This window comes from Streptomyces sp. NPDC005181 (assembly GCF_040608395.1).
In the GTDB taxonomy this organism is placed as follows: Bacteria; Actinomycetota; Actinomycetes; order Streptomycetales; family Streptomycetaceae; genus Streptomyces.
In genome coordinates, this window is record NZ_JBEXID010000005.1 from 114456 (window position 1) to 172126 (window position 57671).

Genomic DNA, 57671 nt, shown 5'->3' on the forward strand with positions numbered 1-57671 from the left:
CAGCGAGGCGTCGACAGCCACGATGTCGTGGTCCAGTCGGCGGGCGTCGTGCAATCTGGCCGCCGCATGCGGGACGGAGATGTGTCCGCCGATCTCCTCGCCGATGACACGGAACATCCCTCCCATCTCCCGTGCCAGCGCGTCGATGGACGCCCCAGCGGTCTGCACCCATACGGGCGGTGCGAACAGCAGATTGAACAACAGGCCGACGCCCGCACCGATCAGGGTCTCGAGTACGCGATCCCACGCGGTGTAGGCGATCTGGGACACGCCGAGGACCAGCATCGCGCTGATGGCCACCTCGGGCACGAACTCGTCGACCCGCACCATGCGTCCGATGATCAGCGAACTGAAGATCGTCAGTCCCAGGCTCCACCAGCTCAGGCCCACCAGGGCGCTGAATCCGATGGCGATGAGCACCCCGACGACGACGGAGTTGACGCGCCGGATGCCCGTGGTGAGTGTCGCGTACAGGGTGACCTGAACGACGAGGAGTGCGGTGAGCGGAGCTGTCAGCGGAGCAGGTTGAGGGAGGGTCCACACCGCGACGACATAGGCGATGACTGCCGCTGCCGTCGAGCGCAGGGTCTGCGCCGCGACAGGTTCGGTGGTTCGCCGTACGAGCTTGACCACAGGTGCGGAGAGTTCTGGCATCTCACTCCCCTTCCCTTGCGCGACCGCTTGCAGCCCCACGCATCGACCGGACGGGTGCCGTTGTGCCGAGATCGGCCGGCGGATCCGGCGCACGCGGCCGCGCGGAGCACCGGCGGCGGAACCGGCCGGTACGACCCGGACATGTGCCGATCCCGGTCGTCGACCTGGCTCGGGGCACCGGGCTCAGCCGCAACCGCACCTTAGGAATGCGGCAATGTACGGGAAACACATTCAACAGAAAGTTGACCCGCTGCCGCGTCACCGCTCCCCCACGCTCGAACACGGCTGTCCGTCCGCGCTCACGCGCACCCACCCGTTCCTCGCGCGCACCCGCCCGTCCCCCGCCCCATTCCGGAGGCATCCGTGTCACAGCCACCGTCCCCGTCCGCCCCCGCCCGCCACCCCGTCGACCAGGTGCTGCCGCCCACCCGGCTCGGAGTTCTCGGTCTGCAGCACGTGCTGGTCATGTACACAGGCTGCGTCACCGTCCCCCTTGTCTTCGGCTCCGCCGCCAAGCTGGACACGTCCACCATCGGGCTGCTGATCAACGCCGACCTCCTGGTGGCCGGCCTGATCACGCTGATCCAGGCGCTCGGCATCGGCAAACTCCTCGGCGTACGGCTGCCGGTCGTCGCCGGAGCCACCTTCACCGCGGTGACCCCGATGATCCTCATCGCGGGCGAGTACGGCATGCAGGCCGTGTACGGCTCCATGATCGCGGCAGGCGTCTTCGGCCTGATCGTCGCCGTGCCCTTCGCCCGCGCCGTACGGTTCTTCCCGCCGCTCGTCAGCGGTTCGGTCATCACCGTCATCGGTCTCTCGCTCATCGGAGTCGCCGCCGGCCTGATCGCCGGTCTCGACCCCACCGCCAAGGATTACGCCGCCCCCAGCCACCTCGCCCTGGCCGGCGGCATCATCCTGCTCATCATCGCCGTCAGTCGTTTCACCCGCGGCTTCCTCGCGCAGATCGGCGTACTCCTGGGCCTGGTCGGCGGCACGCTCGTCGCCGTTCCGATGGGCCTGACCGACTTCTCCTCGGTCGGGCACGCCGACTGGCTGGGCGTCTCCTCGCCGTTCCACTTCGGCGCCCCGCAGTTCCCGACAGCCGCCGTCATCTCCATGTGCGTCGTGATGCTGGTGACGTTCACCGAGTCCACCGCCGACATGCTCGCGGTCGGTGAGATGACCGGTCGCCCGCTCTCCAAGCGCGACTTGGCCCGGGGACTTGCCGCCGACGGCGTCTCCGGCATCCTCGGGGGCATCATGAACGGCTTCCTGGACACCGTGTTCGCCCAGAACGTCGGGCTGGTCGGCATGACCAAGGTCCGCAGCCGCTACGTCGCCGCCGTCGCCGGAGGCATCCTGGTCCTGCTGGGCCTGGTCCCCAGGCTCGGCGAGATCGTCGTCTCGCTCCCCGGACCGGTGATCGGCGCGGCGGGTCTGGTCATGTTCGCCACCGTGACCGCCGTGGGCATCAGCACCCTGCGCAAAGTGGAGTTCGAGGGCACCAACAACCTGCTGATCGTCGCTGTCTCCATCGGGATCGGCATGCTCCCCGTCGTCGCGCCGTCGATCTATCACGCCTTCCCGGCCTGGGTCCAGATCATCGGCGGCAGCGCCATCACGAGCGCCACTCTCGTCGCATTCCTGCTCAACCTGCTCTTCAACCACACCCCCGGCCGCGGCGGGTCCGCGACAGCCGAGCCGGTTTCCGCCACGGATGAGACCACCTCCGCCCCGGCCTGACGAACCCTGAGCGCCGAGCCCCGCCGCCCCCTCGGTGACGGGACTCGGCGGTCCGCCGACGCCGATACGGCGAGGCCCAGCGGCCTCGCCGTATCCCGTGCATGGTCTGCCCGTCAGGCGTTGAGGACACCAGCGCCCAGCAGAGCGAAGAGCAACACGCCCACGATGACGCGGTAGATGACGAACGCGTTGAACGAGTGCTTGGCAACGAACTTCAGCAGCCAGGCGATCGAGGCGTACGCGACGAGGAAGGAGACCACCGTGCCCACGGCGAGCGGGACCGCGCCCACCCCGCCGCCGACCGCGTCCTTCAGCTCGTACAGCCCGGCGCCGGTCAGAGACGGGATACCGAGGAAGAACGAAAGGCGCGTCGCGGCGACCCGGTTGAGGTCCAGGATGAGCCCGGTGGACATGGTGGCGCCCGAGCGGGAGAAGCCGGGGAAGAGGAGCGCCAGGATCTGGGAGCAGCCGACCAGCATCGCGTCCTTGAACGTGGTGTCCTCCTCTCCGCGCCTGTGCCGGCCCATCTGGTCGGCCGCCCACATCACACCGCTGCCGACGATCAGCGATCCGGCCACCACCCACAGCGAGGCGAGCGGTCCTTCGATGAGCGGCTTCGCGGCGAGTCCGACGATCACGATCGGGATCGTGGCGTAGATGACCCACCAGGTGAACTTGTAGTCGTGGTTGTCCCGTTGGTCGCGGTGGGCCAGGCCCCGTACCCACGCGGTGAGGAATCGGGCGATGTCCCTGAAGAAGTAGACGAGGACGGCGGCGATCGCACCCACCTGGATGACGGCGGTGAAGGCCACGACGGCCTTGTCGTCCACCGGGATGCCCATCAGCCCTTCGGTGATCTTCAGGTGTCCGGTCGAGGAGATCGGCAGGAACTCGGTCACCCCCTCCACGATCCCGAGAACGATGGCCTGTCCGATGGTGATGGCGCTCAAGTGTTCCGTCCTTGCGAAGCATTCGGTGGGATGACGGTGGTGGGGCGGTGCGGTGCTGCTCTCGGCTCAGAGCCGGAGCTCCGAGGAGCGAGGCCCGGACAGCCGCCGGCAGCCGGTCGGCAGGTGCACCGGTCCCGGGCCCGGCAGTGACCTGGGCCCGGGCGTGTGACGGGGCATGGGATTCCTGTCATGGCGGCGGGCGTCACGGGGCAACGAGCATGCGTGGCACACTCGGGGAAGGCCATTGTCTTCTACGCGCGCGTAGAAGACGGGTGTGACTGTAGAGGATGAGCGAGGAGGCAGCCAACGGTGGATGCGGTCGAGCCTGCCGGAGCACACGAGACGGACGGCCGCCTGGCCAACGGGAAGCGGGAGGCCGAGGTGCTCGCCGTGCTCCGGTCGGCGCAGGAGTCGCTCACCCCGAGGGCCGTACGCGACGTCATGGACGACGACTTGTCGTACAGCACCGTGGTGACCATCCTGACCCGGCTGTACGAGAAGGACGTCCTCACCCGGGTTCCGCGAGGCCGGGCCTTCGCCTACGCGCCCGCGACCGACGAACCGGGCTTCGCCGCCCGGCGGATGCGCCAGGCCATGGAGGAGGTACCGGATCGCGAGACGGTGCTCACCCGTTTCGTGGACGACCTGTCGAGCGGCGACGAGGCGCTTCTGCGCCGCCTGCTGGGCGGCGACCTCGACTCCGGCCGGTAGGGCCACGGAGGCTGCCATGCATCTCGCCATCTACCTGCCGCTGTTCTTGCCGCTGCTGGCGGGGCCCGCCGCCCGGCCGCTTGCCGACCGGCTGGAACCGCGGCTGGCCACCTGGGTGCTGACCACGGCGTCCGTGGTGCTGGCTGCGGGCAGTACGACGGTACTCGGCCTGCTCGCCCTTGCCGGTCTGGTACGTATCCCGAGGATCGCCCAACTCGCCGATCTGTCACCGGCAGTGCTGGGACGCGACGATCCGGCGCGGGTGCCGGTGGCCTTGTTGGCGGCGGTGCTGCTGCTCGCCGTGGCCGTGGTCACCTCCCGTTTCCTCGTCCGCCGGGTGCGGGCGGTGTGTGCGGCCGTTCTGGAATCCGCATGCTTCCCGGGCCAGGATCCGCTCGTGGTGATGGAGGAGTCGGCCGCCGACGCGTTCGCGATCCCCGGGCTGCCCGGCCGCATCGTGGTCTCGACGGGCATGCTGGCCACGCTCGACGAAACCGAGCGCGCAATCCTGTTCGCGCACGAGCGGGCGCATCTGCGCGCCCACCACTATCTGTTCGCTGCGACCGCCCAACTGGCCGCAACAGCAAACCCGTTGGTACGCCCCCTGGCGGCTCAGGTCTCCTACACGGTGGAGCGGTGGGCGGACGAGGTCGCGGCAAGCACAACCGGCGACCGGCGGCGGGTGGCGGTCACCGTGGGAAAGGCGGCGCTGGCGACAAAGCGCTCGGGCGGTCCGCGGCGACTGCCTGCCGCGGCCCTGGGACTTCTCGGCCGCCGGGACGGGAAGCGCCGGGTGGGCGGGGCTCGGACCGGGCTGGACAAGGCGGGGCCGGTGCCCCGGCGGGTGGCCGCGCTCCTGGCCCCCGTACCGACGGGCGGTACGTGGCGAGCGGCGGCCACGGCTGCCTACCTCGCGGCCGCCGTCCTGTGCACGGTCGAAGCCGCCGAGGATCTGCATGAGGTACTGGAACGGGCCAGGGGCGGCTGACCGGCAGGCCGCCGGGCCGCGGCCCGAGGAGGCGTACCGCGTACGGGTGGGCCGTCAGTGACTGCCGTTGAGGCTCGGCAGGGCAGCGGAGAGCTGAACACGACCGGGGGCTCGTAGACCCCGGCCCTGGAGGCCGGCCGCGATGTTCCGGATCGCGGGGAGACGGGCGAGCAGCGCCTCGCCGGGGCAGTCGGTGGCAAAACCGTCGCGATGGGCGGAGATGGCATAGAAGCTGGCCGAGGTGCCCTTGGGGTAGCGGCTCTTGTCATTGGTGGACGTGAGTCGCACCTTGCTGCGGGGGTCGACACCGCGCAGGCCGAGTTTCCAGGCGGCAAGGGCGGCGATCGCGTGTTCCATGGGAGCCGGCACCTTCGTCCCTCGTCCGAAGGTGCCGATCGCCGCGATCCCCGCAGTGCCCCGGTTGAATCCCAGGGTGTGGGAGCCGACGACAGGGCGGTCGACACCGCCGGCGCGACCTTCGTAGATGGTGCCGCATCGGTCGACGAGGAAGTTGTAGCCGAAGTCTCCCCAATCCTGGTCACGGGTCTGGCCCGTGTACAGGTTGCGCAGGATGCCTGGCACGTCAGCGCAGTCGTAGTCGTTGGGGGTGTCGGTGTGGTGAATGAAGATCGCCGTCACCCCGTTTGCGTAGTGCGCCCGGGGATCACGCTTGGTCTCGTCGGCCCGCCACTGCGCGCGCGCCACAATGGTGGGGCGAAGCGCTGCATGAGGGAACGCCACCGACATGGCTTTCAGAGCAACGACTGACCGCGCGGAATCGACGGCCGGCTCCAGAACCGCACCGGCCGACACCGCCGAAGCAGGGCTGCCCGGCAGCGTCCCGCCGACGACGCCGGCCATCGTCACCCTGGCAGGTGCCGCCACGAGTGGAACTGCCGCTATGGAAGCCGTAAGGGGCAGCACTATTCGCCACATACGCACAGGGGCCTTCTTTCCTTTTCGCCGAGCGGGCGGCGGTGGCACGTACGCCCATAGCCTTGCGGCAGGAGGTTCGCTGCGCGCGCCGGACTACTGCATGCAGGCGAGCACGACGGAGCCGACCTCGGTGTGAGCCCGACGGCAGTCGGAGGCTGGTCCGATCGGTCGGTTGCGGGCCCGCCGGAACGGGCGCGGAATTGGCCCGGCGGGGCCGCCGCCGCGGGACGGTACCCGCGGCGGCGGCCGGTTCCGGCTCAGCTCAGCCGGGTGGTGGCGTATACCTCGATGGCGTCCCGCTGGTACGCGGCCAGGCCGGGCGCGACCGCCTCGTATGCCGCGCGCCACTGCTCGTTCTCCACGCAGGACCGCCCGATCGCGCGGTACTCCTCGGCGGAGACTGCCCGCAGCTCGGCCAGGGCCCGGTACTGGGCGTCTGCCTCGGCCTGCACCGGGGCGGCGTCGGCGGGCGTGCCCGCGGATGTCCGCTTGCACGGCGCTGCGCGCCCGGCCGCAGACCAACGTGCCTCACTACTCGCCGGGTTCCGCGCTCCTGAGGGTTGCGGCGGAGGAGGCGGAGGACATGAGGGGGCTCGCGGTGGAATGGGCCGGCGGCCGCCGGGCGCCGCCCATGAGGGCGGCGTCCGGCCCGGGCGGCACCGGAACCGGGGGATGTCGGTGCCGCCGCGCGGGCGCTGCGGAGGTCAGCGCTCGCTGTCGAGGTGATTCATCAGGGGCGCGGCGTAGCGCGCGCCTGCCGCGGAGCCGGCCGGGACGGCCTGCTCGATGACGGCAAGATCGGCCTCGGTGAGGGTCACGGTCTCGGCGCCGAGCGCCTCGGTCAGCCGCTCACGGCGGCGGGCGCCGACCAGCGGCACGATGTCCTGCCCCTGGGCGGCGACCCAGGCGATGGCGATCTGGGCGACGGTCGCGCCCTTGGCCTCGGCGATCTTCCGCAGCGCCTCGACCAGGGCGAGGTTGCGGTCGAGGTTGTCGCCCTGGAAGCGCGGGCTGATGCCGCGGAAGTCGTTGGCGGCGAGCTTCCGGTCACTGGTGAAGTGGCCGCTGATCAGACCACGGGACAGCACACCGTACGCGGTGATGCCGATGCCCAGCTCACGGGCGGTGGGCAGGATCTCGTCCTCGATACCGCGCGAGATCAGCGAATACTCGATCTGGAGGTCGGCGATGGGATGCACGGCCTGGGCGCGGCGCAGCGTTTCGGCGCCGACCTCGGACAGGCCGATGTGGCGGACGAGACCGGCCTGGACCATCTCGGCGATGGCGCCGACGGTCTCCTCGATCGGCACGTTCGGGTCGATCCGGGCGGGGCGGTAGATGTCGATGTGATCGGTGCCGAGGCGACGCAGGGAGTAGGCGAGGAAGTTCTTCACGGCCTCGGGACGGCCGTCGTAGCCGCTCCAGCCGCCGAGGGCGTCGCGCAGCGCGCCGAATTTGACGCTGATCACGGCGTTCTCGCGGTTGCGTCCGCGCAGGGCGTCACGCAGCAGCAGCTCGTTGTGGCCCATGCCGTAGAAATCGCCCGTGTCGAGCAGCGTGATACCTGCGTCGAGAGCGGCGTGGACGGTGGCGATGGACTCGGCGTCGTCGGCCGGTCCGTACAGGTCCGACATGCCCATGAGCCCCAGGCCGAGGGAGGAGACCGCGGGGCCGTCGGTGCCGAGAATGCGGGTGTTCACAGAGAGCGATCCAATCGTGCGTTAACGTCGATAACGAGAATACGTTATCAGCGATGTCATCGATGCTAACAGGCTTCGGGTAGCGTTGATTCCATGACCGCCGAAAAAATCTCCGAGAGATCCGAGAGGAGCGCCGGCACCCGGGACCGGATCCTCGCCGCCGCCGCGGAACTCCTGGCCGAGGGCGGCAGCGACGCCGTCTCGACGCGAGCCGTGGCTCAGGCCGCCGGTGTCCAGGCGCCCACGCTCTACCGGCTCTTCGGCGACAAGAAAGGACTCCTGGAAGCCGTCACGGCGTACGGCTTCGAGCGCTATCTGTCGGACAAGCAGTCGCTGCGGGCCACCGGCGATCCGATCGAGGACCTGCGGCGCGGCTGGGACCTGCACATCGACTTCGGGCTGAGCCACCCGTCGTTCTACGTGCTGATGTACGGCGCCGCGCGGCCGGGCGAGCGCCCCGCCGCCGCGGAAGAGACCTATGCGGTGCTCGTCGGCAAGCTGGAGCAGGTGGCCCGGGCGGGACGCCTGCGCGTTCCGGTCGCCGCCGCCGCCCAGATGATCCAGGCCGCGAGCGTCGGTGTCGCGCTCACGCTGATCGCCGATCCGGCCGGCGCACGGGACAGCGACCTGTCCGCCCGCACACGCGACACCGTGCTCGCCTCCCTCACCACGGGTCCGCAGCCCGCGAACGATCTGGACACGCCCGCCGCAAGGGCGATCGCCCTCGCCGCCGTCCTGCCCGAGCTCTCCCATGCGCTCTCACCCGGCGAGGCCGTGCTGCTCCGCGAGTGGCTCCAGCGCCTCGCGACCACGAGTGGGACCGCGACGACGACCACGTCCGCGACCGGGCCCGCGGCCGGCGGCACGCCGCGCTGAGCCCCCCGCCGAGCCGCGATCGCTGTCGTCGGCGGTCGCGGTCGCGGTCGCGGTCGGACGCACGAGCCGAACAATCCGAGCAGCACCCGGCCGTCACGGGTTGTCAGGAGCAGACGACCAGTCCGGCCGCGTCCACGCTGAACAAAGCCCGCCCGACGGCGATCCGTCGGTCCCGGTCGGGGCCGGGGCGCACCAGGAGGTCCAGTGAGCGGAGCAGCGCGATCTCGTCGGCAGCATGCTCGGTGAGGCCTGCGGCAGCCATCTCGCTGACGCCCTCGGCGCCGTGGCCGGTGATCGGCCGGTATCCGACGACCGGTACGCCGGCGGCGAGGGCCTGCTGGGCCGTCTGCCCCGCGGCGTTGTCCACCAGAGCGCTCGATGCGGCCATGAGGTCAGGCAGGTCCTCGACCCAGCCCAGCGCCAGAACACCGGGGAGCATCGCGGCGCGGGCCCGCAGTTGTTCGTCCTGGCCGCACAGCAGCACCGGGATGTGGCCCGTGCCGGCGAGCAGGAGCGCCGTGTCGGTGAGCCCGTGTCCCACGCCCCAGGCACCGGCCGAAATCAGCACGGGCGGGCGGCCGGGGCCGCGCCGCGCGAACTCCCGCGCCCAGCGGGACGACTGCCTGCCCGGGTGCTCATGGCCGGCTGCGGCGAAGGCTGGGGGCACGACCGGCCCGCACACCTCCGCCGGGCGTCCCGACGTGGCGCGGGCTCGTGCCGCGGCGGCCTCGGTCAGGCACAGGTGCAGGTCGTTTCCGGGATGGAGCCACTGCCGGTGCACGGCGAAGTCGGTGACCACGACCGTGCTGGGCGGGCAGACACCGCCCTGGGCCCGCAGCCGCCCCGCGACCTGAGCAGCCTGGTGGAAGGTGGAGACGAGCGCGTCCGGTCGCCAGCGCTCCACGACATTTCGCAGGCGCGGCTCCAGGACTGCGGCCAGCGGCCCGGTGCCGGTCGCCCGGCTCCTCCGGTCGCCCGGGTCTCCGCGGTCGCGGAAGAATGCCGAGTAGACCGCTCCGTAGGCCCATGGACAGCGGCGGAGCGTCGTGCGGTAGGCGGCGCGCAGCCCGCGCCCGGCGCCGGGGGGCAGCATGTCGAGGAGGTCCACACATGCCATCAGATGGCCGCCGGACCGCAGCCGCCCGGCCAGTTCGGCGGCGACGGCATCGTGTCCGGCGCCCATGCTCGCGCTGACGATCAGAATCCGACGTCCCATTCTTGGATAGTCCTCTGCATGGATCTTCCGCGCATGGCGGCCGGTGCACCACACCCGGACGGGCAGGCCGTTAGCCCAGTGAGGTCGCGCGCGTTTGCCGGTGCCTCGGTTGCATGAAGGATTACTCGATACGGGCCGGTCCGGGCGGTGCTTCGAGAGCACCAGGATGACGGCGGCCCCGGAGGACGGAAGGCCCATGCGCAAGAGCCCCCTACCCCGCGGCACCCCCGCAGCCGAGGCCGACGCGACGCTGCCGGCGGCGGCCGGTCCGCCTGCCCGCAGGCCGCGGCCGGTCGTGCTGATCACCGGGGCCTCCTCCGGAATCGGAGCCGAAGTCGCCTCACGGCTCGCAGCCGGCGGCCGGTGGGAGCTGCTGCTGAACGGCCGGGACGAAGCCCGGCTCGGCAGTGTCGCCGCCCGCACCTCCGGTGCCGCGCTGCCGATGGACCTGGCCTCCGAGGAGGGCTGCCGCAGGCTGGTCGAGGATGCGCTGGCGCACAGCGGCAAAGTCGACGCACTCGTCGCCGCAGCGGGTCTCGGCTGGGCGGGCGCCTACACCGACATGCCACCCGCCACCGTGGACCGCCTGGTGAGTGTCAACGTCTGCGCCGTTCTCCACCTCGTTCGCCTGGTGCTGCCGCAGATGGTGTCCCGCGGGTCGGGCCGACTGGTGCTGATCGGCTCTGTCGCCGGCCGGTTCGGTGTGCGGGGGGAGGCGGTGTATGCGGCGACGAAGGGCTCGCTGATCGCGTTCGCGGACAGCCTGCGCTACGAGCTCCAGGGCACAGGCGTCCAGCTCTGCCTGGTGCTCCCAGGTCCCGTCGACACGCCGTTCTTCACCCGCCGCGGCACCCCGTACACGCGGTCCTGGCCCCGGCCGGTACCCGCTGGGCAGGTCGCGGCAGCGGTCGAGGAGGCGTTGGCCGGTGGCCGGGACGAGATCTCCGTGCCGCGCTGGCTGGGCGTGCCGGGCCGGGTGCAGGGCGTGGCTCCGCGGCTCTTCCGCAGGCTGGCCATGCGCTTTGGCTGAGCGGGCCCACGGCAACGGACACGCGCGCAGGGTTGGTGACACGTGATCATCGTCTCCGTCGTACTGGCGCTGTTCGCCGCGCTCGGGAACGCGGCAGCCTCCGTGCTGCAGCGCCGCGCTGCGGCGGTCGACCTGCCCGGTCTCCCGGGCAGCCGGCTGTTCGGGAGCCTGGGCTTCATCCGCCGGCCGGCCTGGCGCTGGGGTGCGGGGCTGCTGGTCGTCTCCGGGCTGGCGCAGGCCCTCGCCCTGGCGACCGGGCCACTGGCTGTGGTGCAGCCGGTGATGACGACGGAGCTGCTGTTCACGCTGGTGTTGGCTGCGATCGTCTTCCGGCGGCCGCCCGGGACGCGTACTTGGGGGGCGTTTCTCGGGATGGCACTGGGCCTGGCGGCCTTCCTCCTGCTGGCCAGTCCGACGGGCGGCCTGGAGACCGTGCCGCCGAAGAGGTGGCTGCACAGCGCTGTACCCGCCGCCGCCGTGTCGACCGTGCTGATCGTGGTGGGAATGCGGCTGCGGGGCTCCGCCCGTGCGGCGGTGCTGGGATCAGCGACCGCCATCGGCTTCTCGTTCACGGCGGCGCTGATCAAGGACACGCTCGGCCTGGCGTCCGGCGGGGTCGAGGTGCTGTTCGCGACGTGGCAGATGTACACGGCCGCAGCCGTCGGCCTGGGCTCCTTCCTGATGCTGCAGGTCACGTTGCGGGCCGGCTCGCTGGCGGCGTCGCAGCCCGCGCTCACTCTCGGCGACTCGTTGCTGAGCGTCATTCTGGGCGTCTCGCTGTTCGAGGAGCAGATCGATATGGGCTGGCGGGTGCTGCCGGAGGCTGCGGCGCTCGGGCTCATCGCGTTCGCCAGCGTGCAGCTGAGCAGTTCACCGGTGGTCTCGGGAAAGGACGACCAGCGATGGTAGGAGGCTCCGGCACGGGACGGACGGCGCTGTCGGGCGGCGCTGTGGGTATCGCCGCCGCGATGGCCGCCGCATGGCACATCGGGCCCGCCGCCACCTGGCTGCCGCCCGTACGGAGGATCCTCAGCCCGGCGCTGCACGGACGCGGCCATCCCGCCCACGTGGCGCTCACCTTCGACGACGGGCCGGACCCGGCCAGCACCCCACACTTCCTGCGCGTCCTGGACGCGTATCAGGTGCGGGCCACTTTCTTCGTCGTCGGCAGCTCGCTGGAACGTCACCCCGCCCTGGGCCGGGCGCTTGTGGCGGGTGGTCACGAGGTCGCGGTGCACGGCTGGCAGCACGAGCGCCCCTGGTTCCCCGCGCCGCTGCGCGACGTACGGGAGGTGATGCGCACCGTCGGCGCGGTACAGCAGATCTGCGGGACCGTCCCGCAGTGGTACCGGCCGCCTTACGGCATCCTCACCGGCGGCCGCCTGGCCGCTGCCCGCCGCGCCGGGCTGCGACCGGTGCTGTGGTCGGCCTGGGGCCGGGACTGGACGGCGCACGCCGATGCCCGCTCCGTGCGGGCATCGGTCCTCGCAGATCTGACCGGCGGCGGCACCGTGCTGCTGCACGACGCGGACGGGTGGAGCGCACCGGGTGCATGGCGAGCTGCGCTGGGTGCGCTGCCCGGCCTGCTTGCCGAGTGCCGCCGGCTCGGTCTGACCGCCGGCCCGCTCGCCGAGCACGGCGTCGGGCACGGCGACACCGGGACGTACACGGGCCGGACACGGCGCCATCGTTGAGGGGCGGCTGTCGTGCGGCGCACCCTCTCCGGATGGCCCGCAGCGGAGTAACCGCCCCGCTTTCGACCGACCGCCCCTGACGTAACCGGGCTACAGTCGGCCACGTAGCGAAGCTCTTTTCCCCGGACACTGCCCCCCGGTGTCCGGCCGGACCTAAGGCCCGCCCCCACATTCGGCCTCGCGCCCGGTGCCGGGCCCGCTGCTCAGCGACGTATCGCTACCGATGCTTCTGACGTGGAGCCCTTCATGACCACACCGCAAGATCTGTTGATCGTCGCCTTGGACGTGGTTCCCAGCCGTCCTGTGGAGCAGGGCGATCTGTCGCTTGCGCTCGCGGGAGCCGAGGTGATCGATCTCATCGATGCCCAAGCCCTGACACTGGATGACGACCGCATCGTGCCGAGCGCCCGGTGGACCCTGGCTGATCGCCTGTTGGACGAGGCCGCGTCGTCGCTTGTCCGCCAGATGCCCTACGAGTCGGTCGAGGACTGGCTGTGGCGCCGAGGCCGCGGCCTGTCCTCGGTGTATGTGTCCGCCCTGGAGACGGAAGGGCAGGTCACCCGGCAACACGGCCGTTGGATTCCCACCCGGACCAGCCGGACGGTCCTGGTCGACTCGCCCGCTCGTCGCCACGCGGCGGACCGCTGGACGTCGGGTGAACCCGTCCTCGCGGTCCTCGCGGCTGCCGTCGGGATCCGCGACAAGCCCGCTGAAGACTCCCCGAGCGTGACCGACGAAGCGGTCGAGACGGTGCTCGCCGCCGTCAACAACGCGGTGCTGGAACTGGATGCTGTACGGCAACGGCGCGCCATCGAAGACGCGGCCTTCGACAACATCTGGCGAGGCGACTGACGAGGGTACGGGCGGATGGTGAGCCAATGAAGTCATCCGCCACTCCGAGTTGGCCGCTCGCCTGGCATGCATGAGCGTGGAGAGCTTTCTCAGAAGGGTGCACCCCATGGGATATGCCGAGGCCGGTCCCACCGGCGGTCCCGTGGTCGTCCTTCTGCACGGCTGGCCCTACGACATTCACAGCTTTGTCGACGTGGCTCCTTCGCTGGCGGCGAAGGGCTACCGAGTGATCGTCCCGTATCTGCGCGGCCATGGCACGACACGCTTCCTCTCCAGCAAGACGTTCCGGAATGCCCAGCAGTCGGTGGTCGCTCTCGACATCATCGCGCTGATGGATGCGCTGAAGATCGAGAAGGCGATCCTTGCCGGCTTCGACTGGGGGGCGCGGACGGCCGACATCATCGCAGCGCTCCGGCCCGCGCGCTGCAAGGCGCTGGTCTCGGTGACCGGCTATCTGATCACCAACCGTGAGCGCAACAAGGCACCGTTGGCGCCGGAGGCCGAGTGGACGTGGTGGTATCAGTACTATTTCGCCACGGAACGGGGCCGACTCGGCCTTGAGCAGTACAAGCACGCTTTCGCGAAGCTCATCTGGAAGAACGTCTCCCCGACGTGGCATTTCGATGACGCAACGTTCGAGCGCACTGCGGCGGCCTTCGACAATCCCGATTTCCCGATTGGGTCCCCATCGTGATTCACAACTACCGCTGGCGACTTGGCCTGGCCGAGGGCGACCCGCGATTCGACGGCCTCGAAAAGCAACTTGCCCAGAGCCCTGTCATTCCGCTCCCCACGATCACCCTCGACGGTGAGCTGGATCCCTTCACACCTCCCGGAGACGGCGCCGGTTACCGCGGCCGCTTCACGGGAAAATACGCCCACCGGACTCTGAAGGGCATCGGCCACAACGTGCCGCAGGAAGCTCCCGAAGCCTTCGCCGAGGCTGTCGTCGAGATCGACGGCTTCTGAATCGGGTCACCTCCTGTCCACGGCGGATTCCAGCCGCGCCGCGGGCGCGCAGGGCAATCCGGTGCAGACTCAAGTGGGTGGGCCAGGGTGCTGCTACATCCAGTTCCGGCGGGCGGCGTGCCACGCCAGTTGCATCCGTGTGGTCGCGCCCGCGACGGCCATCATGCCCTGGATGCGCCGCTGCACCGTGCGTCGGCTGAGTCCCATCTGGCTGGCTATGGCCTTGTCGGCCACACCTGCGACAAGGAGCGACAGCAGCTGACGATCCGTCGCCGACAGCTCGTTCCCACGAGCGGCCCCGTCCGTGCCGTTGACGCTTCCGGACTCGCTCACGTGCAGTGGTACCGCATCCACCCAGTACCGCTCGAACAGAGCGACCAGGGCTTCCAGCAGGCTGCTGCCGCGGACCAGTGCTGTCGTGGGCTCTTCGGAGCCCCCACCGGGGCCGCCGGGCACCAGGGGACAGATGGCGATGGCCCGGTCGGCAACGGCCAGCCGCAGCGGAAGATGCGGGACCGCTCGGGCTATCTCCCCCGCGCGTACGCCCTCGGCAACGTTGTCGACGGCACCGGGGTCGTCGAAGAACGCCCGTTCGTACAGGACACGGTAGCGCACCCCCCTGGCAAGGGCGTCGAACTCGGCCTGGTTGCTCCCCGAGGGCATGGCCACGTACTGCGCCTTGCAGAACCACAGCATCTCGTGACGTGTGCTGTCCTGGATCTGGCGCAGATGCTGGCGCAGTCCCTCGGCGCCGGTGATGACTTCGATCAGCTGGTCGGGGTCCCTTCGGCGCCTGGTGCGCCGGTATGTCTCCAGCAGATCGGTGACCGCCGCGCGGGCCTGCTCCAGGGAGTCGGACTGCCTCTGGATGTGCGGCAGCAACGCGACGTCCGGCGGGGTGGCGACGAAGCTGCGGGGCGTCCGGTCCGTCCCGCTGGCCAGCCCTTTGGAATGGAGCGCCGCCAGCACGCGCTCGACTTCCACCGGAATCAGACCGGATTGCTCGGCAATATCGTGCGCCGACGCGGTGGGCATCGTCACGAGAGTCCGGTAAACGGCTTCCTCAGCCGGGGTGAGGCCCGCTGCCTCCAGCATCGTGCTCCTTTCCGCTCCCCGCTGACGGTGTGCGGGGACGGGCATGTTGGAAGCGCCCGTCGGCCGTTCCTCGCCGGAACGGGATCGATCACAGGCAACCGCACTATACGCCCTGATCACGCCGTAGCCGGGGGCACCGAAGTGCGGCGGGTACGAGGTCCGATGTGCCCCCACACCCGCCATCCTCGGGTCTCTGCCGTCGGTCCTGTCGTGTGCTCTTCACTCATCAAGTGCGCGCGCTCCACGGCCTGCTGCATCCTGCTCCCGGCGTTGCCGGCAGCCGTCGCACGCAGGGGCATGAACACGTCGCCCCGCAGCTCAACGGTGGCGGTACGTGCCATCGGGACTGCCGCCGGTGGTCGCGCGGTCATCTGCGACCGGACGCACCGTGCCGCCAGGGCCCCCAGGGCCCCCAGGGCCGAGCCTGCGGCTACCGCGCGCAAAGCGGTCGAGTTGCCGGGGGCATCCCCGGCAACAGATGACACGCAGTGACGTCCAGTGCTGTTTCGGCAGCCGGCACGCAGGGCGATCGACCTCGCCGCCTCCGAGTGGCGTGACACCATTAGATTATACTTAACATCTAATAGCGTGTGGGCGTCACAGCCATCCACCAGGAGGATCACATGGGTCGCATTTCGAAGGCACATGCGCTCCAAATGCCTAGCATTCTGCCAGCAGATGCGGCCAGCATTGGTAATTTCGACGGAAAGGCGCGCACCTCAGGAGCGCGGCATCCACGACACACCCACCGAGGCGGCCGGTGGCGGGAATTCGGCGAGATCGTTCCACGTTCAACAAGATGACCTGGCAAAGATCCCCTCGGGAAGTCCATATGAGTGGCCCTGTCTCACTTGGAGCGTGAAGTGTCTGAGCTCGGAATCCTCAACACCCATGGGATCCTGCGCCAGCCCTGGGTGACGCCGGACCGGACCAGCTCAGGTCTGGGGTGGGAGCACGTATACGTCTCCACCCAGCATGAAAGGCCGTATCACGCGACCTTCGATGCCGCGCCCACGCACCTACTGATCCTTCACCTCGGCGGCCCGGTCACCGTCAGGCGCCGCAGTGGACGTGCGATGCGTTCCCGGCACATTCCAGCCGGAGGCATCTTCCTGCATCCCGCGGGCCGCCCCCTGGACGTCGAGCTGCAAGGAAAACTGGACACCGTCCACCTGTACCTCAGCGACTCGGCCCTCCAGGCAGCGCAGAGCGAGGGCCGGAATGTGGAGCTTGCCGAAGAACTCGGAAGTTCGGATCCACTGATCGAACACCTCGTACTGGCTCTGGACAACGTCCTGCGGCACTGGGAACCCTCGGCCCGCACTTATGTCGATCAGCTTGTCGGCATGCTCGCCGCTCAGCTTGCCCACGTACATACGCCCCACCGGCCCATGGAACAAGCCGGTGCGCTGTCCGGGCTCACGGCTCAACAGCTCGCATCCGCAAAGGAATTGATGGAACAGCGCATCTCGGAGCCGCTGCCCATCTCCCACCTCGCCTCGACGACCGGTCTCAGCGCCAGCCAGTTCAGCCGGCAGTTCAAGACGAGCACCGGGAAGTCTCCGCACCAGTTCCTGCTGCACCTCCGCCTGAGCCACGCACGCCGGCTCCTGCGCACCACAGCGCTGCCGATCGCCGAGGTGGCCATTCGATGCGGCTTCTCCCACCAGGAGCATCTGACTCGCGTGATGCGCGCCAAACTGGGCATAACTCCCGCTGCTGCCCGCCGGGCAGGCTGAAGCTGTCGGTGTACAGGCCGATGTGCTCTGCCGGACAGGCATGAGAACAGCCGGACTCCAGGTCTGATTTCTGGCCTCGGGCGGACAGTGATCGGGGTCCCCGGGCAGTTGCTCCGCCTTCATGCGCGGAGCAATCCCCCAAGGTGAGGGCGACGCGCCGATCCTGCAGAAAGACGCCTGAAACATGCAGGAAACATGGTGCCCGTACCCCACACACTCGGGAGCAGATATCCAGGGACCAGTCCATGCGAAGGCGGAACCGAATGCAGAATTTCGTCTACACCTCCCACCCCTCGCGGGTCGTCTTCGGCGCCGGAACAGTCGGCTCAATCCGCGACGAAGTCGAGCGACTCGGCGGTTCCAGGGTCCTCCTTCTGACCAGTCCGTCGATCTCCAAGGCAGCCGACAAGGTACGCAAGGCCCTCGAGAACATCACCGTTGCGGAGTTCGACGGTGCCGTCGTGCACACGCCGGTGGCCGTGACCGAACAAGCACTTGATGTTCTTCGGAGTCACTCCGCCGACTGTCTGGTGGCCGTGGGTGGCGGTTCCGTCACCGGGCTGGCCAAGGCCTTGGCGCTCCGCACCGATCTGCCACAGCTGATCCTTCCGACCACCTACGCCGGTTCCGAGGTAACCCCCGTGCTCGGGGAGACGCAGGACGGACGCAAGACCACCCAGTCCTCGCTCGCGATTCTTCCCGAGACCGTGATCTACGACGTCGAGTTCACCCGCGACCTGCCGGTCGGCATCTCGATCACCAGCGGCATCAACGCCCTGGCCCACGCCGTGGAAGCCCTGTACTCGCCCCAGGCGAACCCGGTGATCGACGCGGTGGCACTCGACGCCATCACCAGGCTGGCCCGCGCCCTCCCGGTCATCGCCGCCGAGCCCTCCGACATCGCGGCACGAACCGATCTGCTGCACGCGGCGTGGCTGGCCGGTACGTGCCTCGCATCCGTCGGCATGGGTCTTCACCACAAGCTGTGCCACACCCTGGGCGGCGCGTTCGACCTGCCGCATGCCGAAACGCACACCGTGATCCTGCCGCATGCCATGGCCTACAACGCACCGTCCGCTCAGGACGTCATGAGCCGTATCGCCGAAGCACTCGGGGTGGCGGACGCCCCGAGCGGGGTGTTCGACCTGATCGCCTCTCTGCACGCTCCCACTTCCCTGCACGAGCTGGGAATGGCGAAAGAGGATCTGCTGCAGGCCGCGCGGCTGGCCACCGCCACGCCGTACCCGAATCCCCGGAAGCTGACGCTCCGAGGAATCGAGGGACTGCTGCGGGATGCCTGGCAGGGCCGTCGCCCGGCGGCTGTGCGGGCGCAGAACCCGGCGGTGCACGGCGCGGCTTCGGAGATGGCGCGGCTCACCGACCAGGTAGTGGCGAGTTTCGCCGACGCGCCTGATCAGCGGAGCAGGCATCTGCTCAGCGACCTCGTACGCGACCTCCACCGGTTCGTGGTGCGAAATGACGTCACAGAATCCGAGTGGTTGCATGCCGTGGACTTCCTGACCCGTACCGGGCAGATCTCCAGCAGCACCCGCCAGGAGTTCGTGCTGCTGTCCGACACGCTCGGCATCTCCAGCATCGTCGACCTGCTCACCAATTCGCGCACCCCTCGGTCCACCCCGTCGGCGGTCCTCGGACCGTTCTACACGGAGGGTCCGCCGGAGACCGCGCAGGGCGGCGACCTCTCGCAGGGCATCGCCGGTACTCCGCTCTGGGCCGACATCCGTGTCACCGATACGGACGGACAGCCTGTGCCGGACGCCGTCACAGATGTCTGGCAGGCCAACGAGGACGGGTTCTACGACGTTCAGCTGCCGGAATTCGAAGGTCCGGTGCTACGGGGCCGGCTGCGCACGGACGAGCAGGGCCGGCTGCGCTTCTGGACGACCCTGCCGGCCGAGTATCCGATCCCGGACGACGGACCGGTGGGACAGATGCTCCGAGCCGTCAACCGTCATCCCTACCGCGCCCCCCACCTGCACTTCATGATCTCTGCGCCCGGCCACCAGCGCCTTGTCACGCAGCTGTTCGTCAAGGGCGGCCGCTACCTGGACTCCGACACCGTGTTCGGCGTCAAGGAGGCGCTCATCGCCGACTTCTCGCCCCGTGTCGGGCCGACTCCGGACGGCCGCGTCGTCCATGGGGAGTGGCGCAGCCTGCAGTTCACCTTCCGCATCGCCCGCAATGCCGCCGGCCCGTCATGCTGATCAGGAGCAGTCCCATGAATTCGAACCACGCCTACGACACCGACGTCCTTGTGGTCGGCAGCGGTCCCGCCGGCGGATCCGCGGCCCTGCTCCTGGCCACCTACGGCATTCGCACCCTGCTGGTCACCAAGTACGGCTGGCTGGCCAACACTCCCCGCGCGCACATCACCAACCAGCGCACCATGGAGGTGCTGCGCGACCTCGGCGTGGACGCCGAGGCCGCCGCTGCCGGGAGCCCCGCCGAGCTCATGGGCGACACCGTCCTGTGCACCGCACTGGCGGGTGAGGAGATCGGCCGGATCCGCAGCTGGGGAACCGGTTCGCAGTCGGCGACCGAGTACGGCGCCGCCAGCCCGGTCCAGATGGTCGACCTCCCACAGACCTACCTGGAACCGATCCTGGTGAAGAACGCCGCTGCGCGGGGAGCCAAGGTCCGCTTCGATACCGAGTTCCTCAGCCTGGAACAGGACGCCGACGGCGTCACCGCCCGGCTCCGGGACCGGGTGCGCGGAGACGAGTTCACGGTCCGGGCCCGCTACCTGATCGGCGCGGACGGCAGCCGCAGCAGCGTGGCCGAGCAGATCGGTCTGCCGGTCGCCGGAGCTGATGGCAAGGCCGGCAGCATGAACATCACTTTCAAGGCCGACCTGTCCCGGCATGTGGCCCACCGCCCGAGTGTTCTTTACTGGGTGATGCGCCCGGGTGCCCACATGGGCGGCATCGGAATGGGTCTGGTGCGCATGGTGCGGCCATGGAACGAGTGGCTGCTGGTGTGGGGATACGACATCAACCAGCCCCCGCCCCAGATGGACGAGGCGACCGCCCGGAAAGTCGTCCATGACCTCATCGGCGACCCCGGCATTCCCGTCGAGATCACATCGAGCTCGCTGTGGACGGTCAACCACAGCTACGCCACGACATACTCGGCCGGGCGTGTCTTCTGCGCCGGAGACGCGGTTCACCGGCACCCGCCGTCGAACGGCCTGGGTTCGAACACCTCCATCCAGGACTCGTACAACCTGGCCTGGAAGCTCGCCATGGTCATCCGCGGTCAGGCGGGACCTGGGCTGCTGGACACCTACACCGCAGAGCGCGCGCCGGTCGGCAAGCAGATCGTCGATCGCGCCAACCTCAGCCGCGACCAGTTCGGTCCGATCTTCCAGTCCCTCGGAGTCGATGGATTCAGCGCGGAGCAGGACATCGCCGACAGCCTCGCCGCGACCGCCGGTGAGACAGCCGACGGAGCCGAGCGGCGGCGCGTGCTGGACGAGGCCATCCAGCTGAAGAACTACGAGTTCAACGCCCATGGCGTCGAAATGAATCAGCGTTACGTCTCCTCCGCGGTGATCCAGGACGCAGGCCCGGCCGAGGAATGGGCACGAGACCCGGAGTTGTTCCACCAGCCCACGACCCGCCCCGGTGCCAAACTGCCGCATGCCTGGCTCGTCGACAGCACCGGCCATCGCCTGTCCACGCTGGACCTCATCGGCAAGGGAACCTTCACGCTGGTGACGGGTCTGTCGGGGGGCGTGTGGGAGGCCGCCGCAGCCGACTGCGCGGAGACGCTCGGAATTCCCCTGAAGTGCGTGCGCATCGGCGCCAGGGAGAGCCGTGACGCCTACGGCGAGTGGCGCCGGATACCGGGGCCGGCCGAGGACGGGTGTCTGCTCGTCCGACCGGACGGGCACATCGCCTGGCGGTCCGATTCGGCACCAGGGGCCGACTCCACAGCAAGCGCAGAGCTCACCAGCGCCTTGCTGACCATCACCGACCGCTGACATGTGCGGCACAGCAGCCACACACCGAAGAGGTCGGACACCGGTCGGAGCGGCCCTGCCGGACAGGAACGGAGCACAGTGAGTATGGACAAGGTAGTCGCCGTCGGCGAAGCGCTGGCGGGCGTAGGAGACGGAGCGTCGTTGGCTGTGGGCGGCTTCGGTCTCAGCGGCGTCCCCAATGAATTGATCAAAGGGCTGTACGCGACCGGAGCCACCGGACTGAGCGTGGTCTCGAACAACTGCGGTGTGGACGGCGGGGGTCTCGGGATCCTTCTCGCCGCTCGCCGCATAGCGCGCGTGACCGGCTCGTACGTGGGTGACAACAAGGAGTTCGCCCGCCAGTACATCTCGGGTGAGCTGTTGGTCGAGCTGACGCCGCAGGGCACCCTCGCCGAACGACTGCGGGCAGGAGGCTGTGGCATTCCCGCCTTCTTCACCCCCGCCGGTATCGGCACTCAGGTGGCAGACGGGGGCATGCCCTGGCAGTACGCACCCGACGGCACCGTGGCCGTCGCCTCACCGCCCAAGGAGATACGCGAGTTCGACGGCAGGCGATTCGTGCTGGAACGCGGCATCGTCACCGATTTCGCTCTCGTCCGGGCCGCCAAGGGCGACCGCCACGGCAATCTCCTCTTCCACCGGTCGGCCCGCAATTTCAATCCGCTCGCCGCAATGGCCGGCCGCGTGACGATCGCCGAAGTGGAGCAGCTGGTCGAGCCCGGCGAACTGGGCCCCGACGAGGTGCACCTTCCCGGTGTCTTCGTGCAACACGTCGTCGAACTGACGCCGGAGCAGGCCGCGGACAAGCAGATCGAAAAAAGGACGGTGCAGGGCTGATGTCATGGGCGAGGGACGAGATGGCGGCGCGTGCAGCGGCCGAGATCCAGGACGGCGACTACGTCAACCTCGGCATCGGGCTGCCCACGCTGGTGCCCCAGCACATCGCCGAAGGAGTGCACGTGGTGCTCCAGTCGGAGAACGGCATCCTCGGCGTCGGCCCGTATCCCACCGAGGCACACGTGGACCCCGACCTGATCAACGCGGGCAAGGAAACGGTCACCGTGCTGCCCGGCGCCAGCTTCTTCGACTCGTCGCTGTCCTTCGGGATGATACGAGGCGGTCACATCGACGCCGCAATTCTGGGAGCCATGCAGGTCTCCGCGGCCGGGGACCTCGCCAACTGGATGATCCCGGGCAAGATGGTGAAAGGCATGGGCGGTGCGATGGACCTCATCCACGGCGCCCGCCGGGTGATCGTTGTGATGGACCATTGCGCCAAGGACGGAAGCCCAAAGGTCGTTGCGGAATGCACCCTGCCCCTCACCGGGAAGGCATGCGTCCACCGCATCATCACGAACCTCTGCGTCCTGGATGTCACCGAGGACGGACTTGTCCTCGTCGAGACTGCTCCCGGAATCAGCGCGAACGACGTCATCAGCCGTACGGCCGCGCCGGTACACATACCGAACAACCCCGCCGGTTGACCGCAGCCGACCCTCGGCCCCGCCGACCCGGTACCCGGACAGCACCGGGCCGACGGGTTCACCTCACAGCTCACCTTCCTTCCTCACACCACAAGGAGTCCTGATGAACGAGCGCCTGCGGGACGTCTACGTCGTCGACGCCGTCCGGACACCGATCGGCCGCTATGGCGGGGCTCTGTCCTCAGTGCGCCCCGACGACCTCGCCGCCGGCGTGCTGCGCGACCTGCTCGACCGCAGCCCGGCCCTCGACCCGGCCCTTGTCGACGATGTGCTCCTCGGAAACGCCAACGGCGCCGGAGAGGAGAACCGTAATGTCGCTCGGATGGCGGTCCTGCTGGCCGGCCTGCCCGTCACGGTCCCCGGCGCCACCGTCAACCGGCTGTGCGGCTCAGGGATGGAAGCCGTCATCATGGCCGCCCGGTCCGTGGCGCTCGGCGACGCCTCCGTCGCCATAGCCGGCGGAGTGGAATCCATGAGCCGAGCCCCGTGGGTCTTGCCCAAACAGGACAGGGCCTTTCCCGTCGGCAACCAGCAGCTGTACTCCAGCACACTTGGCTGGAGGATGGTCAATCCTCGGATGCCGAACGAATGGACCATCCCGCTCGGCGAGTCGGCCGAGCTGATCGCCGACAAGTACGGCATCACTCGCGAGGCCCAGGACGCCTTCGCACTCGCCAGTCACCGAAAGGCTGCCCTGGCGTGGAAGAACGGCGCGTACGACGCCGAGGTGGCGCCCGTCGCAGGTGTGGATCTGCACCGTGACGAAGGCATTCGCGACAACACCTCTCTCGATGCACTGGCCCGCCTCAAGCCCGTCTTCCGTGAAGGCGGTACGGTCACGGCCGGCAATGCCTCTCCCCTCAACGACGGCGCATCGGCTCTGCTGCTGGCCGACGAGGCCGGGCTCGCCGCGATCGGCCGCGAGCCGCTTGCCAGGATCCGGGCCAGCGCCGTGACCGGCATCGAGCCGCAATACTTCGGTCTCGGCCCGGTCGAAGCGATGCGCAAGGCCCTGGCGAAGGCGGGGCACGATTTCGACGATCTGCACACCGTCGAGCTCAACGAGGCGTACGCCGCCCAGGCGCTCGGCTGCCTCGCTGCCCTGCCCGAACTCGACCGCAATATCCTCAACCCGAGGGGCGGCGCTGTCGCCATCGGACATCCCCTCGGTGCCTCCGGGGCTCGGATCACGGGAGCAGTCGCCCACCAACTCGCCGAAGCGGGCTCGGGTACAGGCATGGCTGCACTGTGCATCGGTGTCGGCCAAGGTCTGGCACTGGTCCTGGAACGCTGAGTCGGACCCCAGCCGTCCGCACGGTCCGTCAACGGACATTCCCGCTCTGCACCGTTCGAGGCGTTTCGCACCCGAGGTCTTCCACGACGCGGGCGGGGTGTTCCATCACGCCGGGGAGCAGGGACGCGTGAGCGGCCCGGATCCGGAACGTGGCAGCTACGGCTCATTCGCCGCCTTCAGCGACCCGGACGGCAACGGCTGGCTGCTCCAGGAAGTCAGGACGAGGACACCCGGGCGATGACGCCACGCCCACCTGATCGCCTCGCGTCATTGCGGACGTCTCGATGGCGGATCAGGTGCCGCTCTCCGTCATGGACGCGTAGCGACTGCGTCCGACGCGCCGCAGGGGCAGGCGTGCCCATGTCACCATCTTGACAGGTGACGCACCTCCTGCAAATATCGTCACCAGTCGAACTAGTGATGCATCGACGATGTGTCGCACCTGCATCGTGAAGGACGGGCGCTCCAGCGCAACCGTCCGAAGGAGACGACCCATGTCGCGAACAGAGAAGGCTCCGAGCTCCGCCGAAGAGGCACGTCACGCCCGGTTCGGCAGACTGCCGGAGCGCATCCGCCTGGAGGACACGGTGGAAGGGCACGCAGCGACGGTCCCGGATCCGGCGAGGGATGCGTACAACTACGACGAGTGGCTCGTGCGCATGTGTCTGTGACGTGCGAGACGCTCCGACCATCCAGCAAGGGATGCCCATGAAGATGTCGAAGGCACTGAAGAGGCTGTCGGTAGCTGCGGGTGTGGTGACCATTTCGTTCGGCTGCTTCATCCAACTCTTCTGAGACGACCCCCATCACCTCGGGCTAGCCGACGCCTCGCGCCTGGCCTGTGCCGGCGTCGGAGTGTCGTCGTGCGCCGAGGCGCCGATACGCGGTCGGCATGCATGGAGACGGGCCGATGCCGGTCGCGGACCGGAGCGACGCCTCCGACGATCCCCCTGCCTTCCGCACTGTTCATTGCGGCTCACCACCCGGCGTCCGCTTGCCATGCCGCGGGATCAGTTCCACCGGGCAGTACGCATGGTGCAGCAGGGTGTGGGTGACTCGGCTGAGCGTCGGGCCGAAATACCCGGGCGAGCGCCGCCCACCCATGACCAGCAGGTCCGCGTGTCGAGTCGCCTCCACCAGGACACCGGCGGCGGACATGCTCTTCTCCGCATCCGCCTGCACGGTGAGCCCCGGGAAGTCGGCACGGATACGGTCCGCCACGGCCGACAACGTGCGAACGTGATCGCGGGCCACCTCGTCGACGGCGTCGAGCATCGTCACGACATTGCCGACCGACTCCAGCACGTTCCATACGTGCAACAGCCGCACCGATGCCTTGCGCAGCACCGCCTCGTTCGCCGCGTGGCGTGCACAGTCCAGGTCGTGCTCGTCGTGGATGGCGGCCACCACGACGTCTGCCGCCGGAGCGCCTTCGCTGCCACGCACGACGACCACCGGTGTGCTGGCACCCGCAGCAACCTTCAGACCGACCGAGCCGAGCATCAGCGAGTTGAAACCCCCGAGCCCCCGGTTGCCCACCACGATCGTGCCGTTGTTTCCCGCCGCGGCATGCAGGCTCGCAATCGGCTCACGGCGGCTGAGCTCCTTAGTCACGGTCAGACCCGGATACCGCTCGGAGACCATGGAGGCGGTCTCCCGGAGAAGCTCTCCACCCGCGTGCCGAATCTGCTCGATGGCCTCCATGGGCGCGTACAGCAGCCGGGTGTCCGTGTCGGCCGCGTACACGAGGTGCAGTGGATGATGACGCCGCACAGCTTCGTCGGATGCCCATAGCACTGCCCGCTTCGCGTGCTCGGAGCCGTCCACCCCTGCCACGAGAGGTCCGAGGACCGGACCGCCCTTGTCGCTGGAATCCATGGTTCCTCCTCACCGAGGGCCTCCGGTGCAACTCTCACCCTGGCACCGCTACCCCGCACTGCGAGAGGGCCGCTCAGGACCCCATGGGGGTCAATGGTCCCAGGCCACCGCCCTGGGTGCCGTCTCCCGCGCCGTGCATTGCCGAGCCCTGAATCCGGCAGTGCCGGGGGTCGGGGCATCGGCCCGACGGCAGATCGAGCCATCGCACGGTGCCCGGGGCGATCATGTGGGTGTGGCCACCCAGGACCAGCCGCACGGCTGGGCGGTGCGAGTGCGGTACCGCGATCCGGAGCCGCTGTGCCCGTATGCCCAGGTCCACGTCCCCGTATCCGCGGAATCCGATGCGTATCCCGAATTTCGAAAGCTGGGGCAGCGGGGCCGGGGAGAGCCACAGTGCGTCGTCACGGGTCTCCAGTCCGGTCATCCCACACTGCACAAAATCGAGGGTGCCGGCCATCGCCCCCAGATGGATGCCTTCGGCGGTGGTGCCGCCCTGGATGTCGACCACATCACCGGTCAACGCCTCTTCGCAGTGAGTCCACGCCTCCTCGCGCCGCACCCGCGCCAGCACCCAGGCGTGAACCAGGGAGCTCAGAGTGGAACCGTGGCTCGTACGCGCGAGGTAGTAGTCGACAGTGGCACGCCAGGTTTCGTCGTCCAGCACATGCCCGAGGCGCTGGAACAGACCGCCGAGTTCGCCGGGTGAGAAGAGGTAGCCGAGCATCAGCACATCGGCCTGCTTGGATGCCTGGTAGCGGTTGACCGTGTCGCCCTCCGCCTCAAGGATGCGGTCGAGCCGCCGGATGTCGCCGTAGCGTTTGCGGTATGCGGCCCAGTCGAACTCGTCGAGTTCTCCGTAACCGGCGAACTGGCTGATGACGCCACGGTGATACGGCACATGCAGCCGACGGGAAATGTCCTCCCACCGCTCCAGCTCCGCCGGGTCGAGCCGCATGCACTCCAGCAGGGCCTTGCGCCGTGGCTCGGGCAGGTCGCGGTACAGCTCCGTGGTCCGTGCCAGCACCCAGGCCGCCGTCACGTTCGTGTACGCGTTGTCATCGATGCCTGCAGTCCCTGCTCCCGGATAGGCGTCGTGGTACTCATCGGGGCCGACCACACCGCGGATGCGGTACCGGGCCAGAGATGCGTCCCATTCGGCGCCGGCCGCCCAGAACCGGGCGATCTGCAGCAACATCTCCGCGCCCTTGGAATGCAGATACTCCGTGTCCCCGGTGGCCTGGCAGTACTGCCACACGTTGTAGGCAACAGCCGAACCAACGTGGTGCTGCAGTCGCGAATGGTCGGGCAGCCACCGCCCCGAACGCGGGTTGAGATGGAGTTCCTGGGTCTCCTCCCGGCCGTCGTCGGCGCTCTGCCAGGGGAACATGGCCCCGGCCCGCCCCACCTGTTGCGCCGCGCGGCAGGCCGCGGGCAGCCTCCGGTAGCGGTAGTCCAGAAGTCCCCGGGACACCTCCGGGAAATGCAGACTCAGGAACCTCAGCACAAACAGCTCGTCCCAGAAGACGTGGCCCCGGTACGCCTCACCGTGCAGTCCTCTCGCCGGTACACCGACATCGAGCTCGGCGGTGTGCGGAGACAGCGTCTGCAGCACATGGAAGAGGTGCAGACGCAGAATCCTGCCCGCTTCACCCGGAACCTCGATCCGGGCCCGCTGCCACAGGCCGGCCCACGCCCGATGGTGCGAGGCCAGCAGCTCCGCGAACTCCGGGGCCGTCCGCACACCGGACACAGCGGCCCGCAGCGGGCTGCCGGTTGCCGGGTCACGCGACGTATACAGCGCCACTGTCTTGTCCACCACGGCGTCGCATCCCGGATCCAGCGGCAGCACCAGTGTCTGGAAGATCTGCCGTGGCGTCTGCCAGGGACGGGGATGCCGACCGGACCCATCCGGCTGCCGCCCGGGACCGCCGGACGTGGCCACGATGCGGGAGGCCAGCGCGAAGCCGATGTCCGACTCGACGGTGCGGCATCTCAGCCAGACCACGTCGTCCTGTTCGGTTCCGGTCGACCAGCCGGTCAGATGGCGGTTCGACAGATCCCGGTACCGCGAGACACCGGCGTTCCGGATGTCGCCGTCGATCGCCGCCTCCACCTCGATCGAGCCCGTCCAGCCATCCGCGGTGAAAGCCGTGTGCAGGGCGGCGAGATGCGGGGTTCCCATATGCACCAGCCGGCACTGCTCGACATCCAGGCGACGGCCTGCCTCGTCCTCGTAGACGGACCGGCGGGTCAGCGTGCCGCGGCGCAGATCGAGAGACTGCCGGTGTTCCTTGAGATGCTCGTGGTCCGGTGAGAGCCACGGTCCGGGGTCTGTGCCGACGGGGCGGATGCGGTAACGCAGCGGCAGCCAGTTCGGCAGGTTGACCAGGTCGGCGTTCTCCACCTTCCGGCCCTGCACCGATGAGGTCAGCCGGTCGTAACAGCCCGCCATGTAGGTGCCCGGGTAGTGACACCCGCTCGTGGTGGTCTCGGATGCGGCTCCACGGGTGGCGAAGTACCCGTTGCCGACTGTGCACAGCGCCTCGCGCAGCCGCTCCTCCTCCGGCTCGTAGCCCTCGTACGACCATTCCCAGGCGCCCGGCATCAGTCGTCCACGGCGCTCAGCAGTTCACCGGGATCGGACACCACGACGTCGGCGCCACGGCGTCGCAGGTCCGCGGCGCCGCCGGGACCTCCTGTCCGGTCCACACCGATCACAAGTCCGAATCCGCCGAGGCGGCCGGCCTCGACCCCGGCCAAGGAGTCCTCCACCACGGCGGTGTCCGGAACCGGGACGTGGAGGCGTCGCGCCGCTTCCACGAAGAGCGCGGGATCCGGTTTCCCCGCGAGCCCCAGTCGCCGTGCCTCATTTCCGTCGACCACGGCCCCGAACTGCCCGATGAGGCCGGCCCGCGACAGCAGTTCCGTCGCGTGGCGGGAGGCGGACACGGCGGCGCAGGGCATCCGTTCGCTCCGCAGCGCCTGAAGGAGACGAGCCGTGCCGGGCCAGACATCGATCCGGTGCGTGCGCAACGTCTCCGTGAACAGCTCGTCCTTGCGTGCGGCGATCGCCCATACCGTCGCGGTGCCCGGTGGGTCGTCCGGGCTGCCTTCGGGAAGGTCCAGCCCTCTCGACGCAAGGAAGGCCGCCGCACCGTCCCGCCGTGAACGGCCGTCGACGTGGCGGAGATAGTCGACGACCGGATCGAAGGGCCGGTGTCCCTCCCGCTCCGACAGGCAGGCGTCGAATGCCTTCTTCCATGCCGCGGCGTGACTCCGGGCAGAGTCGGTGATCACTCCGTCGGTGTCGAAGACCACGGCCCGCACAGAGCGCAGGCACGGTGCCAGAGACGGTACGGCTGCCATGAATGGGGCGGTCCCTTCGTCAGGGTCTTCATTCATGGCATCACGGTTCCAGGACACGGGCGCGTCGTGGATCTCAGTAGGGCAGAGGCCGCCCGGACGGGGTTCGCAGGTCGAGGGGCGGAGGCCCCGAGACAGGCGGTGGGCGGCGGACGATTCTGATGCGGCTCACTGCCACCACCTCCTGGCGCTCACCGGGTATGTGCCCAGGCGCGTCCGCGGCAATCCTGCCGGCGGGAGTTCCGTGCCCATGGTGCCTCGTCCCGGCACAGGTCCGTACGGCCCAGGCCCAAACCATCCACGGCACGCAGCAGCCGTTCGCCTGCCTGCCGACGGCCTGCGAGCCACAGCGCGCTCTGCACGGTCATACCGGTGGCGAACAGCCGTTGCACGACGGGGTCGTGCAGGTCCCGGGCGATCCGGTTCGGGATCCTCCAGCACGGCGATCTGCTCGACGGACTCGCGCAGCCCGGTGAATTCCCTCGCCGGCGGCCCGTCCGCAACGGCCCCGCCGAGAGGCCCGTCCGGCCCGGCCCAGGGACGAACGGCCCATACCCCCGGGGAGAACGCCCACTCCATCCTGAAGGTGCTCAGCCGATATCTGTTCCCCCGGGAGGCCCCCGATGCTCGCGCAGACACTCGACGACACGACGCTGGCCGACCTCGTCTGCGATGCCACCGCAGCACCGTCCATGCACAATGCCCAGCCTTGGCAGTTCGACTACAAACGCTCCAGCCGCACTCTCAGTCTTCGCGCGGATTTCGACCGTGCGATGCCGGAGGCCGACCCCTCCACCCGCGCACTGCACGTGGGATGCGGCGCGGCCCTCCTGAACCTGCGAGTCTCCGCAGCGCACCAGGGCCTCGCCATGGAGACCACACTGCTGCCCGACCCATCGGACCAGGCACTGCTGGCGAGCATCCATCTGAGCGACTCCCCCCAGAAGCCCCAGGATGCTGCACTCATCGGTCTCCACCGCGCCATCCGGGACCGGCACACCAGCCGGTACCCATTCGACGCCCAGGCAGTACCCGAGGACATCCGCTCGCTGTTCGCCGACGCGGCCCACGCCGAAGGAGCGGACCTCTCGTTCCTGACCCCGACGCACCTGGAGACCGTCCTGGAACTGATCCGGGACGCCGAGGGATACGACCGAAGGGACCCGGCGCGGGAAGCGGAGCAGCACCACTGGACCCGTGACACGCAGGCGGAGGCTCCCGTCGACGGGGTCCCGGACTACGCCTTCGGCCCCTGCGACGCATCCGGACGGGCGACGACCCGCGACTTCGCGGGCACCGCCGTCCTGGCGGGCCGAGCCCGCGTCCTGTTCGAGAACCGGCCGCAGCTGGCCCTTGTGAGCACCGCGGGCGACCGCCCCGTGGACTGGCTGCGCGCCGGCCAGGCTCTGGAACGTGTCCTGCTCACCGCCACACTCCACCACGTGTCCACCTCGTTCGCGACGCAGCCCCTGGAGTGGCCGGACCTGCGGTGGATCCTGCGCGACCCCGTCCTCGGCACGGGACACGCGCAGATGATCATCCGCATGGGATACGGCCCGGCTGGGCCGCGCACACCACGCCGCCCCTGGGAACAGGTGCTGACGATCGAACCGTAGAACCGTTCCCGGACAAGCGCCGCGAGGCGCCTGGGCTCCGTCAGCCTCGCGCTTGCCGGCCGCTCGCACGCCCCGGCCGCACGCTGCCGTTCAGCACTCCCCCTTCGTGCGAGCAAGCTCTTCGCACGAGCGGGACGACGGCCGGTTTGCCGGACCAGCCCAGCAGTCGCAGGCTGGGAGCATGGGGCGCTCGCAGCACGCCACACAGATGCTCAGCGGCTGGGCCGTCGAGACACCTGGGCCCATCCGTACCGGTCCCCTGGTACGAACACATCGCCAAGTAACTGCGCCCGGCCCCGATGAACTTCTGCTGCAGGTGGAAGCCTGCGGTGTCTGCCGCACGGACCTGCATCTCGCCGAGGGTGATCTCACCCCCCACCGTCCGTCGACCATTCCCGGGCACGAGATCGTCGGCCGGGTGGCAGCGGTCGGCGAGACGGTGAGTGTGTTCCGCACAGGTGACCGGGTCGGCGGTGCCTGGTTGCACCGTACTTGTGGGTCCTGCCGTTACTGCAGGGCGGGACGGGAGAATCTCTGCCCCCGGTCCACGTACACGGGATGGGACAAGGACGGCGGATTCGCCGACCTGGTCCTCGTTCCCGAGGCGTTCGCCTATCGTCTCCCCGGGGCACAGGAGGCGGCTCTGCTCGCTCCTCTCCTGTGCGCCGGAATCATCGGCTACCGGTCGCTGAGGCGGAGCGCGTTGCCGACCGGCGGCCGGCTCGGAATCTACGGTTTCGGCGCGTCGGCCCATCTGGCCGCCCAGGTGGCTCTGGCCGAGGGCGCAACCGTCCATGTGATGACGCGTTCCGCGCAGGCGCGTGAACTCGCCACGTCCCTGGGTGCTTCATCGGTCGGCGGTGCCTACGAGAGTCCGCCTGAGCCACTGGACTCGGCGATCCTGTTCGCTCCGGTGGGTGACCTGGTCCCCGTGGCTCTCGAGGCGCTGGACCGGTCGGGCACCCTCGCGGTCGCCGGAATCCATCTCTCCGACATTCCCTCGCTCAACTACCAGCGGCATCTCTTCCAGGAGCGGAACCTTCGCAGCGTCACCTCCAACACCCGCCAGGACGGCCGCGAGTTCCTTGAGCTCGCCGAGCGCATCGGCATCCAGGTCACCGTAAGCCGGTATCCCCTGAACCGGGCTGATCAAGCACTGACCGACCTGGCCGCGGACCGGGTGAACGGAGCCGCAGTACTCACCCCCGACTGACAGCGGGAGTCCGGTCCGGCGCCACTTCTGATGCATTGCTGGAAGCGGAGGGCCCGGGGCAGTACCTGCCGAGCACTGGGGACTACGGTGAGGACCGAGCCGCTTGAATCAGCCTGGATCGCCGATGTGAAAACGCAGCTCAGCAAGGCAATGACTCCACTGGTTGCACAGCAACTTGGGTCCGTAACCTGCGGTTTCTTCCGACCGGTCACGGCCGTGAGCTGAGGATCCCGGCGTCCGGACGGGGGCGCGGGACCTCGGCGTGCAGAGCGGCGAACTCCGTGCGGGCCTGGGCGTCGGCGTACACCCGGCGCTTCTCGTGCGCGGCGAGCGCCCGGTACAGGCCGGCGACGCCGGGTCCGGTCTGCTGACCTGCCGTCCGGCGAGCTCTGCGCCCACGATCAACGGCTCAGGCATCGCCTCTGAGCCGGTCGCGCTGGATCCGGTGAGCGAGGGCGCGACGCACAGAGGCTGATGCGGTGGTGGTGACCTTCGCGGGGACGTCGAGACCACGGCTGATCTTGTCGTAGGCATCCCGGTAGCTGCCGGGGATCTCTTCCTGATGCAGCATCAGGTCTTCTTCGACGAGACGCCGCAGCTCGTCGACGTTCTGGGGCGTGAAGCGCTTCTTCCCCCGGGCGATGGCGTCGACGTAGCGCGTACAGCGGGCGGAGTCGTAGAAGGTCTCGGAGATTTCCTCGGCCAGGCCCCACAGGCGTCCTTCGAGCCAGGGCGCGTCGTGCTGGTCGAGGGAAAGCCTCGTCGGGGGCAGCGGGGCGCAACTCCTGCACTTCGTCACCTGCTTGGACACGGCGGGCTGACTCATACCGGTGAGCTGGGCAATCCTGTCCTGGGTCCAGCCGAAGCCGGCGAACAGCTTGATCATTTCGGTGCGCAGCTTCCGCATCTCCTCGCCCGCACGGATGACGTCATTCATGTCCGCGAGCATCCGCCCTGCCTGCTCCTCGGTCAGCGTCTCGGGGTTCTGATGCGTGTTTTCTTCGCCTGCCATAGCCCGGTTATACACCCGCCACCATAACCAGGTTGTATAACCTGGTTATCAGTGACAGGGTCCCTGCCATGCCTACCTTCTTCGCACCTGACGGAACCCGGCTCACCTACCGCACGATCGGGGACGGCGACCCGGTCGTCTGCCTCCCGGGAGGCCCCACGGATTCTCTCTACCTCGGCGACCTCGGCGGCCTGTCCACGCACCGCCGGCTGATCGTCCTGGACCTGCGCGGCACCGGCCGGTCGGCGATTCCCGAAGACACCTCTTCCTACCGCTGCGATCGCCTGGTCGACGACATCGAGGCGCTGCGCGAACATCTCGGGCTTCTCCGGATGGACCTGCTCGGCCACTCCGCCGGCACGAATCTTGCGACGCAATACGTGGCCCGGTACCCGAAGAACGTCAGCAGGCTCGCCCTGATCGGCCCCAGTACGAGAGCTGTCGGTATAGCGATCACTGGGGAGACGCGACGCGAGCTCGCGCAGCTTCGGAGAAACGAGCCGTGGTTCCCGGCGGCGTACGCCGCCCTGGAGGCGATGACCGCGAGCACGGGCAGCGACCGGGAGGCCATCGCTCCCTTCTTCTACGGCCGCTGGGACGCCGTGGCGCAGAAGCACCATGCAGCCGGCCGGCCGGGCAATGAGGAAGCGGTCGCTCTCTTCGCGGCCGAGGGTGCCTTCGACCCGGAGACCACTCGTGCGGCGCTCGCCGCCTGCGAGACCCCCGTCCTGCTCCTCGCCGGAGAGTGCGACCTGAACAGCCCCCCTCAATCCGCGGCCGAGTTCGCGGGACTGTTCCCCGACGCCACGCTCGTGGTGCAGCCGGGGGCGGGCCACTACCCTTGGCTCGACGACGCCGACCGGTTCGTGGCGACCACTGCGGCATTCCTGGGTTGAGCACCCACCCACGCCCCTGCGAATCCGAAATGAATCGGGCTGCGACTGTCACTCTCCGTCATGGATGCCCTCGGCGCGAAGGCGGGCGACGGCGGCGTCCAGGCAGCGTGTGTTCGACAGCCAGCCGGCTGCATCACTCCGCGGACCCGTACTCAACGCCGTGGCAGGAGTAACCGGGCGTGCGAACCCTTCCGTTTTCGGTGGCGGCGGGCGGTGGGAGGGCAACCGGATCTTCCGATCGGGACCGATTGCCGCCCCACCGCCGCCCCGCCTGCCGGGACACCGGATCGGGCAGTCCGCCGAGATCAGACCGCCGGAGCCGGGTAGGTCGGGTACTCCACCCCGGAGACGTACTGGACGACGCGGATGACCTGGCAGGAGTAGCCGAACTCGTTGTCGTACCACAGGTACAAGATCGCGTTGTCGCCGTCGACCTTGGTGGCGCCGGCGTCGACGATCGAGGCGTGGCGCGAGCCGATGAAGTCGCTCGAGACCGCGTCGGGGGCGGTGGTGAAGTCGATCTGGCGCTTGAGCGGCGAGGTCAGCGAGACGTTGCGGAGGTAGTTGAGGACCTCCTCGCGGGTGGTCTCGCGCCCGAGCCGCAGGCTGAGGATCGCGATCGAGACGTCCGGCACCGGAACGCGGATCGAGCTGCCGGTGATCGGCGCCTTGAGGTCGGGCAGGGCCTTGGCTACGGCGGAGGCGGCGCCGGTCTCTGTGATGACCATGTTGAGCGGCGCCGAGCGCCCGCGGCGGTCGGCGCTGTGGTAGTTGTCCAGCAGGTTCTGGTCGTTGGTGAACGAGTGGACGGTCTCCACGTGGCCGCGCAGGACGCCGTACTCGTCCGCCATGGCCTTCAGCGGCGGGACGATCGCGTTGGTGGTGCAGGAGGCGCAGGACAGGATCTGCTCGTCCGGCTTGATCCTGTCGTGGTTGACGCCGTGGACGATGTTGGGCACGTCACCCTTGCCCGGCGCGGTCAGGACGACCTTGTCGATGCCGGGGCGCAGGTGCTTCGACAGGCCCTCGCGGTCGCGCCACTTGCCGGTGTTGTCGATGAGGATTGCGTCCTTGATGCCATACGCCGTGTAGTCGACCTCCGACGGGTCGTTGGCGTAGATCACCTTGATCTCGTTGCCGTTGGCGAGGATCGTGCTGTTCGCCTCGTCGACGGTGATCGTGCCCTGGAACTGGCCGTGGATGGAGTCGCGGCGCAGCAGGGAGGCGCGCTTGACGATGTCCTGGTCGCCGCCCTGACGGACGACGATGGCGCGCAGCCGCAGGCCGTTGCCGGAGCCGGCCTTCTCGATGAGCAGGCGGGCGACGAGGCGACCGATGCGGCCGAAGCCGTAGAGGACGACGTCGCGCGGCTCGCTGCGTTCCATCTTGTTGGCACCCGTGGCGCCGGCGACGGCTCCGGCGGTGAACTCCTCCACCGAGAGACCGCGGTCGACGGTCTTGTACGTCGCGGCGAGCATGCCGATGTCGATCTGGGAAGGGCCGAGATCGAGCGTGGCGAGAGCCTGCAGGAACGGCAGCGTCTCGGTGACCGAGAGTTCCTCACCGGCGATCTGCCGGGCGAATCGGTGGGTCTTGAGGATGCTGACCACTGACTTGTTCACCAAGGAGCGGCTGTGAAGCAGGATCGTGACGTCCCGCTCCCGGTGCAGCTTTCCGATGATCGGGATCATCGACTCCGCGATCCTCTCGCGGTTCTTCCAGCTGGTGAACGAGTCCTCATTGACAGTCACAGGTTTATCTTTCGAGCTAGGCGGTGCTCATATGCTAACCCCCCGCTCTTTTGATCATTCAGGCGGTGCCACCCGAGCGGGATGCCGCGATCGGCCTCCACGGCCACACCAGGACAGGAAAGGAGCCGCCGCACGGGGCAAGGCGTTCCGTTTTACGGGGATTTGGCAAAGTTTGCCCCTGGCGTGATCCTCGTCGGCCTCGTCGCCGACGCAAGCCGCATCGACGCACTCGGCGGACCTCTGCCGGGCTGGGGTGCTCACGCTCCGTGTCAACCATGGCCCGGCTGAACGGCTTCCGCCGCGCTCATCTGCTACTGCCACGCCCCGGCTGACGTGACGTCGCCGGGCCATGGTCCGGTGCGGCCCTCTCGCCGGGTGCGGTGAAGGCCTTGCCCGCCGGCCGGGCCCCGTCGGGGCGCCCGTGGCTTCGGTCGCCCCGACGACGGATCCGCTCCGCGGGCTTCCGCCCCGTCGAAGTCATGGGCCGGTCAGCAGCACCTCCAGCGCCATCGCCGTATCGGGGTGTCGACCGGCAAGTTCCGCGCCCGACGAGGCAGGGCCCGTGGTCGCCCAAGTCCCGTCGCAGCCCAGCAGACCCGCCACCGCGTCACATGTCGCGGGGTGGGCGGCGAGCAGCACACCACCGCTGCCGCCGGCGCCGCGAGCCGGCGGCACGGCTCCTGTGTCCGGCCGGTCCTGCCACGGCGGCACCCAGGCGTCCAGCGCCGCGAGCCGACCGGGGAACATCCGCCCGGCCTCGCGGATCAGCACCGGGGCCAACTCGGCGCCGCCGGACCGCAAGGTGCTGATCAAGGTCGGCAACCACGGCAGCAGCACCGGATCCGGCAGCCGTGCGATCGCGCTCGACACTGCCTCCACAACGAAGTCGGCCAGCTGCGGCACCGGCTCCAGGCCATGGAGGAATCCGCTGAGGTAAAGCGGATGGGCGGGCACCACCAGGGGGTTGCCCAGCAGGTCGTCGCACCGCGTCCGAAGGTCCGCACGGGAGAGGTGCCCGAGCTGGACCTCTGCCGCCCACAACAGCGCCGCCTTGGAAGGCTCCTGTGGATGCGACTGCGCGACGGCCAGCTCCAGCTGGGTCCGGTCGTAGCCGAGCGACAGCGCCGGACTCTCCAGGCGGGCAAGCAGCTGGCGAGCGTGACCCTGCCGTCCACCACGGACGGCGGCGTGATCCACGTCTTCGCGGTGTCCACCGCCTGACGCACCTGATCGGAACGGGCCGTCGCGGCAAGGGACACCGTCCTTGCCGCGACGGCCCGTTCGTCGTTCGGCGGGGCGGCGCATCCGGTCCGGGATGCGACAGCGGAACCTGTCTTCGACGGAAGGAGGCGTCCCATCCGCAGCCGTGGTCCAACGTCAGGCGCCGACCTGCGGGGCGGGGCCCGCAGCAGTCTCCGCCGGGGCTCCCGCGCGGGTGGAAAGCCCGACACGCCCGGCGGAGGACACTCAGGCCGCCGCACCGCCCGAAGCCGCGGAGTGGGCGCGGCACCGCCGAATCGACTCTCGGGCCGATCAGCACGGTACGGGCAGCCGATCGCCTGACCGGCAATAGCTACGGAGCGTCACCGTAGAGTGCCTCGTGGTTCCCCGGAGTCCGGTTCTCTGCGTCCGGCATGTGCGATCCCCTTTGACGCGATCTGACGGCGGTACCGAGAGATCCTTGAATCAGCAGTGGACTAGAAGGCGAGATGATCGGCCATGGACACACCGGCGAGCACGCCTGGTGACTCTCCAACCTCCGCCGCGGCTCTGGCCGTGGCGGCTCCCGACGGGACGCTGACCGGCTGGAGCACCGGTGCGGAACAGTTGCTCGGGTACTCCGCCGGTCAGGCCGTCGGCCGGCTCGCGGCGGCGCTGCTTGCCTCACCCCTCCCCCCTGGTGTTCGTGAGCGATGCGACCGGCAGGAGGACTGGACCGGGCGGGTGGTCCTCCGTCACCTGGACGGCAGCGCGGTCGGGTGCCGGTTGCGGGCGCGTCCGCTGCCCACGGGTGACGGGCGAACCGGTTGGCTGCTGGAGGGCGTCCGGGTGCGGGAGGGAGTGGACCGCGACACGGACCCGCTGCTCTGCTGGTCGTTCGACCAGTCGCCGTTCGCCCTGGCGATCTGCGACTCCGAGGGAAGGTTCCTGCGGGTCAACGAGCCCATGAGCAAGCAGCTCGCCGCCCCGGAGCGGGATCTTCGCGGGCTCCGGATCACCGAGCACATGCCCGATCCTGCCTTCCTGGCGCCCGAACGGGCCGTCGATCGCGTACTGCGTACCGGTGAGCCCGAGCACATCGAGAACTACGTCAAGGTGCCAGGAGAGCCCCAGGCACACGCCTGGCTCATCCACTTCACCCCGCTCAAGGACTCCCTCGGGCTGGTGCGCGGCGTGCAGTTGGCCGCCCTCGACTTCTCCGAGCAGTACACGGCCCGCGAACGTCTGGCGCTGCTCGATGAGGCCAGCAGACGCATCGGCAGCAGCCTGGACGTGACCCGCACCGCCCAGGAACTGGCCGACGTGGCCGTGCCCGCCCTCGCGGACTTCGTCTCGGTCGATCTTCTCGACGCCGTACTGCACGGCGACGAGCCTCCGCCTGTTCCCATCGACGAAGCCTTGCCGCTGCGGCGCGCGGCCGTCCGCCCCGAGACAATGGCTGTCGTCACGGTCGGCGAGTTGTCCCGCTTCCCGGATTTTTCGCCGGTGGTCCGCTGCCTGGCCACCGGTCGCGGCGCCGTGCACCAGGTCGGCGAGCCCGAGATCACCTGGTGGCTGGCTCACGACCCGGACCGGACCACCTGGGCGAGTCGGCACGGCCCGCGCTCGCTGATGGTGGTGCCGCTGCGCGGCCGCGGCACCAACCTCGGCGTCGTGGTCTTCGCCCGTCTGGGTCCGTCCGCCGTGCCGTACACGCAGGACGACCTGCAGATCGCCGAGGAACTTGCGGCGCGCGCCGCAGTCTGCCTCGACAACGCCCGCCGCTACACGCGCGAACACACCGCGACTCTGGCCCTCCAGCACAGCCTTCTGCCGCAGGGGATGCCCGAACAGGCCGCTGTCGACGTAGCCAGCCGCTACTTGCCCGCAGACTCGAAGGCCGGTGTCGGCGGTGACTGGTTCGACGTGATCCCGCTCTCCGGCGCCCGCGTCGCCCTTGTTGTCGGCGATGTGGTCGGTCACGGGATCCACGCCTCTGCCGCCATGGGGCGCCTTCGCACCGCCGTACGCGCCCTCGCCGACGTCGATCTGGCCCCGGACGAGCTGCTCGCGCATCTGGACGACCTGGTCGTCCGGCTCAGGTCCGGGCCCGAGTCCGAAGCTGAGGCATCCTTCAGCGAACTCGGAGCCACCTGCCTGTACGCGGTCTACGACCCCATCTCCCGCAAGTGCTCGCTCGCCAGCGCCGGCCACCTCTGGCCCGCTCTGGTGACCCCTGACGGCAGGGTGGAGTTCCTCGAACTGCCCACAGGCCCGCCGCTCGGGCTGGGCGGGCTGCCCTTCGAGTCCGTTGAACGCGAACTGCCCGAAGGCAGCCTCCTGACCCTCTATACCGACGGCCTTCTCGAGGCACGCCATCGCGATGTGGGCGCCGGCCTGCACGCTCTGCGCACGGCCCTCGCCGACGCGGCTCCGTCGTTGGAGACCACCTGTGACCGCGTGCTCGATGCTCTGCTCGCGGGGCGGCCCGCGGATGATGTCGCGCTGCTCATCGCGCGTACCCGTGCCCTGGACTGCGGGCACGTCGCCGTCTGGGATCTTCCCACCGATCCGGCCTTTGTGGCCGAGGCCCGCGCCAAGGCGACCGCCCAACTCCACGTCTGGGGGCTGGACGACCTGGCCTACGTCACCGAACTCGTGGTCAGCGAGCTGGTGACCAACGCGATCCGCTACGCGGCCGCGCCCGTTCAGCTGCGGCTGATCAAGGAAAGGACACTGATCTGCGAGGTCTCCGACGCCAGCAGCACCGCACCGCACCTGCGCCGCGCCCGCATCTTCGACGAGGGCGGACGCGGCCTCATGCTGGTCGCCCAGCTCACCGAGCGCTGGGGAATGCGGCATACCGGCGCAGGCAAGACCATCTGGGCCGAGCAGCCCCTGCCCGTGTAGGTGCGCGGGACCAGTGAGGGGGCGCGCCGGTCGGCCCGGAGACACGCGCCCTGCACAGCGACGGGCCGCAAACAGAACGGCCCGCCTCCGACGTCGGAGGTCGATACCACATTGCCCGGATATGCTGCACTTTGTGATCACGCCCCAACGGCTGCGACGCCGTCCTCCTGACCACGGCCGCCCGTGGGAATCTGCGCTGCTGTCGCCAGTGATCCTGACCGCCTTCATCGCCGGCCTGGCGTTCGCCACACCGAGAGAGGTCGCCTTCAGCCGCCTCCTGCCCGCCGCCCCCGCCCTCGCCGCCTCCATCTGGCCCGTGCTCCCCACTGCCCTGCTGGGGGCGTTCTGTCTTGTGATCATGATCGGCCTCGACCTCGTCTACGCCGACCTGGGAACGGCGTACACAGCGGCTGCGATCGTCGCGGTCACGGCGGCGGCCGCATACTCGAGCCACGTCCGAATCCAGCGGGAGGAGGCGCTCTTGCACGTCCGGCTCGTCGCCGACACAGCCCAGAAGGTGTTGCTGCGCCCCCTGCCACGCAGCATCGGGGGCGTCGAGATCGAGTCGCTCTATCTCGCGGCCCAGGCGCAGGCCCGGATCGGCGGCGACTTCTACGAGGCGGCCGATACACGGTACGGGGTCCGGCTGCTCATCGGCGACGTACGCGGCAAGGGCCTGTCCGCGGTGGGAGCGGCCTCGGCGGTGGTCAGCTCCTTCAGGGAGGCCGCCTACGACGAGCCCGACCTGAGAGGCATCATCCATCGCCTGGAGACCAGCTCCGCCCGCCACAGCGCCGCGTTCCCCGCCCAGGACCTGCCGGAGCGTTTCGCCACCGCCCTTCTCGCCGAGATCCCACACGGCGCCGACCACCTCAGGCTCCTCAACTGCGGGCACCCCCCGCCGCTGCTCATGCACCACGGCGAGATCCGTGTCCTGGACCCCTCCACACCCTCGCCACCCCTCAACCTCGCAACGCTTCTCGGTCACCACTACAGCATCGAAACCGTCGCCTTCGCCCCGGGCGACCAGCTGCTGCTCTACACCGACGGCGTCACGGAAACCCGGGACCGCACCGGCGAGTTCTTCCCGCTGCCGGACTGGATGCGGCGGCAAGGCCCAGAACCGCCCCGCGAATTACTCGCCCGGCTTCACCGGGATCTCCTCCACTACAGCAACGGCAAGCTCAACGACGACATCTCGGCACTCGCCGTACGCTGCTCGAACACCCCCGCCACCGAAGACGTCGCTCACCCCGCCTAAGGGCTGTCGGCCCGAGCCTGCGTGGCAGGCTGCCCGCTGTGGGTGGCTCGACCCCGATCAAGCGGCTCTGACTCAGGGCGAATTGGATGTACGAGCGCGGCAGTCGGTCCAGGCTCTCGCGCGGCCCGGAGACCGCGGCGAGCGCCCGCGCCGTGCCGGCCCTGCGTTGCCCTCGCGTTCGCCGGTACTCACAGCAGGATCCGGAGCGGGTGTTCGAGCACGTCCACGAACGCCTTCATCCACTCGGCCGCAGTGGCGCCGTCCACCGACCGGTGGTCGACGGCGAGGGTCAGACGCAGAACGGACGCAATGGTGACCGCACCCTCCTCGACGACCGCCTCCTGCCGCACCGCACCGACGGCCAGGATCGCGGCCTGTGGCGGGTTGATGATCGCTGCGAACTCCTCGGTCCCGTACATACCGAGGTTCGTGATCGAGATCGTGCCGCCCTCCAGTTCGTCCTGCCGGAGCCGGCGCTCCTTCGCGCGGGCGATCAGGTCCTTCGTCGCCGTGGCAACGCCGCTCATCGACAGCGAGTCCACGCCGCGGATCACCGGGGTGACCAAACCGCCGTCGGTGGCGACGGCCACGGCGATGTCGACGTCCGAGAAGTGCCGGATCGAGGTGTCGTTCCACTGCACGTTCATCGCGGGAATGCCCACGTGCGCGGACGCGATCGCCTTGACGAGCAGGTCGTTGATCGACACCTTCACGCCATGGCCGGCGTTGATCTGTTGCCGCAATTCAAGCAATGCGTCGACGCGTGCGCTGCCGCGTAGATAGAAGTGCGGCGTGTTCTGCTTGCTCTCCGTCAGCCGGCGAGCGATGGCCCCCCGCATCCGCGTGTTGGGCACGTCAACAAATCGCGAATCGACCGCCGAAGTCCCGACTCTCTGGATCTCTGCCCCGGCGTTCACCGGCAAAATCTCCTCCGGCTCCGCCGACCTGACGACAGCTGCTTCGACGTCGGACCGCCGGATTCGTCCGTGCGGGCCACTCCCGACCACAGCGTTCAGGTCGACTCCGAGCTCGCGCGCGAGACGTCGCGCCAACGGGCTGGCGAAGATGCGCTCACTCTGGTCCCGCGCCGCCTCGGTGGGCGCCGGAGCGGCCGTGCCTGCTGGCGTCGCCGGCTCTGCCGGCTCTGCCGGCGCTGACGCCGAGGCGCTGGAAGCCGTCACCGGCGCTTCTCCGGTACCCAGCGAAGCCACCAGGGCGTCCACCTCGGACGCCGACTCGTCCGGTGCCCCCCAGACTGCGATCGGTGTACCCACCGCCACTGTCGTGCCCGCATCCACCAGGAGGCGCAGGAGTACACCGTCGCTCTCGGCTTCCACGTCGACCGCGGCTTTCTCGGTCTCCACCGTGACGATCGGATCGCCCGCCGCATAACGGGTGTTCACGCCGACGTTCCAGGATTCCAGGATCGCCTCTGTGATGTTGGCGGCGACCTCGGGCATGCGCAGAATCTCAGCCATTGTTCTGCCCCTGAGAGATCTCGCGGAGCTTGGCGACGACTTCCTCCGTGGAAGCGAATGCGGCACGCTCCAGCACCTTGCTGATGCTCGGCGACGCCTCGCCACCCGTCACGCGCTCGATCGGGGCGTCGAGCCAGTCGAACAGCCGACGCTGGATCTCGTCCGCGAGCCAGCCGCCGTAGGAGGTGCCGAGTGCGCCCTGCTCGGCGATGAGCACGTTGTTGGTCTTCATCACCGATTGGGTGATCGTGTCCCAGTCCAGGCTGGCCCGGTCCAGCCAGCGCAGGTCGATGACCTCGGCGTCCACTCCCGTCTGTTCGACGGCGGCCAGGACGGCCGGCGTCATCGCCAGATAGGTGAGGATGGTCAGAGCCGCGCCCTCACGGCGTACGGCGGCCTTGCCGACCGGAAGGTAGTGGTCATAGTTCTCGGGCAGTCCGGGACCGGTCGAGTTGTACAGATCCACGTGCTCGAGAACGACGACCGGGTCATCGCAGGCCAAGGCCGTGTTCATCAGGCCGACGTAGTCGAACGGCGTCGACGGAGCGACGATTCGCCATCCCGGTGCCGTCGCGAGGATGCCGGCCGGGTCCATCGAGTGCTGTGATCCGTAGCCGGTACCGGTGGCGACCTTGCTGCGCAGGACGAACGGCACCGTGCCCTCACCTCCAAACATGTGGCGGGCCTTTCCGATCTGGTTGAACAGCTGGTCTGCCGCCACCCACATGAAGTCGGCGTACATGAACTCGATGATCGGGCGGAACCGGCCGTCCAGAGCCAGTCCGCCGCCGAGGCCGGCGAACGCGTTCTCCGAAATCGGGGTCCCGATCACGCGGTCGGGGAACGCCTCACTCAGGCCACGGGTGGCCCCATTGGTGCCGCCGTTGAGCCGGTGCACGTCCTCCCCCATCACCACCACGCGAGGATCGGTCTCCAGGCGGCGTCCCAGCACACCGGCGACAACGCCGACGAACTTGACATCGGTCAGACCGTCAGCGAAGTCCTCGGCGTCGGTGAACTCGATCTCGGCCAGCTCCGACAGGTCGCCCCGGACGCCTTCGTCGACGAACGCCGGGTCTGGCCACTCCGAGGGCACGATGCGTCGCTCACCCGGCTTGCCGCCCGGCCGCGGCTCCAGGAGGACGTCGCCGAGTTCGGACATCAGATCCTTGGCGCGCTTGATCGTCTCCGAAACCGCCTTCTTGCTGAGGATTCTGCGTCGCACCAGGTGTCCCACCATGGTGTCGATCGGGTCGCGAGCGCGCCACTGCGCTTCCTCTTCCTTGGTGCGATACCGGAACGCCGAGCCGGGAAAGGGACCGTTCTGGTGGAAGTAGCGGTACACATCGGCTTCGATCATCGTCGGACCGTCGCCGCGACGCATGTGTGCGAGGGCCTGCTGCGTCACGAGGTACACGGCCAGCGGATCCATGCCGTCGACCTTCCAGCTCCGGATGCCGAAGCCCGGACCGCGGCCGGACAGCCGTGGCTCGGCGGTGACTTCGGAGACGTGGGTGGAGACGGCGTACAGGTTGTTCTCGACGAAGAAGCACAAGGGCAGCGACCACGCCGCCGCCAGATTGAGGCTCTCCAGCGTGGATCCGATGTTGATCGCGCCGTCGCCGAAGAACGTGAAGGCCACCGCGTCAGTGCCGGTCTTCTTGTGGGCCCACGCGGATCCGGCCGCGAGCGGTACTCCGCCACCGACGATCGCGTTGGTCCCGATGGCACCGGCCTCGTGCCACTGGAGGTGCATACTGCCGCCTCGACCGTGGCTGAAGCCCCGGTCCAGTCCGCATATTTCGCGCAGGCTGCGCAGGAGCACGGCCCGCACATCCTCAGGGAACGGCTCAGTCGGGTCGATGCCCTTCGGATGCAGATGGGCGAGCACCTTGGCGAGGAACTGGTGATGGCCACGATGCGACCCGTTCACGGTGTCCTCCGACGTCAGGGCGAAGCACGCACCGACCGCGCCGCCCTCCTGGCCGATGCTGGAGTGCGCGGGGCCGTGGATGAGCCCATCCGCGGCGAGCTCCAGGACGTACTCCTCGAAGGTCCGGATCAGCACCAGTTGGCTGAACATGCCCGTCAGGAGGTCCGGAGCCGCGGCGTTCCAGTCGTCCTGGGTGACGACGAATTCCGACCACGCGGCCTTCGCTTCGAGTGTGTGTTCCACAGGCATCGGGAGCCCCCTTCAATCGACCGGAGTGCACCGACCTTGCCATATGATTGGATCCAATTGCAAGCCCTGCTCGACTTATGGCGCCATCACCGCCATCATCGTAGGGACTTTTGGATCCAAAGGAGGAAGACCATGGCTCTACCTGGCCTCATGCGCCTAGATCACATCGGATTCACGGTGCCGGACCTGGACCAGGCGCACGCGTGGCTCGTGGACGTCCTGGGTTGTGAGTACCTGTACTCGCTCGGCCCGTTCAGCTCGGCAGACGACTGGATGGCGGAGCACCTGAACGTGGACGCGCGCACCGTCATGCGTCAACTGCGCTTCTACCGGTGCGGCGAGCAGGCCGTGTTCGAGGTCTTCGAGTACCGAGCGGATGTGCAGCAGACGTCTGTCCCGCACAACAGTGACGTCGGCGGCCACCATGTCGCGCTGTACGTCGAAGACCTGGACGACGCCGTGTCGTTCCTGAGGGCGAGGGACGTACCCGTGCTGGGCGACCCGACCGTCAGCGCCGGACCGTCAGAGGGACAGCGGTGGGTCTACTTCCTCTCACCATGGGGAATGCAGTTCGAGCTGGTGTCCTATCCTGACGGCAAGGCCTTCGACCGTGACCCGTCAAAGTTCAGAGGTGACCGCTCTTGACTCCTTCGCACGCTCGCGATCCGCGCGGATCGGACAGTGTCAGGAGTCAGCGCATCGCCGGCATCCTCCGCGACGAGATCCTCGCCGGCGATCTGACGCCCGGCACCTGGTTGCGCCAGGACGAACTCGCGGCGCGCCTCGGCACGAGCCGGATCCCGGTCCGCGAAGCGCTGCGGATTCTGGAGTCCGACGGCCTCACCGAGTCGTTCCCCAACCGTGGGTCGCGTGTTCCCATCCTCAGCCTCGAGGACGTGAACACGTACTACCGGATGCGCGAGCGACTCGAGCCGCTGACTCTGACCGAGAGTCTCCCCCATCTCACCGATCACCATCTCGCCCACCTGGAGCACATCCAGGACGAGATCGAGAACCAGAGCGACGTCAATCGGTTCCTTCTTCTGGACCGCGACTTCCACATGACGACCTACGCGGGCTGCCCCAGCGACCACCTGCTGGCCATCACGGAGCGGCTCTGGAACACCACCCAGCACTATCGCCGTGCGTTCATGGTGCTCGCGGACCCTGACCGGGCCACGATCGTCAACGCCGAACACCGGCTGATCCTCGACGCCGTGCGGCGCCGTGATCCTGATGACGGTGAGCGGTACCTCACGGGGCACATCCGCCGCACCAGGGTCGAACTCACGGCTCACCCCGAGCTCTTCGTCGAAAAGCGATGACGCGCGCAGGAACTCACTACGGCGCCACCACGAGCGCCATGGAGCAGCTGACCTGAACGTGGGCCCTCGAACTTGCCGCGGAGGGCGTGCGGGTGAACACGGTTGCCCGGGCCCACGCCGACCGACGCCATAGTCACGGTCTGCCTCGACAAGCAGGCCGGCGACGAGATGCCGGTCAATGAGGCGCAGTGCATTCCCACGGGACGTCTCGGCACCCCGCAGGTGGTTGCTCAGGCGTCTTCACCCGGTCCGTGGCACGCGTCCCGGCCGTGCGACAAAGCGAGACGGTTGGCCGACACGCTGTCACCCAACGGGGGTACGCCGACGGTGGCTTACCGACGAGCGCCGAGATCATTACCGGAGTTTCGAAAGATGTCCGGTGCAGCCTGAGCCTCACTCGCCTATCACAAAACACTGTTCTGCCACACGGTTGGTCGCGCCGTCGTCGTACCGCGATCGAACGAGAGCGCAGGAAACGGTTCGGCCGGACCGATTCCGCGTACGTGCCTCACGTGCCTACACATCTGGCCAGGCACGTGACCTGCGTCAACCAGCCGTAAGGGTAGCTGTCGATACCTCAAGGCGTGTCGGCGTACGCGACGGCGAAGACAGCGAGCGCCATCGTGCCGTGGCCGAGGAGGATGACGGCGGCGAGGTGCCCGGCGCCCAGAATGTATCCAACTAGGTACGACCGGAGAGTGTCAACGCCCTGTTTTTACTGGCGCACCATCACCGAGGACCTTACAATGTATCCAATCAATACTCATTGGATGTCCACGCCACGAGGAGAACGCCGTGCCTATCGCTACCGTTAATCCCGCCACCGGTGAGCTCATCGAAGAGTTCGCTCCACTCACGAAGGAGCAGGTCAACCAGCGGCTGACGCGAGCAGAGGCCGCGGTCACGATGCTCCAGGCAACCGACTACGACTCTCGCGCCCGGTGGATGCGGGTGGCCGCAGACCTGGTCGAGGCCGAGGCAGCCCAGACGGCGCAAAGGCTCACCATCGAGATGGGTAAGCCGATCGCGCAGGCCCGCGGAGAGGTCCTCAAGTGCGCACACGCGATGCGGTTCTATGCCGACAACGCCGAAAGCCTGTTGGCCGACCAGCCGCTCGCTGACCCGAGCACGGTCAGAGCTTCGGCTGCCTACACGTCCTACGAGCCTCTCGGCGTCGTTCTTGCCGTGATGCCGTGGAACTTTCCTATGTGGCAGGTGATCCGCTTCGCTGCACCTGCGCTGATGGCCGGTAACGTCGGCCTGCTGAAGCATGCCTCGAACGTGCCGCAGACCGCGATGTACCTCGACAACCTCTTCGCACGAGCGGGCTTCCCCGTCGGGTCGTTCCAGACGCTCCTCATCGGAGCAGCCGACGTCGAAGCAGTTGTCCGCGACCGGCGCGTCGCCGCCGTGACACTGACCGGTTCCGAGCCGGCCGGGCGGTCGATCGCAGCCATCGCGGGCTCTGAGGTGAAGAAGGCGGTGCTGGAGCTCGGTGGGTCCGACCCGTTCATTGTGCTGCCTTCCGCCGATGTTCGCGCGGCCGCCCGAACCGCCGTGACCGCTCGAACGATGAACAACGGCCAGACCTGCATCGCGGCCAAGCGGTTCATTGTCCACACAGAGGTATACGAGGAGTTCGTCGAGGCCTTTGTCGCGGGCACAAAGGCGCTGACCATCGGCGACCCGCTCGACGAGGAAACCGAGATAGGACCGATCGCAACCGAGTCCGGTCGACGCGAGCTCGCCGGCCAGGTCGACGACGCCGTCGCGAAGGGTGCCGTCCTGCGGTGCGGTGGGTCGGCTGTCGGTACCAAGGGGTGGTTCTTCGAGCCTGCGGTGCTGGAGGAGGTCACCTCCGAGATGCGGCTGTACCGGGAGGAGGCTTTCGGTCCGGTAGCCGTGGTTTACCGGGTCGACGACATCGAGCAGGCCTCGGCGCTCGCCAACGACACGACCTTCGGGCTCAGCTCGTCGGTGTGGACCACCGACCCGGACGAGGAGCGGTTCCTGATCAACCGCCTCGAGGTCGGTGCCATCTTCGTCAACGGCATGAGCGTCTCCTACCCCGAACTGCCTTTCGGCGGCGTGAAGGACTCCGGTATCGGCCGCGAGCTCGCCGCGGAAGGCATCCGGGAGTTCTGCAACCTCAAGACGATCTGGAAGAGCTGATGGGAAGCGTCGGTTTCCTCGGACTGGGCGCCATGGGCTCTGTCCTCGCCCGTCGGCTCCTCGGGCACGGTCACGACGTCGTGGACTGGAACCGTTCCCCCGCGCCGCTCGCCGGCGGCCGGCATCAAGGTGTTGTCCTCGCGAACCGGGAGTGGGTTGCCGACCAGCTGTCGTAGTCGTGACAGCGCGCTGCTCATGCCGGGCTGGCTGATCCCCACCCGGCGCGCCGCACGCGTGACGTTGCGCTACATGAGCAACGCACCGACGCGACCAGCTGATTCAAGTCGACGTTGCTGAGGTTCATCGGTGGCGGTCACTTGACGCGTTGCTGCCGGCCCGCACTTCGAACCGACCTGCGGCGGCACCAACCGTTGACGCCGACCGGGCCCCCATGCCGGGGCGCCTGGCGTTGGCTGCAAGCGTCCTCAGGAGCATTCCGGCGGTATCAGCAACTGGTCAGCCCGACCATCGGCAACCATGTCCCGTAACCAGTCACCTTGCACCGCATCATGTAGCCGGTGGTCGAGATCGAAAGTCAGTCCTCGCACCTGGTCGTCGGTGGCGCAGGGCTTCCAAGTGAAGGGTTGCGAGATGCAGAATCTTCGCGGGCTTCCTCCCGAACCGACTTGCGGGCTTCGCCGGCGTGACGCGAAGGGACTGGTGTCGGCCGGGCGCCGGCTGCGAGTCACGTAAAGCGTGTGATGTCACTTAACAGATTGAAGCGTAGCTGTCACACAGCGGCCGGGACGACCTGTCTCGCATGAACCGATGACCTCTGCCAACGAAGAACGGGGAAGGTTGTGCGAGTGCCGCATCTGTGCCCATTCGGCGGCGAGTATCGCGGGGGTGGCTCCGAAGGCAGTGCGCCGCTGTGTCGCTGCTCATGACGAGAGTCGGCCGGCGACCGGGCCGGTGCGGCGGCCCCGAATCATCGATCCGCATCCGGCGAAGGTCGAGGAGTGCGTGGAGGGGCCGCAGCGCCGGGTCCGTACCGACGTGATTCATGAGCGGTTGCGGAGCGTGGGCACCAAGGAGATCATCCGTCCGCCCACGGGGAAGCCGATGGTCCGTTGACATCTGCGCGCCTGTCTGCGGTGTGCGACTACACTGAACACGCATGGAGCGCTTCTGCGGAAGCGCCGACGGCATGACCGACGGAGGTGGCGTGAGCACCGCAGAGGCCAGATCGACATCGCAGTCTGCTGCAGCCGCTGACCTGATCGGACCGGCAGTCCGTGCGGCTCGAGAGGCTCAGGGCATATCGCTGCGGGAACTCGCTCGCAGGGTCGGCGTTTCACCTAGTTTCGTATCTCAACTGGAGCGAAACAAGGCAAATGCGAGCGTGAGTACGCTGTACTCGCTCGTCGATGCTCTCGGCCTTTCCCTGGACCAGTTGATGGCGAAGGAGCCGACGGCGACGGGCGAGACCAACGCCGCCACCAACGAGACGAAGGCGCCGAACGCGGCCCTTCTCGACCGAGTGCAAGGCCACGGCCGCGACGTGCGCGTGGCGCAATGGCCCGCGGTGGAGGCGCCCATGCAACCGGCGAGCACGCGGGCGCGGATCGGGTTTCCCGGAGTGGTCTGGGAGCGCCTCACTCAGGCGTCGGATCCCGTCGTCGACTTCCTGCACGTCGAGTACGAGCCCGGCAGTTCTTCGTGCGCTCCCGACAACATGATGCGCCACGGAGGCCGGGAGTATGGGTACGTGATCGCGGGACGTATCGCCGTGCAGATCGGATTCGATCGCTACGAACTCTCCCCTGGGGACGCCGTCACGTTCGACTCGATGACACCTCATCGCCTGAGCAACCCTTTTGACGAGCCTTGTCGAGCCGTCTGGGTAGTCGTGGGACGCAGTAGCGACGAACGCGGACGCGAAGTACCTACGCCACCGGCAGACGTCACCCATCTACCGTCATTGCCGGCATAAACACATACTTGCGACGCGTTTTGCAGCGTCGCCGACCCAATTTTCTCAGGGTCGTGTTCATGCGCGGAACAGACGTATGGCCCTCGTCGCGATGCCGCTGATATGCAAAACCTCATACGCGGCGTGCGACGAGTTCAACCGGGCACGGGTGCGCGCCGATCATGTCTCCGACGCTTGGCGTCCCGGAAGACACAGCTCAGGGTGGCCGGCGGCATCACGATCTGCCAATCGGTGGGTCTGGCTGGTCCTCGCCGCCTGCACCCAACTCCGCCTCGCCCGGCCCCTCGCCGAAGACCTGAGTAGGCCCTGGGAGCAGCCACTGACATCGGGTCAACTCACGCCCAGCCGGGTCCACCGTGGCTATCCCCGCATCCACAAGGCGGTGGGCACTCCAGAGCAGCAGCCTTGAAGGTCAAGCTGAGCCGAACCGGCCCGGCGACGACTGCTGAGACCGGACCCCGGCCTTGGATCATCCCGAAATGTCAGAGATGGTCACCGAAGGTCTGCGTTGAAGTCTACGGTCGGGTTGCTGCGGAGACCCAGGAATTGCCCGCCGGTACGGAGCGAGGGGCGGAGCGACACGTCGGGCCGCTCGTGTAACGCGCCGCCGGTGTGCGGTCAGTCGGTGGGCTCAGGGGCGATGTTCTTGTTGAAGCGGAGCAAGTTGTGAGGGTCCCAGGCGGCCTTGATCGAACGCAGCCGCTGGTGCTTGGCCTCGCTGCCGTGCACTCCGCGCCGCCACTCTTCGCCCAGGTCGTCGGTGAGGTTGGCGTAGCCGTTCGTCAGTGCGAGCGGCCGCATCGCCTCGGTGAGGGTCGTCGCCCACTCGTCGTACTGTGCGTCGCACTCGGGTGCGTCCCACTTGCTGATGGCTTCCCACAGCCAGGCGGCTCCCTCACGGGAGAAGGCCATGGCGTCCTCGTCGACATCCTCGGAGATCGCGCCGCCCATGAACGAGAGGTTGATCGAGTAGAGGGCACCGGGGTTCGACGGCACGGCGGCGACGTTCTCCAGCAGCACGTCGACGGCGTCGGCGGACAGTGTCGGCAGGTACCCACCACGCAGGTTCATGCGCATGCCATAGGGGGCAACGGCGTCGAGCATGCTGTTCGCCTGGACCCACGTGGTCTTCGTGACCAGGTTGGCAAGCGGTTGGCCGAGCGCGGCGAGCGGCTCGACGACCTCATGTGCCGTGGCAGGCTCCCCGGTGTAGACCACGACGAGAATCAGCGCCGGCTTCCCGTGCACCTCCTCGGGCAGCACCGGCAGAGGGGGAGCAGGAGCGATCGCGACCAGCAGGCCCAGCTCCCGCGGGGCTGTGGCCAGGTGCGCCGAAAGCTTGCCGAGGACGTCGGCGGCCTGGTCGAAGGGGAAGATCAGCTGTCCTGCAACGACGTCGGGCCCGACCGGGTGCGCGCGGTACTCGAGCGAGGTGACGACCCCGAAGTTGCCGCCCCCGCCGCGCAGCGCCCAGAACAGCTCGGAGTTCTCGGTCTCGTCGGCGCGGACCTTGCGGCCGTCCACGGTGATCATGTCGCAGGCCAGCACATTGTCGACGGTGGCGCCGTAGCGGCGCATCAGGTAGCCGATGCCGCCGCCCAGGGTCAGCCCGGCGACACCGGTGCTGCTGACCGTCCCGGCGGGTACGGCCAGGCCGTGCTGCTGTGCGGCGGCGTCCATCTCGCCGAGCTTGACGCCCGGTTGGGCCCGCACCACCCGGGTCTCCGGGTCGACGGTGACCGCCCGCATCGCCGAGAGATCAATGACCAACGCGCCACCGGGCATCGCGTAGCCGTCGGAACCATGCCCGCCGCTGCGCACGGCCACCGGGACGGCGTGTGCGGAGGCGTAGCGCAGGACGGTCGCGACGTCCTCCTCATCGGCGCACTGCGCGATCAGCGCGGGGCCCTCGTCGGCGGCACGGCCCTGGTACAGCGCACGCGCCGCGTCGTACTGGTCGTCGCCGGGTCGCAGCACCGCGCCGCGGAAGTCGGTGGGGAAGTCGGAGTGGGTGCGGGATTCTGTCGACACGCTCATGGGGGGACCTTCTGTGTTAGGGACGCACAAGGCGAACTGGAATTCACGGACAGTTGCCGGCGCCTTCGGCAAGACTCGTGTCAGAGGACTCGGAGGATGTCGTCGACGCGCTCCTGGGCGTCGCCGAAGAGCATGGCGGAGTTCTCGCGGTACAAGAGCGGGTTCTGGACGCCGGCGTACCCGGAGGCCATGGAGCGTTTGAAGACGATGACGTTCTCGGCGTTCCAGACCTGAAGGACGGATGTCGGCCTTGCTGCGTCGCGATGCGTCACTACTGCGTCCTCGCCCAGGCCCTGCGTCGAGGACGGTAAGCTCGGCGACCTCACCGTCCTCGACGCGCTTGGCGGAGGTGACCAGCACGGCGTCTCCGAGCCGCAGGTGGCTGTCGCCTGTCGAGATCGTCCTGGACGAGGACGATGCTGGTGGCGAGTTGGATGTGGGCCGCACGACCAGGTCGCGGTGGTCAGGCGTACCGCAAGGATCAGCGCACGTCACCCCCGACAACACTCCGAAGAGTTCAGTGGTCGAAAAGCTCGATGAAACGTGGCAGCGACGCGTCGAACGCGTCGTCGTATGACATCGATGCGAACTCGTAGAGGGAGCGACGGCCAGGGGCACCTGCGCCAGCCGCCCTCAGTGCGTTATTGAGCCACTCCTGGGCGACCACAGCTGCTCGGCCGGCCTCAACCACGGCCTGCACGAGACCGACCTCGCGGGCCCTCTCGGCGGTGAACGGCTCGCCGGAACCTATGTTCTCCATCGCCAGGCGCGGCCCGAGCCGATGAATGATGGGCACTTGCGCGATCATCGGCCACATCCCGGCGCCGACCTCCACCGCGCCGATTCGCGCACTGTCCACTGCGACAGCGAAGTCGCAGGCCGCGACGAACGAGGCGCCCCCGGCGAGCGCGTCGCCGTTGACGGCAGCCGCGACAGACAAACCCAGACGAGGGAAAATCCGGAGGGTCTCCATCAACGCCTCGCCGAACAGAGCTGGGTCAGCACCCGCTTTGATGGAAGCGATGTCGAGACCGCCACAGAAGGTCTCACCTGCGCCGGTGAGCAGGACGGCGCGGATGTCCGGGTTGTCGTCACACTCCTGCAGCCGGACGCGGATGTCGGTGAGGATGCCTGGGTTCAGCAGGTTCCGCTCGCCATTGTGAATGGTCAAGACGCTGATAGCACCGACCACTTCTTGCTCTACGCCGCCGCTCCAGACGCTGTCCACGCTATTCATCATCTGAGTCCTCTCACTTCGTTGCGGTCTGTTTGTCGAAAACGGCGCGTCCGATTCCTGGCATGTCGGCCTTGCTGCGTCGCGATGCGTCACTACTGCGTCCTCGCCCAGGCATCAGAGGACTCGGAGGATGTCTTCGACGCGGTCCTTGGCGTCGCCGAAGAGCATGGCGGAGTTCTCGCGGTAGAAGAGCGGGTTCTGGACGCCGGCGTACCCGGAGGCCATGGAGCGTTTGAAGACGATGACGTTCTCGGCGTTCCAGACCTGGAGGACGGGCATGCCGGCGATGGGTGAGCCTGGGTCCTCGGTGGCGGCGGGGTTGACGGTGTCGTTGGCGCCGATGACGAGGACGACAGCGGTGTGGTCGAAGTCCTCGTTGATCTCGTCCATCTCCAGCACAATGTCGTAGGGGACCTTGGCCTCGGCGAGCAGGACGTTCATGTGCCCCGGCAGCCGGCCCGCGACCGGGTGGATGCCGAAGCGCACCTTGACGTCCCGGTCCCTGAGTTTGCGGGTCAGCTCGGCGACGCCGTGCTGGGCCTGGGCCACGGCCATGCCGTAGCCGGGAGTGATGATCACCGAGTCCGCCGACCCGAGGAGCTCGGCGACGCCATCGGCGGTGATCTCGCGGTGCTCGCCGTAGTCCTTGTCGTCGGCCGGGCCGGCCTCGATGCCGAACCCGCCGGCGATCACGGAGATGAAGGACCGGTTCATCGCCTTGCACATGACGGCGGACAGGTAGGCACCCGAGGAGCCGACCAGGGCGCCGGTGATGATCAGCAGGTCGTTCTCCAGCAGGAACCCCGACGCCGCAGCCGCCCAGCCGGAGTACGAGTTCAGCATCGACACCACAACCGGCATGTCACCGCCGCCGATCGAGGCGACCAGGTGCCAACCCAGAGCCAGCGCGACGACCGTGACCGCGGCCAGCAGCCACAGCGACGGGTCGATCACGAACCACGTGGTCAGCACCGCGAACGCGGCCAGGGCACCGAGGTTGAGGTAGTTCTTGCCGGGTAGCATCAGCGGGGACGACTTGATCCGTGCCGAGAGCTTGAGGAAAGCCACGATCGAGCCGGTGAAGGTGACCGCGCCGATGAAGACGCCGATGAACACCTCGGCGGAATGGATCCCGAGCAGCTCCTGAGCCTCCAGCACCTTGACCTCGGCACTGACCGGGCCGTCCAGGTTGGCCTCGACGTGGAGGTAGCCGTTCCAGCCCACCAGCACCGCGGCCAGACCCACGAAGGAGTGCAGCAAGGCGATCAGTTCGGGCATCCCGGTCATCTCCACCACCCGCGCCCGCCACAGCCCGATCGCGGCACCGACCGCCATGGCGCCGATCACCAGCGCCAGACCGACTCCGGAGATGTGATGGTTGATCGCCAGCGCAATCGTCGCGGCCAAGGCCACCGCCATGCCGCCGATGCCATAGGTCTTGCCGGCCTTGGCGGTCTCGTGATGGGACAGTCCGGCCAGCGCCAGGATGAAAAGCAAGGCCGCGACGATGTAGGCAGCCGCCGCGGCGGTCTCAACAGTCATCAGATCAGACATGACAGGGCCCTTCAGCTTCTCGAGAACATGGAAAGCATCCGGCGGGTCACCGCGAAGCCACCGAAGATGTTGACCGAGGCCAGCAGGATCGCGATCGTCGACAGCACGGTGACCACCACGCCGTTCGGGGTCTCACCGTGCCCGATCTGCAGCAGGGCGCCGACCACGATGATTCCCGAGATCGCGTTGGTCACGCTCATCAGAGGCGTGTGCAGGGCGTGGTGCACGTGCCCGATCACGTAGTAGCCGATCACGATCGCCAGCGCGAACACCGTCAGGTGTCCCAGCAGCGCCGACGGGGACAGGGCCGCGAGCAGGAACAACACCGCGGCGCCGACCCCGACCTCTGCGTACCGCCGCTGGGTCGACACCGGCAGCCCGGCCTGGGAGCCGGCCAGCTTCACCGCAGGGGGTGCGGAGGGGGGAGCGACTGCTGGACCGGCGGACACCTGGACCGGCGGCGGAGGCCAGGTCGACTCGCCGTCGCGCACCACGGTCATCGACCGCTGCACCACGTCGTCGAAGTCCAGCACCAGCTGGCCGTCCTTGCGCGGGGTCATCAGCTTCATCAGGTTGACCAGGTTGGTGCCGTACAGCTGGGACGCCTGCGCGGGCAACCGACCGGGCAGGTCGGTGTAGCCGATGATCGTCACACCGTTGGCCGTGACCACCGCCTCGCCCCTGACCGTGCCCTCGACGTTGCCGCCGTTCGCGGCAGCCATGTCCACGATCACGCTGCCCGACCTCATCGACGCCACCATCTCCGCGGTGATCAGCGTCGGCGCCGGCCGGCCCGGAATGAGCGCCGTCGTGATCACGATGTCCATCTCCGGCATCCGGTCTGCGTACAGGTGGGCCGCGCGGGTGTTGTAGTCCTGCGACATCTCCTTGGCATAACCCGTCGCCGACACCTCCACCTCGCCGACATCCCCGGCCTCGACCGAGAGGAACTCGCCACCCAGCGACCTGACCTGGTCGGCAACCTCCGGCCGCGGGTCGGTGGCGTACACGATGGCACCCAGGCTTCCCGCCGCACCGATCGCGGCCAGACCCGCCACTCCCGCACCACAGACCAGCACCTTGGCCGGCGGCACCTTGCCCGCAGCCGTCACCTGACCGGTGAAGAACCGGCCGAAGACATGAGCGGCCTCCACCACCGCCCGATAGCCCGCGATGTTCGCCATCGACGACAGCACGTCCAACGACTGCGCCCGCGAGATACGCGGCACCGCATCCATCGCCAACGCCGTGATCGGCCGCTTCGCCAGGTCCTCCACCAGCGCAGGGTTCAACGCCGGGCTCATGATGCCCACGACCGTCGTACCCGGCTTCAACCCGTCCAACTGCTCCGACGAGGGAGCGTTCACCCCGAGCACGACGTCTGCTGCCAGCGGGTCACCGATCCTCGCACCGGCCCCGACATATGTCTCGTCCGGGAAGCTCGACAACGCACCCGCACCCGGCTCCACCACGACGTCGTACCCCAGCTTCACCAGCTGGACCACCGTCGCAGGAGTCGCGGCAACGCGCGTCTCGCCGCGACGGGTTTCGCTCACGATTCCGATCAGCATTCCCAAAACTCCAGGGTGTCGATGTTGCAGAGCACTCGGCGGATACCCACGTACGCAAACCAGGAGCGCCATCCAAGGCAAGTGCGGACCTTGGATGGCGTCTGCCTGGGGGCCTGCGATCAGGCGACGGGCTTCGACAGCCCGCCGTCGACACGCAGCACCTGACCGGTCACGTAGGAGGCGTCGTCGGACGCCAGGAACGCCGCCGCGGCGCCGATTTCGGCGGTCTCGGCCCAGCGGTCGAGGCGAATGCCAAGCCCCTTAGCCATGCCGGCCCGAACCTCTTCGGCGCTCTTGCCCTGCTGCTTGGCCATGGCCTCGGTCTTGGTGAGCCAGCCCTCGGTCTTCGTCATTCCGGGGGAGATCGCGTTGACCCGGATGTTGCTGGGAGCCGCCTCGGACGCCAGGTAGCTCGTGAGCGCGACCACGCCCGCATTCACGATGGCCGTAGGACCGGTGTTGGGAATCAGCGCGTGCGCGGTCGCACCGACAACATTGACGATGCTGCCGCTGCCAGTCCGGCTCAAGAACGGGAGAGCGGCCTGCGAGACGCGAATGAACCCGATCAGCTTCGTGTCGAAGGCCGACGCGATGACCTTCTCGTCAGCCTTGTCCAGGGAGGTCGGGGCGAGCTGCGGACCTGCGTTGTTCACGAGGATGTCGAGGCCACCCTGCCACGCGTGCACCTCTGCCAGCGCGCTGTTGACGGACTCCGTGTCGGTGACGTCCGCGACGACGGGGAGCACGTCCTCCGCGCTGAATCCAGCGGTGAGACGACCGGCCGCAGCCTTGACGGCCGCCTCGTCCCTGGCTGCGATCGCCACCTTGGCGCCACGCTCGAGCAGCGCCTGTGCGATAGCGAAGCCCAGGCCTCGACTACCACCGGTCACGAAAGCCGTGCGGCCCTCCAAGTTCCAACCTGCAGCCATGTTCAGTTCCTCCAGTTAGCGGTTCAGACTTTCTCCAGAGAGAGAATCTGAGCGCTGAGCCCACTGCAAGCGCGGTTAACGCAGGGTTCACACGCGGACTGCCGGACCACCTCGCACTTTCCCAACGGCTAACGGTCCGAGGCGCACACTGGCCTGCGCTCACCCTGCTCTGCGGGTGAAGAAGGGATGGGTGATGGAGGTCTTCAGCCTCGAGCT

General features: G+C 68.5%; 45 protein-coding genes and 7 pseudogenes (2 of these 52 cut by a window edge). 30 read left to right on the top strand and 22 right to left on the bottom strand.

Translation table 11 applies throughout. From position 1 onward, the window contains the following. On the bottom strand, window positions 1-654 hold the 5' portion of the coding sequence (locus tag ABZV38_RS05600; RefSeq protein WP_356324849.1) for an aromatic acid exporter family protein. Its footprint begins 576 nt before the window's first position; only the first 654 of its 1230 coding nucleotides appear in the window; it begins with the start codon at window positions 652-654; its stop codon lies off the left edge, out of view. Window positions 655-1017: 363 nt separating this feature from the next. Here ABZV38_RS05600 and ABZV38_RS05605 point away from each other — a divergent pair, with 363 nt between their 5' ends. Next, window positions 1018-2400, top strand: coding sequence for a nucleobase:cation symporter-2 family protein (locus tag ABZV38_RS05605; protein WP_356324851.1), 1383 nt, complete (start codon window positions 1018-1020; stop codon window positions 2398-2400). Between the two features lie 113 nt (window positions 2401-2513). Here the strand turns inward: ABZV38_RS05605 and ABZV38_RS05610 are convergent, their stop codons facing one another. Then, the gene (locus ABZV38_RS05610) at window positions 2514-3350 is read right to left on the bottom strand and encodes an undecaprenyl-diphosphate phosphatase (RefSeq protein WP_356324853.1); all 837 of its coding nucleotides are present in this window, start codon (window positions 3348-3350) and stop codon (window positions 2514-2516) included. 309 nt (window positions 3351-3659) lie between these two features. Between ABZV38_RS05610 and ABZV38_RS05615 the strand changes: the two genes are divergently transcribed. Further along, window positions 3660-4061 carry a BlaI/MecI/CopY family transcriptional regulator gene (locus ABZV38_RS05615; protein ID WP_356324855.1) on the top strand — a complete coding sequence of 134 codons (402 nt, stop codon included), beginning with the start codon at window positions 3660-3662 and terminating at the stop codon, window positions 4059-4061. A gap of 16 nt (window positions 4062-4077) precedes the next feature. Further along, a complete protein-coding gene (locus ABZV38_RS05620) occupies window positions 4078-5049 on the top strand; it encodes a M56 family metallopeptidase (RefSeq protein WP_356324857.1) in 972 nt (323 codons plus the stop codon). Between the two features lie 54 nt (window positions 5050-5103). On the opposite strand, the gene ABZV38_RS05625 is transcribed toward ABZV38_RS05620, so the two are convergent. The 3 genes and pseudogenes from ABZV38_RS05625 to ABZV38_RS05635 all read right to left on the bottom strand — a co-directional run bounded on the left by ABZV38_RS05625 (window position 5104) and on the right by ABZV38_RS05635 (window position 7685). Then, complete coding sequence (locus ABZV38_RS05625; protein WP_356324859.1) at window positions 5104-5910, bottom strand: peptidoglycan recognition protein; 807 nt, start codon at window positions 5908-5910, stop codon at window positions 5104-5106. 332 nt (window positions 5911-6242) lie between these two features. Beyond that, window positions 6243-6467, bottom strand: a pseudogene (locus ABZV38_RS05630) (TipAS antibiotic-recognition domain-containing protein); the annotation flags it as partial. A gap of 222 nt (window positions 6468-6689) precedes the next feature. Next, the gene (locus ABZV38_RS05635) at window positions 6690-7685 is read right to left on the bottom strand and encodes an aldo/keto reductase (protein WP_356324861.1); all 996 of its coding nucleotides are present in this window, start codon (window positions 7683-7685) and stop codon (window positions 6690-6692) included. 93 nt (window positions 7686-7778) lie between these two features. Here ABZV38_RS05635 and ABZV38_RS05640 point away from each other — a divergent pair, with 93 nt between their 5' ends. Next, window positions 7779-8561, top strand: coding sequence for a TetR/AcrR family transcriptional regulator (locus ABZV38_RS05640; RefSeq protein WP_356324863.1), 783 nt, complete (start codon window positions 7779-7781; stop codon window positions 8559-8561). A 103-nt stretch (window positions 8562-8664) separates the two neighbouring features. Here the strand turns inward: ABZV38_RS05640 and ABZV38_RS05645 are convergent, their stop codons facing one another. Then, window positions 8665-9777 carry a galactosyldiacylglycerol synthase gene (locus tag ABZV38_RS05645; protein ID WP_356324865.1) on the bottom strand — a complete coding sequence of 371 codons (1113 nt, stop codon included), beginning with the start codon at window positions 9775-9777 and terminating at the stop codon, window positions 8665-8667. 196 nt (window positions 9778-9973) lie between these two features. Between ABZV38_RS05645 and ABZV38_RS05650 the strand changes: the two genes are divergently transcribed. The 5 genes and pseudogenes from ABZV38_RS05650 to ABZV38_RS05670 all read left to right on the top strand — a co-directional run bounded on the left by ABZV38_RS05650 (window position 9974) and on the right by ABZV38_RS05670 (window position 14322). Then, on the top strand, window positions 9974-10807 hold the full coding sequence (locus tag ABZV38_RS05650) for an SDR family oxidoreductase (protein WP_356324867.1): 834 nt from the start codon (window positions 9974-9976) through the stop codon (window positions 10805-10807). A gap of 42 nt (window positions 10808-10849) precedes the next feature. Beyond that, the gene (locus tag ABZV38_RS05655; RefSeq protein WP_356324869.1) at window positions 10850-11716 is read left to right on the top strand and encodes a DMT family transporter; all 867 of its coding nucleotides are present in this window, start codon (window positions 10850-10852) and stop codon (window positions 11714-11716) included. Next, complete coding sequence (locus tag ABZV38_RS05660; protein ID WP_356324871.1) at window positions 11710-12501, top strand: polysaccharide deacetylase family protein; 792 nt, start codon at window positions 11710-11712, stop codon at window positions 12499-12501. The genes ABZV38_RS05655 and ABZV38_RS05660 overlap by 7 nt, the downstream gene beginning before the upstream one ends. Window positions 12502-12747: 246 nt before the next feature. Further along, window positions 12748-13353, top strand: coding sequence for a GPP34 family phosphoprotein (locus tag ABZV38_RS05665; protein ID WP_356324989.1), 606 nt, complete (start codon window positions 12748-12750; stop codon window positions 13351-13353). Window positions 13354-13423: 70 nt separating this feature from the next. Next, a pseudogene (locus ABZV38_RS05670) lies at window positions 13424-14322 on the top strand (alpha/beta hydrolase). Window positions 14323-14415: 93 nt separating this feature from the next. On the opposite strand, the gene ABZV38_RS05675 reads toward ABZV38_RS05670, so the two are convergent. Beyond that, on the bottom strand, window positions 14416-15417 hold the full coding sequence (locus ABZV38_RS05675) for a helix-turn-helix domain-containing protein (RefSeq protein ID WP_356324874.1): 1002 nt from the start codon (window positions 15415-15417) through the stop codon (window positions 14416-14418). 863 nt (window positions 15418-16280) lie between these two features. Between ABZV38_RS05675 and ABZV38_RS05680 the strand changes: the two genes are divergently transcribed. The 8 genes and pseudogenes from ABZV38_RS05680 (at window position 16281) to ABZV38_RS05715 (ending at window position 24608) form a co-directional block, all read left to right on the top strand. Then, window positions 16281-17156, top strand: coding sequence for a helix-turn-helix domain-containing protein (locus ABZV38_RS05680; protein ID WP_356324876.1), 876 nt, complete (start codon window positions 16281-16283; stop codon window positions 17154-17156). A 263-nt stretch (window positions 17157-17419) separates the two neighbouring features. Then, window positions 17420-19381 carry a maleylacetate reductase and hydroxyquinol 1,2-dioxygenase domain-containing protein gene (locus tag ABZV38_RS05685; protein WP_356324878.1) on the top strand — a complete coding sequence of 654 codons (1962 nt, stop codon included), beginning with the start codon at window positions 17420-17422 and terminating at the stop codon, window positions 19379-19381. A gap of 14 nt (window positions 19382-19395) precedes the next feature. Then, window positions 19396-21159 (top strand): FAD-dependent monooxygenase, encoded by a 1764-nt coding sequence (locus ABZV38_RS05690; protein ID WP_356324880.1) that lies wholly within the window; start codon window positions 19396-19398, stop codon window positions 21157-21159. An 84-nt stretch (window positions 21160-21243) separates the two neighbouring features. After that, window positions 21244-21996: a CoA transferase subunit A gene (locus ABZV38_RS05695; protein WP_356324882.1), complete on the top strand. Its 753-nt coding sequence runs from the start codon at window positions 21244-21246 to the stop codon at window positions 21994-21996. Beyond that, a complete protein-coding gene (locus ABZV38_RS05700) occupies window positions 21996-22643 on the top strand; it encodes a CoA transferase subunit B (protein ID WP_356324884.1) in 648 nt (215 codons plus the stop codon). Before ABZV38_RS05695 ends, ABZV38_RS05700 begins: the two co-directional genes overlap by 1 nt. A 103-nt stretch (window positions 22644-22746) precedes the next feature. Beyond that, the gene (locus ABZV38_RS05705; RefSeq protein ID WP_356324886.1) at window positions 22747-23937 is read left to right on the top strand and encodes a thiolase family protein; all 1191 of its coding nucleotides are present in this window, start codon (window positions 22747-22749) and stop codon (window positions 23935-23937) included. Window positions 23938-24010: 73 nt separating this feature from the next. Continuing rightward, window positions 24011-24178, top strand: a pseudogene (locus ABZV38_RS05710) (glyoxalase); the annotation flags it as partial. Window positions 24179-24431: 253 nt separating this feature from the next. After that, window positions 24432-24608, top strand: a complete 177-nt coding sequence (locus ABZV38_RS05715; RefSeq protein WP_356324888.1) for a hypothetical protein — start codon at window positions 24432-24434, stop codon at window positions 24606-24608. A gap of 295 nt (window positions 24609-24903) precedes the next feature. Here ABZV38_RS05715 and ABZV38_RS05720 read toward each other — a convergent pair whose 3' ends face one another. The 4 genes and pseudogenes from ABZV38_RS05720 to ABZV38_RS05735 form a co-directional block, all read right to left on the bottom strand. Beyond that, on the bottom strand, window positions 24904-25815 hold the full coding sequence (locus tag ABZV38_RS05720; RefSeq protein WP_356324890.1) for a universal stress protein: 912 nt from the start codon (window positions 25813-25815) through the stop codon (window positions 24904-24906). A gap of 73 nt (window positions 25816-25888) precedes the next feature. After that, complete coding sequence (locus ABZV38_RS05725; protein WP_356324894.1) at window positions 25889-28420, bottom strand: glycoside hydrolase family 65 protein; 2532 nt, start codon at window positions 28418-28420, stop codon at window positions 25889-25891. Continuing rightward, window positions 28420-29181 (bottom strand): HAD-IA family hydrolase, encoded by a 762-nt coding sequence (locus ABZV38_RS05730; protein ID WP_356324896.1) that lies wholly within the window; start codon window positions 29179-29181, stop codon window positions 28420-28422. Before ABZV38_RS05730 ends, ABZV38_RS05725 begins: the two co-directional genes overlap by 1 nt. A gap of 287 nt (window positions 29182-29468) precedes the next feature. Continuing rightward, window positions 29469-29603: pseudogene (locus ABZV38_RS05735) on the bottom strand (histidine kinase); the annotation flags it as partial. 198 nt (window positions 29604-29801) lie between these two features. Here ABZV38_RS05735 and ABZV38_RS05740 point away from each other — a divergent pair. Both ABZV38_RS05740 and ABZV38_RS05745 read left to right on the top strand, forming a co-directional pair. Continuing rightward, on the top strand, window positions 29802-30794 hold the full coding sequence (locus ABZV38_RS05740; protein WP_356324898.1) for a nitroreductase: 993 nt from the start codon (window positions 29802-29804) through the stop codon (window positions 30792-30794). A 181-nt stretch (window positions 30795-30975) separates the two neighbouring features. Then, complete coding sequence (locus ABZV38_RS05745; protein ID WP_356324900.1) at window positions 30976-32007, top strand: zinc-dependent alcohol dehydrogenase family protein; 1032 nt, start codon at window positions 30976-30978, stop codon at window positions 32005-32007. 409 nt (window positions 32008-32416) lie between these two features. Here the strand turns inward: ABZV38_RS05745 and ABZV38_RS05750 are convergent, their stop codons facing one another. Next, a complete protein-coding gene (locus ABZV38_RS05750) occupies window positions 32417-33019 on the bottom strand; it encodes a sigma-70 family RNA polymerase sigma factor (RefSeq protein WP_356324901.1) in 603 nt (200 codons plus the stop codon). A 68-nt stretch (window positions 33020-33087) separates the two neighbouring features. Between ABZV38_RS05750 and ABZV38_RS05755 the strand changes: the two genes are divergently transcribed. Beyond that, the gene (locus ABZV38_RS05755; RefSeq protein WP_356324904.1) at window positions 33088-33915 is read left to right on the top strand and encodes an alpha/beta hydrolase; all 828 of its coding nucleotides are present in this window, start codon (window positions 33088-33090) and stop codon (window positions 33913-33915) included. 305 nt (window positions 33916-34220) lie between these two features. Here the strand turns inward: ABZV38_RS05755 and ABZV38_RS05760 are convergent, their stop codons facing one another. Both ABZV38_RS05760 and ABZV38_RS05765 read right to left on the bottom strand, forming a co-directional pair. Further along, complete coding sequence (locus ABZV38_RS05760) at window positions 34221-35666, bottom strand: glyceraldehyde-3-phosphate dehydrogenase (protein ID WP_356324906.1); 1446 nt, start codon at window positions 35664-35666, stop codon at window positions 34221-34223. 477 nt (window positions 35667-36143) lie between these two features. Then, window positions 36144-36803 (bottom strand): annotated as a pseudogene (locus ABZV38_RS05765) (hypothetical protein); the annotation flags it as partial. A gap of 582 nt (window positions 36804-37385) precedes the next feature. On the opposite strand from ABZV38_RS05765, the gene ABZV38_RS05770 reads away from it, so the two are divergent. Together ABZV38_RS05770 and ABZV38_RS05775 are read left to right on the top strand one after the other, a co-directional pair. Continuing rightward, window positions 37386-39776: a SpoIIE family protein phosphatase gene (locus ABZV38_RS05770; protein ID WP_356324908.1), complete on the top strand. Its 2391-nt coding sequence runs from the start codon at window positions 37386-37388 to the stop codon at window positions 39774-39776. A gap of 133 nt (window positions 39777-39909) precedes the next feature. After that, window positions 39910-41037 carry a PP2C family protein-serine/threonine phosphatase gene (locus tag ABZV38_RS05775; protein WP_356324910.1) on the top strand — a complete coding sequence of 376 codons (1128 nt, stop codon included), beginning with the start codon at window positions 39910-39912 and terminating at the stop codon, window positions 41035-41037. 188 nt (window positions 41038-41225) lie between these two features. On the opposite strand, the gene ABZV38_RS05780 is transcribed toward ABZV38_RS05775, so the two are convergent. Both ABZV38_RS05780 and ABZV38_RS05785 read right to left on the bottom strand, forming a co-directional pair. Beyond that, window positions 41226-42497 carry a dihydrolipoamide acetyltransferase family protein gene (locus ABZV38_RS05780; protein WP_356324912.1) on the bottom strand — a complete coding sequence of 424 codons (1272 nt, stop codon included), beginning with the start codon at window positions 42495-42497 and terminating at the stop codon, window positions 41226-41228. Window positions 42498-42507: 10 nt separating this feature from the next. Then, window positions 42508-44697 (bottom strand): thiamine pyrophosphate-dependent enzyme, encoded by a 2190-nt coding sequence (locus tag ABZV38_RS05785; protein WP_356324914.1) that lies wholly within the window; start codon window positions 44695-44697, stop codon window positions 42508-42510. A gap of 132 nt (window positions 44698-44829) precedes the next feature. On the opposite strand from ABZV38_RS05785, the gene ABZV38_RS05790 reads away from it, so the two are divergent. From ABZV38_RS05790 to ABZV38_RS05820, 7 genes and pseudogenes are all read left to right on the top strand, one after another. After that, on the top strand, window positions 44830-45342 hold the full coding sequence (locus tag ABZV38_RS05790) for a VOC family protein (protein ID WP_356324916.1): 513 nt from the start codon (window positions 44830-44832) through the stop codon (window positions 45340-45342). Beyond that, a complete protein-coding gene (locus tag ABZV38_RS05795) occupies window positions 45339-46022 on the top strand; it encodes a GntR family transcriptional regulator (RefSeq protein WP_356324919.1) in 684 nt (227 codons plus the stop codon). The genes ABZV38_RS05790 and ABZV38_RS05795 overlap by 4 nt, the downstream gene beginning before the upstream one ends. 795 nt (window positions 46023-46817) lie before the next feature. Then, the gene (locus tag ABZV38_RS05800) at window positions 46818-48194 is read left to right on the top strand and encodes an NADP-dependent succinic semialdehyde dehydrogenase (protein ID WP_356324921.1); all 1377 of its coding nucleotides are present in this window, start codon (window positions 46818-46820) and stop codon (window positions 48192-48194) included. After that, the gene (locus ABZV38_RS05805; protein WP_356324923.1) at window positions 48194-48370 is read left to right on the top strand and encodes an NAD(P)-binding domain-containing protein; all 177 of its coding nucleotides are present in this window, start codon (window positions 48194-48196) and stop codon (window positions 48368-48370) included. Before ABZV38_RS05800 ends, ABZV38_RS05805 begins: the two co-directional genes overlap by 1 nt. A gap of 670 nt (window positions 48371-49040) precedes the next feature. Beyond that, a complete protein-coding gene (locus ABZV38_RS05810) occupies window positions 49041-49268 on the top strand; it encodes a hypothetical protein (protein WP_356324925.1) in 228 nt (75 codons plus the stop codon). Window positions 49269-49311: 43 nt separating this feature from the next. Further along, a complete protein-coding gene (locus ABZV38_RS05815; protein ID WP_356324928.1) occupies window positions 49312-50127 on the top strand; it encodes a cupin domain-containing protein in 816 nt (271 codons plus the stop codon). Between the two features lie 220 nt (window positions 50128-50347). Beyond that, window positions 50348-50491: pseudogene (locus tag ABZV38_RS05820) on the top strand (transposase); the annotation flags it as partial. Between the two features lie 254 nt (window positions 50492-50745). Here ABZV38_RS05820 and ABZV38_RS05825 read toward each other — a convergent pair. From ABZV38_RS05825 to ABZV38_RS05850, 6 genes and pseudogenes are all read right to left on the bottom strand, one after another. Further along, complete coding sequence (locus ABZV38_RS05825; protein WP_356324930.1) at window positions 50746-52164, bottom strand: FAD-binding oxidoreductase; 1419 nt, start codon at window positions 52162-52164, stop codon at window positions 50746-50748. Between the two features lie 80 nt (window positions 52165-52244). Beyond that, window positions 52245-52403: pseudogene (locus tag ABZV38_RS05830) on the bottom strand (NAD(P)(+) transhydrogenase (Re/Si-specific) subunit beta); the annotation flags it as partial. Between the two features lie 278 nt (window positions 52404-52681). Then, entirely contained in the window at window positions 52682-53392 is a 711-nt protein-coding gene (locus ABZV38_RS05835) for an enoyl-CoA hydratase/isomerase family protein (RefSeq protein ID WP_356324932.1), read from the bottom strand. A gap of 123 nt (window positions 53393-53515) precedes the next feature. Further along, a complete protein-coding gene (pntB, locus tag ABZV38_RS05840) occupies window positions 53516-54943 on the bottom strand; it encodes a Re/Si-specific NAD(P)(+) transhydrogenase subunit beta (protein ID WP_356324935.1) in 1428 nt (475 codons plus the stop codon). A 23-nt stretch (window positions 54944-54966) separates the two neighbouring features. Beyond that, window positions 54967-56526, bottom strand: a complete 1560-nt coding sequence (locus tag ABZV38_RS05845) for a Re/Si-specific NAD(P)(+) transhydrogenase subunit alpha (RefSeq protein WP_356324937.1) — start codon at window positions 56524-56526, stop codon at window positions 54967-54969. Between the two features lie 119 nt (window positions 56527-56645). Further along, window positions 56646-57437, bottom strand: coding sequence for an SDR family oxidoreductase (locus tag ABZV38_RS05850; protein WP_356324939.1), 792 nt, complete (start codon window positions 57435-57437; stop codon window positions 56646-56648). Window positions 57438-57648: 211 nt separating this feature from the next. On the opposite strand from ABZV38_RS05850, the gene ABZV38_RS05855 reads away from it, so the two are divergent. Continuing rightward, on the top strand, window positions 57649-57671 hold the beginning of the coding sequence (locus ABZV38_RS05855) for an FAD synthetase family protein (RefSeq protein ID WP_356324941.1). 742 nt of this gene lie beyond the right edge of the window; only the first 23 of its 765 coding nucleotides appear in the window; it begins with the start codon at window positions 57649-57651; its stop codon lies beyond the right edge, outside the window.

Excerpts from the sequence above, each read along its gene's own strand:
- ABZV38_RS05620 (WP_356324857.1), top strand. The coding sequence starts at position 4,078 with ATGCATCTCGCCATCTACCTGCCGCTGTTCTTGCCGCTGCTGGCGGGG.
- ABZV38_RS05625 (WP_356324859.1), bottom strand. The coding sequence starts at position 5,910 with ATGGCCGGCGTCGTCGGCGGGACGCTGCCGGGCAGCCCTGCTTCGGCG.
- ABZV38_RS05640 (WP_356324863.1), top strand. The coding sequence starts at position 7,779 with ATGACCGCCGAAAAAATCTCCGAGAGATCCGAGAGGAGCGCCGGCACC.
- ABZV38_RS05645 (WP_356324865.1), bottom strand. The coding sequence starts at position 9,777 with ATGGGACGTCGGATTCTGATCGTCAGCGCGAGCATGGGCGCCGGACAC.
- ABZV38_RS05650 (WP_356324867.1), top strand. The coding sequence starts at position 9,974 with ATGCGCAAGAGCCCCCTACCCCGCGGCACCCCCGCAGCCGAGGCCGAC.
- ABZV38_RS05660 (WP_356324871.1), top strand. The coding sequence starts at position 11,710 with ATGGTAGGAGGCTCCGGCACGGGACGGACGGCGCTGTCGGGCGGCGCT.
- ABZV38_RS05665 (WP_356324989.1), top strand. The coding sequence starts at position 12,748 with ATGACCACACCGCAAGATCTGTTGATCGTCGCCTTGGACGTGGTTCCC.
- ABZV38_RS05675 (WP_356324874.1), bottom strand. The coding sequence starts at position 15,417 with ATGCTGGAGGCAGCGGGCCTCACCCCGGCTGAGGAAGCCGTTTACCGG.
- ABZV38_RS05685 (WP_356324878.1), top strand. The coding sequence starts at position 17,420 with ATGCAGAATTTCGTCTACACCTCCCACCCCTCGCGGGTCGTCTTCGGC.
- ABZV38_RS05690 (WP_356324880.1), top strand. The coding sequence starts at position 19,396 with ATGAATTCGAACCACGCCTACGACACCGACGTCCTTGTGGTCGGCAGC.
- ABZV38_RS05695 (WP_356324882.1), top strand. The coding sequence starts at position 21,244 with ATGGACAAGGTAGTCGCCGTCGGCGAAGCGCTGGCGGGCGTAGGAGAC.
- ABZV38_RS05700 (WP_356324884.1), top strand. The coding sequence starts at position 21,996 with ATGTCATGGGCGAGGGACGAGATGGCGGCGCGTGCAGCGGCCGAGATC.
- ABZV38_RS05705 (WP_356324886.1), top strand. The coding sequence starts at position 22,747 with ATGAACGAGCGCCTGCGGGACGTCTACGTCGTCGACGCCGTCCGGACA.
- ABZV38_RS05715 (WP_356324888.1), top strand. The coding sequence starts at position 24,432 with ATGTCGCGAACAGAGAAGGCTCCGAGCTCCGCCGAAGAGGCACGTCAC.
- ABZV38_RS05720 (WP_356324890.1), bottom strand. The coding sequence starts at position 25,815 with ATGGATTCCAGCGACAAGGGCGGTCCGGTCCTCGGACCTCTCGTGGCA.
- ABZV38_RS05725 (WP_356324894.1), bottom strand. The coding sequence starts at position 28,420 with ATGCCGGGCGCCTGGGAATGGTCGTACGAGGGCTACGAGCCGGAGGAG.
- ABZV38_RS05730 (WP_356324896.1), bottom strand. The coding sequence starts at position 29,181 with ATGGCAGCCGTACCGTCTCTGGCACCGTGCCTGCGCTCTGTGCGGGCC.
- ABZV38_RS05740 (WP_356324898.1), top strand. The coding sequence starts at position 29,802 with ATGCTCGCGCAGACACTCGACGACACGACGCTGGCCGACCTCGTCTGC.
- ABZV38_RS05745 (WP_356324900.1), top strand. The coding sequence starts at position 30,976 with ATGGGGCGCTCGCAGCACGCCACACAGATGCTCAGCGGCTGGGCCGTC.
- ABZV38_RS05750 (WP_356324901.1), bottom strand. The coding sequence starts at position 33,019 with ATGGCAGGCGAAGAAAACACGCATCAGAACCCCGAGACGCTGACCGAG.
- ABZV38_RS05755 (WP_356324904.1), top strand. The coding sequence starts at position 33,088 with ATGCCTACCTTCTTCGCACCTGACGGAACCCGGCTCACCTACCGCACG.
- ABZV38_RS05770 (WP_356324908.1), top strand. The coding sequence starts at position 37,386 with ATGGACACACCGGCGAGCACGCCTGGTGACTCTCCAACCTCCGCCGCG.
- ABZV38_RS05780 (WP_356324912.1), bottom strand. The coding sequence starts at position 42,497 with ATGCCCGAGGTCGCCGCCAACATCACAGAGGCGATCCTGGAATCCTGG.
- ABZV38_RS05785 (WP_356324914.1), bottom strand. The coding sequence starts at position 44,697 with ATGCCTGTGGAACACACACTCGAAGCGAAGGCCGCGTGGTCGGAATTC.
- ABZV38_RS05790 (WP_356324916.1), top strand. The coding sequence starts at position 44,830 with ATGGCTCTACCTGGCCTCATGCGCCTAGATCACATCGGATTCACGGTG.
- ABZV38_RS05805 (WP_356324923.1), top strand. The coding sequence starts at position 48,194 with ATGGGAAGCGTCGGTTTCCTCGGACTGGGCGCCATGGGCTCTGTCCTC.
- ABZV38_RS05815 (WP_356324928.1), top strand. The coding sequence starts at position 49,312 with ATGGAGCGCTTCTGCGGAAGCGCCGACGGCATGACCGACGGAGGTGGC.
- ABZV38_RS05825 (WP_356324930.1), bottom strand. The coding sequence starts at position 52,164 with ATGAGCGTGTCGACAGAATCCCGCACCCACTCCGACTTCCCCACCGAC.
- pntB (WP_356324935.1), bottom strand. The coding sequence starts at position 54,943 with ATGACTGTTGAGACCGCCGCGGCGGCTGCCTACATCGTCGCGGCCTTG.
- ABZV38_RS05845 (WP_356324937.1), bottom strand. The coding sequence starts at position 56,526 with ATGCTGATCGGAATCGTGAGCGAAACCCGTCGCGGCGAGACGCGCGTT.